This is a genomic window from Motiliproteus sp. MSK22-1 (genome assembly GCF_001968815.1).
Lineage (GTDB): Bacteria > Pseudomonadota > Gammaproteobacteria > Pseudomonadales > Balneatricaceae > Motiliproteus.
The window spans coordinates 1-57671 of sequence record NZ_MIEQ01000025.1; the positions used below are offsets into that span (position 1 = coordinate 1).

Annotated in this window: 51 protein-coding genes (1 of these 51 running past the window's edge); 15 read left to right on the plus strand and 36 right to left on the minus strand. The window is 46.5% G+C overall.

Annotated elements, in window-relative coordinates; all coding sequences use genetic code 11:
- Positions 1-399: 399 nt before the first annotated feature.
- From BGP75_RS05405 to leuC, 16 genes are all read right to left on the minus strand, one after another.
- Positions 400-852: a hypothetical protein gene (locus tag BGP75_RS05405; protein ID WP_076716254.1), complete on the minus strand. Its 453-nt coding sequence runs from the start codon at positions 850-852 to the stop codon at positions 400-402.
- 119 nt (positions 853-971) lie between these two features.
- Positions 972-2189: an O-succinylhomoserine sulfhydrylase gene (locus tag BGP75_RS05410; RefSeq protein WP_076716257.1), complete on the minus strand. Its 1218-nt coding sequence runs from the start codon at positions 2187-2189 to the stop codon at positions 972-974.
- A gap of 11 nt (positions 2190-2200) precedes the next feature.
- Complete coding sequence (gene purF / locus BGP75_RS05415) at positions 2201-3715, minus strand: amidophosphoribosyltransferase (protein WP_076716260.1); 1515 nt, start codon at positions 3713-3715, stop codon at positions 2201-2203.
- A 187-nt stretch (positions 3716-3902) separates the two neighbouring features.
- Positions 3903-4397: a CvpA family protein gene (locus BGP75_RS05420; RefSeq protein ID WP_076716263.1), complete on the minus strand. Its 495-nt coding sequence runs from the start codon at positions 4395-4397 to the stop codon at positions 3903-3905.
- Positions 4398-4555: 158 nt separating this feature from the next.
- The gene (locus tag BGP75_RS05425) at positions 4556-5227 is read right to left on the minus strand and encodes an SPOR domain-containing protein (RefSeq protein ID WP_076716265.1); all 672 of its coding nucleotides are present in this window, start codon (positions 5225-5227) and stop codon (positions 4556-4558) included.
- 2 nt (positions 5228-5229) lie between these two features.
- Entirely contained in the window at positions 5230-6558 is a 1329-nt protein-coding gene (gene folC / locus BGP75_RS05430) for a bifunctional tetrahydrofolate synthase/dihydrofolate synthase (RefSeq protein WP_233152850.1), read from the minus strand.
- On the minus strand, positions 6545-7504 hold the full coding sequence (gene accD / locus BGP75_RS05435; protein ID WP_076716271.1) for an acetyl-CoA carboxylase, carboxyltransferase subunit beta: 960 nt from the start codon (positions 7502-7504) through the stop codon (positions 6545-6547). Before accD ends, folC begins: the two co-directional genes overlap by 14 nt.
- 184 nt (positions 7505-7688) lie before the next feature.
- Positions 7689-8492 carry a tryptophan synthase subunit alpha gene (trpA, locus tag BGP75_RS05440; protein ID WP_076716274.1) on the minus strand — a complete coding sequence of 268 codons (804 nt, stop codon included), beginning with the start codon at positions 8490-8492 and terminating at the stop codon, positions 7689-7691.
- 51 nt (positions 8493-8543) lie between these two features.
- Positions 8544-9734 carry a tryptophan synthase subunit beta gene (gene trpB, locus BGP75_RS05445; protein ID WP_076716525.1) on the minus strand — a complete coding sequence of 397 codons (1191 nt, stop codon included), beginning with the start codon at positions 9732-9734 and terminating at the stop codon, positions 8544-8546.
- 13 nt (positions 9735-9747) lie between these two features.
- Entirely contained in the window at positions 9748-10374 is a 627-nt protein-coding gene (locus BGP75_RS05450; RefSeq protein ID WP_076716277.1) for a phosphoribosylanthranilate isomerase, read from the minus strand.
- 102 nt (positions 10375-10476) lie between these two features.
- Positions 10477-11313, minus strand: a complete 837-nt coding sequence (truA, locus tag BGP75_RS05455; protein WP_076716279.1) for a tRNA pseudouridine(38-40) synthase TruA — start codon at positions 11311-11313, stop codon at positions 10477-10479.
- 181 nt (positions 11314-11494) lie between these two features.
- Positions 11495-14506: a FimV/HubP family polar landmark protein gene (locus tag BGP75_RS05460; RefSeq protein ID WP_076716282.1), complete on the minus strand. Its 3012-nt coding sequence runs from the start codon at positions 14504-14506 to the stop codon at positions 11495-11497.
- Positions 14507-15052: 546 nt separating this feature from the next.
- On the minus strand, positions 15053-16162 hold the full coding sequence (asd, locus tag BGP75_RS05470) for an aspartate-semialdehyde dehydrogenase (protein WP_076716287.1): 1110 nt from the start codon (positions 16160-16162) through the stop codon (positions 15053-15055).
- Positions 16163-16443: 281 nt separating this feature from the next.
- Positions 16444-17520: a 3-isopropylmalate dehydrogenase gene (leuB, locus tag BGP75_RS05475; RefSeq protein ID WP_076716290.1), complete on the minus strand. Its 1077-nt coding sequence runs from the start codon at positions 17518-17520 to the stop codon at positions 16444-16446.
- A 70-nt stretch (positions 17521-17590) separates the two neighbouring features.
- Positions 17591-18235, minus strand: a complete 645-nt coding sequence (gene leuD / locus BGP75_RS05480; protein ID WP_076716292.1) for a 3-isopropylmalate dehydratase small subunit — start codon at positions 18233-18235, stop codon at positions 17591-17593.
- A 20-nt stretch (positions 18236-18255) separates the two neighbouring features.
- Positions 18256-19686, minus strand: coding sequence for a 3-isopropylmalate dehydratase large subunit (leuC, locus tag BGP75_RS05485; protein WP_076716295.1), 1431 nt, complete (start codon positions 19684-19686; stop codon positions 18256-18258).
- A gap of 256 nt (positions 19687-19942) precedes the next feature.
- On the opposite strand from leuC, the gene BGP75_RS05490 reads away from it, so the two are divergent.
- From BGP75_RS05490 to phaC, 3 genes are all read left to right on the plus strand, one after another.
- Positions 19943-20824, plus strand: coding sequence for a LysR family transcriptional regulator (locus BGP75_RS05490; RefSeq protein WP_076716298.1), 882 nt, complete (start codon positions 19943-19945; stop codon positions 20822-20824).
- 101 nt (positions 20825-20925) lie between these two features.
- A complete protein-coding gene (locus tag BGP75_RS05495) occupies positions 20926-21939 on the plus strand; it encodes a poly(R)-hydroxyalkanoic acid synthase subunit PhaE (RefSeq protein ID WP_076716301.1) in 1014 nt (337 codons plus the stop codon).
- Positions 21936-23000: a class III poly(R)-hydroxyalkanoic acid synthase subunit PhaC gene (gene phaC / locus BGP75_RS05500; protein ID WP_076716303.1), complete on the plus strand. Its 1065-nt coding sequence runs from the start codon at positions 21936-21938 to the stop codon at positions 22998-23000. Before BGP75_RS05495 ends, phaC begins: the two co-directional genes overlap by 4 nt.
- A gap of 160 nt (positions 23001-23160) precedes the next feature.
- Here the strand turns inward: phaC and phaR are convergent, their stop codons facing one another.
- The 5 genes from phaR to prmB form a co-directional block, all read right to left on the minus strand.
- Positions 23161-23652: a polyhydroxyalkanoate synthesis repressor PhaR gene (gene phaR / locus BGP75_RS05505; protein ID WP_076716306.1), complete on the minus strand. Its 492-nt coding sequence runs from the start codon at positions 23650-23652 to the stop codon at positions 23161-23163.
- A gap of 43 nt (positions 23653-23695) precedes the next feature.
- Positions 23696-23965, minus strand: a complete 270-nt coding sequence (locus tag BGP75_RS05510; protein WP_076716308.1) for a DUF6489 family protein — start codon at positions 23963-23965, stop codon at positions 23696-23698.
- Positions 23966-24057: 92 nt separating this feature from the next.
- Positions 24058-25203, minus strand: a complete 1146-nt coding sequence (locus BGP75_RS05515; protein ID WP_076716311.1) for an MFS transporter — start codon at positions 25201-25203, stop codon at positions 24058-24060.
- Positions 25204-25208: 5 nt separating this feature from the next.
- Positions 25209-26312: a chorismate synthase gene (gene aroC, locus BGP75_RS05520; protein WP_076716314.1), complete on the minus strand. Its 1104-nt coding sequence runs from the start codon at positions 26310-26312 to the stop codon at positions 25209-25211.
- A 208-nt stretch (positions 26313-26520) separates the two neighbouring features.
- Positions 26521-27432, minus strand: a complete 912-nt coding sequence (gene prmB, locus BGP75_RS05525) for a 50S ribosomal protein L3 N(5)-glutamine methyltransferase (RefSeq protein WP_076716316.1) — start codon at positions 27430-27432, stop codon at positions 26521-26523.
- A 151-nt stretch (positions 27433-27583) separates the two neighbouring features.
- On the opposite strand from prmB, the gene BGP75_RS05530 reads away from it, so the two are divergent.
- Complete coding sequence (locus tag BGP75_RS05530) at positions 27584-28192, plus strand: Smr/MutS family protein (protein WP_083704640.1); 609 nt, start codon at positions 27584-27586, stop codon at positions 28190-28192.
- 174 nt (positions 28193-28366) lie between these two features.
- Positions 28367-28906: a GTP cyclohydrolase I FolE gene (gene folE / locus BGP75_RS05535; protein WP_076716319.1), complete on the plus strand. Its 540-nt coding sequence runs from the start codon at positions 28367-28369 to the stop codon at positions 28904-28906.
- 54 nt (positions 28907-28960) lie between these two features.
- Here folE and BGP75_RS05540 read toward each other — a convergent pair whose 3' ends face one another.
- Together BGP75_RS05540 and BGP75_RS05545 are read right to left on the minus strand one after the other, a co-directional pair.
- Positions 28961-29923 carry a patatin-like phospholipase family protein gene (locus BGP75_RS05540; RefSeq protein ID WP_076716322.1) on the minus strand — a complete coding sequence of 321 codons (963 nt, stop codon included), beginning with the start codon at positions 29921-29923 and terminating at the stop codon, positions 28961-28963.
- Positions 29924-30063: 140 nt separating this feature from the next.
- Entirely contained in the window at positions 30064-30963 is a 900-nt protein-coding gene (locus BGP75_RS05545; protein ID WP_076716325.1) for a DUF4892 domain-containing protein, read from the minus strand.
- Between the two features lie 224 nt (positions 30964-31187).
- Between BGP75_RS05545 and BGP75_RS05550 the strand changes: the two genes are divergently transcribed.
- A complete protein-coding gene (locus tag BGP75_RS05550; protein ID WP_076716328.1) occupies positions 31188-32981 on the plus strand; it encodes a PglL family O-oligosaccharyltransferase in 1794 nt (597 codons plus the stop codon).
- Here the strand turns inward: BGP75_RS05550 and sixA are convergent.
- The 4 genes from sixA to dinG all read right to left on the minus strand — a co-directional run bounded on the left by sixA (position 32955) and on the right by dinG (position 38313).
- On the minus strand, positions 32955-33416 hold the full coding sequence (gene sixA / locus BGP75_RS05555; protein ID WP_076716331.1) for a phosphohistidine phosphatase SixA: 462 nt from the start codon (positions 33414-33416) through the stop codon (positions 32955-32957). The genes BGP75_RS05550 and sixA overlap by 27 nt on opposite strands.
- Positions 33413-34444 carry an NAD(P)H-dependent glycerol-3-phosphate dehydrogenase gene (locus tag BGP75_RS05560; RefSeq protein ID WP_076716334.1) on the minus strand — a complete coding sequence of 344 codons (1032 nt, stop codon included), beginning with the start codon at positions 34442-34444 and terminating at the stop codon, positions 33413-33415. Before BGP75_RS05560 ends, sixA begins: the two co-directional genes overlap by 4 nt.
- Before the next feature lie 81 nt (positions 34445-34525).
- Positions 34526-35755, minus strand: coding sequence for an ATP-dependent RNA helicase RhlB (gene rhlB / locus BGP75_RS05565; RefSeq protein ID WP_255395925.1), 1230 nt, complete (start codon positions 35753-35755; stop codon positions 34526-34528).
- A 413-nt stretch (positions 35756-36168) separates the two neighbouring features.
- Positions 36169-38313: an ATP-dependent DNA helicase DinG gene (gene dinG, locus BGP75_RS05570; RefSeq protein ID WP_233152852.1), complete on the minus strand. Its 2145-nt coding sequence runs from the start codon at positions 38311-38313 to the stop codon at positions 36169-36171.
- Between the two features lie 220 nt (positions 38314-38533).
- On the opposite strand from dinG, the gene lexA reads away from it, so the two are divergent.
- Both lexA and BGP75_RS05580 read left to right on the plus strand, forming a co-directional pair.
- Positions 38534-39142, plus strand: coding sequence for a transcriptional repressor LexA (gene lexA, locus BGP75_RS05575; protein WP_198939278.1), 609 nt, complete (start codon positions 38534-38536; stop codon positions 39140-39142).
- Between the two features lie 2 nt (positions 39143-39144).
- On the plus strand, positions 39145-39585 hold the full coding sequence (locus tag BGP75_RS05580) for a cell division inhibitor SulA (RefSeq protein WP_076716340.1): 441 nt from the start codon (positions 39145-39147) through the stop codon (positions 39583-39585).
- Positions 39586-39701: 116 nt separating this feature from the next.
- On the opposite strand, the gene BGP75_RS05585 is transcribed toward BGP75_RS05580, so the two are convergent.
- The 3 genes from BGP75_RS05585 to topA all read right to left on the minus strand — a co-directional run bounded on the left by BGP75_RS05585 (position 39702) and on the right by topA (position 43293).
- Entirely contained in the window at positions 39702-39944 is a 243-nt protein-coding gene (locus tag BGP75_RS05585) for a hypothetical protein (RefSeq protein ID WP_076716343.1), read from the minus strand.
- Between the two features lie 37 nt (positions 39945-39981).
- On the minus strand, positions 39982-40521 hold the full coding sequence (locus tag BGP75_RS05590; RefSeq protein ID WP_076716346.1) for a DUF6586 family protein: 540 nt from the start codon (positions 40519-40521) through the stop codon (positions 39982-39984).
- Between the two features lie 105 nt (positions 40522-40626).
- On the minus strand, positions 40627-43293 hold the full coding sequence (gene topA, locus BGP75_RS05595; RefSeq protein WP_076716349.1) for a type I DNA topoisomerase: 2667 nt from the start codon (positions 43291-43293) through the stop codon (positions 40627-40629).
- A gap of 210 nt (positions 43294-43503) precedes the next feature.
- Here topA and BGP75_RS05600 point away from each other — a divergent pair, with 210 nt between their 5' ends.
- Entirely contained in the window at positions 43504-44211 is a 708-nt protein-coding gene (locus BGP75_RS05600) for a hypothetical protein (protein WP_076716352.1), read from the plus strand.
- A gap of 41 nt (positions 44212-44252) precedes the next feature.
- Here BGP75_RS05600 and BGP75_RS05605 read toward each other — a convergent pair whose 3' ends face one another.
- Both BGP75_RS05605 and BGP75_RS05610 read right to left on the minus strand, forming a co-directional pair.
- Positions 44253-44477 (minus strand): DUF1653 domain-containing protein, encoded by a 225-nt coding sequence (locus BGP75_RS05605; protein WP_198939279.1) that lies wholly within the window; start codon positions 44475-44477, stop codon positions 44253-44255.
- A gap of 99 nt (positions 44478-44576) precedes the next feature.
- Positions 44577-45083 carry a hypothetical protein gene (locus BGP75_RS05610; protein ID WP_076716357.1) on the minus strand — a complete coding sequence of 169 codons (507 nt, stop codon included), beginning with the start codon at positions 45081-45083 and terminating at the stop codon, positions 44577-44579.
- 141 nt (positions 45084-45224) lie between these two features.
- Here BGP75_RS05610 and BGP75_RS05615 point away from each other — a divergent pair, with 141 nt between their 5' ends.
- Entirely contained in the window at positions 45225-45668 is a 444-nt protein-coding gene (locus BGP75_RS05615; RefSeq protein WP_076716360.1) for a universal stress protein, read from the plus strand.
- A 164-nt stretch (positions 45669-45832) separates the two neighbouring features.
- On the opposite strand, the gene BGP75_RS05620 is transcribed toward BGP75_RS05615, so the two are convergent.
- Positions 45833-47761 (minus strand): ATP-binding cassette domain-containing protein, encoded by a 1929-nt coding sequence (locus BGP75_RS05620; RefSeq protein WP_076716363.1) that lies wholly within the window; start codon positions 47759-47761, stop codon positions 45833-45835.
- A 292-nt stretch (positions 47762-48053) separates the two neighbouring features.
- On the opposite strand from BGP75_RS05620, the gene BGP75_RS05625 reads away from it, so the two are divergent.
- The gene (locus tag BGP75_RS05625; protein WP_143820992.1) at positions 48054-50168 is read left to right on the plus strand and encodes a transglycosylase SLT domain-containing protein; all 2115 of its coding nucleotides are present in this window, start codon (positions 48054-48056) and stop codon (positions 50166-50168) included.
- Between the two features lie 178 nt (positions 50169-50346).
- Here the strand turns inward: BGP75_RS05625 and BGP75_RS05630 are convergent, their stop codons facing one another.
- Positions 50347-51282 carry a chemotaxis protein CheV gene (locus tag BGP75_RS05630; protein WP_076716369.1) on the minus strand — a complete coding sequence of 312 codons (936 nt, stop codon included), beginning with the start codon at positions 51280-51282 and terminating at the stop codon, positions 50347-50349.
- A gap of 122 nt (positions 51283-51404) precedes the next feature.
- Here BGP75_RS05630 and BGP75_RS05635 point away from each other — a divergent pair, with 122 nt between their 5' ends.
- The gene (locus BGP75_RS05635) at positions 51405-52205 is read left to right on the plus strand and encodes a TatD family hydrolase (protein WP_076716372.1); all 801 of its coding nucleotides are present in this window, start codon (positions 51405-51407) and stop codon (positions 52203-52205) included.
- Between the two features lie 98 nt (positions 52206-52303).
- Here the strand turns inward: BGP75_RS05635 and BGP75_RS05640 are convergent, their stop codons facing one another.
- Positions 52304-52555, minus strand: coding sequence for a glutaredoxin family protein (locus tag BGP75_RS05640; protein ID WP_076716375.1), 252 nt, complete (start codon positions 52553-52555; stop codon positions 52304-52306).
- A gap of 162 nt (positions 52556-52717) precedes the next feature.
- Here BGP75_RS05640 and BGP75_RS05645 point away from each other — a divergent pair, with 162 nt between their 5' ends.
- The 3 genes from BGP75_RS05645 (at position 52718) to BGP75_RS05660 (ending at position 57426) form a co-directional block, all read left to right on the plus strand.
- Positions 52718-54445, plus strand: coding sequence for an alpha/beta hydrolase (locus BGP75_RS05645; RefSeq protein WP_076716378.1), 1728 nt, complete (start codon positions 52718-52720; stop codon positions 54443-54445).
- A gap of 325 nt (positions 54446-54770) precedes the next feature.
- Positions 54771-56156 (plus strand): MATE family efflux transporter, encoded by a 1386-nt coding sequence (locus BGP75_RS05655; RefSeq protein ID WP_083704642.1) that lies wholly within the window; start codon positions 54771-54773, stop codon positions 56154-56156.
- Between the two features lie 172 nt (positions 56157-56328).
- On the plus strand, positions 56329-57426 hold the full coding sequence (locus tag BGP75_RS05660) for a DUF3080 family protein (protein WP_076716383.1): 1098 nt from the start codon (positions 56329-56331) through the stop codon (positions 57424-57426).
- Positions 57427-57526: 100 nt separating this feature from the next.
- Here the strand turns inward: BGP75_RS05660 and BGP75_RS05665 are convergent, their stop codons facing one another.
- Positions 57527-57671 carry the end of a TIGR00730 family Rossman fold protein gene (locus BGP75_RS05665; RefSeq protein WP_076716386.1) on the minus strand. 437 nt of this gene lie beyond the right edge of the window, so the window shows 145 of its 582 coding nt (coding positions 438-582); its start codon lies beyond the right edge, outside the window; its stop codon occupies positions 57527-57529.

The following is a 57671-nucleotide window of genomic DNA, read 5'->3' on the forward strand; positions in this document are numbered from 1 at the left end:
TACCCTGGAACGATCAGCCCTCCTGATCAAAAGCTGTTGTTGGGTTACGTTGCGCTAACCCAACTTACCCTTGGCTTTAGCTGAGTCCTAGTTTACAGAAAACCGACTACCCTAGAATAACAAACCCACCCAATCAAGGTGGGTTCCTCAATCGCTTACGAAGATGTGGATATTCAGGGCTGGAAAAACACAAACTTAGGATAAAAAACAGACAGATATGAAAAAAACGACAGGCGCTATATGCGACCAAGACTAGCTGAATAAAAATGCCATTCAAAAGCAACTACACTGATTGCGGCTAAAAGTACAAAAGCCATACAACCAGAGTAAAGAATTCAGATTGCCGACAGTAAATGCACCAGACGCCGTCCGGTGCTCAATATATACACATTTATATTCTTAGGAGAAGAAGCGCTGCAACTGCTCTTTACTTAAAAGGTTACTGCCTTCTCCACGCATTACTTTTAAAATCTCTGATTTCGCCATACCTCTGGGCATCCCACCTTCTGAGAGTATAGATAATAGGTGTTCAAAAAGATCTCTGCGTTTAAGACCAAGAGCACTATGAGCACGACGGTCTTCACATTGCGCAGTCATGCCAGTACCGCATTCACACAAGCGAGACATTTCGATGAGTGGTTTAACAGCGCCGCCCGCTTCCTTTAACCCCTGAGAAGAATCTACCGGAGAGGTATTTTCGACAAAATCTTCCAAGGTGTCATACACCCTGCCACAACCGCTGCATTCCTTTGGAAACGCTCCTTCCGCCAACACTTTCAGTCCAGCAAAAACCTCTTCGAATTTGTCTTCTGATTTTTGCTCTTCAGACTTTTTATCTTCAGATTCCAGCATCCATCGCTCCTCATGCTCATATTTGCACTGTTACAACAAACATAGCCGAAAGTGTCCGGGATTTCACTTTCGTCAGACAAGAAACCTTTTCTTTCAGAACGCAACCAAATTCAAAGTATCTAAAGCGTATTCAGCCCACGCGCCAGATCATTTTTCAGGTCATCCAGGCTTTCCAAGCCAACTGACAATCGAATCAGGTTATCGTTAATCCCGGCTTTTTCCCTTTCTTCCAGACTTAAACGTCCATGAGTCGTAGTTGCCGGGTGGGTAATCGTCGTTTTCACATCTCCCAGATTGCCTGTGATAGAAACAACCCTTGTAGCATTTATAAAATTCCACGCCTGTTGCTGGCCGCCTTTGACTTCAAATGCCAAAACCGCACCGAAAGCCTTCTGCTGTTTCGCTGCCAGCAAATGCTGAGGATGAGACTCCAGCCCCGCATAGAACACCTTATCAATTCCTTCCTTCTGCTCCAGCCAGTTTGCTAGTGCCATAGCTCGTTCGCTCTGAGCCATTAAACGAAGCTCCAGGGTTTCCAATCCTTTGATAAAGACCCAGGCGTTAAAGGGGCTCATCGAAGCTCCGCCCGTACGAAGGAAGCCAAAAACCTCCTCCATCTCCTTTTCTGGCCCTACTACAGCGCCTCCCATACAACGCCCCTGTCCATCCAAGAATTTTGTCGCCGAATGAACCACGAAATCGGCACCAAGGGTCAGTGGCTGTTGCAGCGCCGGAGTACAGAAACAATTATCAACCGCTAGCCAGCAACCATTCTTATGGGCAACATCGGAAACCGCTTTAATATCAGCAATTTCTGCCAACGGGTTTGAAGGCGTTTCAAGAAAAAACAGCTTGGTATTTTTGGTAACAGCCTGTTGCCAGGCTTCAAGATCACCAGGATCTACAAACGTGGTGGTAATACCCATTTTAGAAAAGTACTTGTCAAACAGCGACACTGTGGACCCAAACACGCTGCAAGAACAAACTATGTGGTCACCGTTGGAAAGCAGGCCAACCCCCAGAGAAAGAATGGCAGCCATTCCTGTTGAAGTTGCAACCGCTCTATCTGCTCCTTCTAAAGCGGCAATACGCTCCTCGAAAATGCGCACAGTCGGGTTGGTAAAACGAGAATAGATATTACCATCCTCCTCACCTCCAAATCGGGCCGCTGCCTCGGCTGCATTATTAAAAACAAAACTCGAGGTTGGAAAGATAGCCTCACTATGCTCCCCCTCTGCGGTACGGTGATGACCGCCACGAATAGCAAGAGTACTGAACTCAGCATCAGACAGATCAGAATCCAAACCGTCACGAAAAGAAGTTTTAGATGACTTCATCAAATCAATCTCTACAGTTTGTGATACATATTATTAGTTTCATCGCTCTCATTGGACTCCAAATCCTGCTTGGCAGCGTCATTCCGCTTAGCCTCAATGGACTCAAGATAATCAGAATCAACATCACCCGTTACATAATGACCATCAAAGACCGAGCAATCAAAGAGATCAATGGTGGCCTCACCACCCTGTGTTGAAGCCACTAAATCAGGAAGATCCTGGTACACCATCCAGTCAGCGCCAATCAGCTCACCGACTTCTTCGTCAGTGCGATTGTGAGCGATAAGCTCATTAACGGATGGCATATCTATGCCATATACATTTGGATAGCGAACAGCTGGCGCTGCAGAAGCAAAGTAGACTTTCTTGGCTCCCATTTCCCTCGCCATCTCAACTATTTGACGAGAGGTTGTACCACGAACTATAGAATCGTCGACTAACAGAACATTTTTTCCCTTAAATTCCAGCTCAATAGGATTTAGCTTACGACGAACTGTTTTTTCTCTTTCCTGCTGCCCAGGCATAATAAATGTGCGACCGATATAACGATTCTTAATAAACCCTTCCCTGAATTTCACGCCCAGAACGTTGGCCATTTCCATAGCTGCAGTACGGCTGGTCTCAGGAATAGGAATCACGACATCGATATCATGCTCAGGTCGCTCCCGGAGAATTTTTTTCGCTAGCAGCTCCCCCTGCAGCAAACGTGCCTTATACACTGATATCCCATCAATAATGGAATCCGGCCGCGCCAGGTAGACAAATTCAAACAAGCAAGGATGCAAGGCTGTTTTTTCTGCACACTGACGTGTATGAACTTCACCATCCTGAGTGATATAAATAGCTTCGCCGGGATCAAGATCTCTTACCAGCGAATAACCACTGATATCCAAAGCAACGCTCTCAGACGCTACCATATATTCAGTTCCCTGCTCGGTTTCCCGCTTACCGTAGACCACCGGCCGAATGCCGTTAGGATCACGGAAAGCTACAATGCCGTAGCCGGTAATCATACCCACTACAGCGTATCCACCACTGCAACGTTTATGGACCTGAGTAACAGCAGTAAAGATATCCTCTGCACTGGGTTGTAGCTTACCCAGTTGCTGCAGTTCATGAGCAAATACGTTCAACAACACTTCAGAATCAGAATTGGTATTAATGTGTCTTAAATCTGTTCTGAATATATCGTCAGCAAGCTCTTTGGCATTAGTAAGATTACCATTATGTGCCAAAGCAATACCGTAAGGAGAATTTACATAAAAAGGCTGGGCCTCAGCGGCGCTCGCACTTCCTGCTGTTGGATAACGAACATGGCCAATACCCATATTGCCGATAAGGCGACGCATATGGCGAGTCCGGAAAACTTCATTGACAAGACCATTGTCTTTACGGAGGTGAAATCGCCCCCCCTGGCAGGTCACCATTCCCGCAGCATCCTGACCGCGATGCTGCAAAACAGTCAGGCTGTCAAACAATGTTTGATTAACGTTGCTTTTGGCAACGATGCCTACAATACCGCACATTTGACGTACCTCATCAATATTTCAAATCGGAATTTTCAGAAAAAAGACGGCGAAGTCCGCTTTTTGAAAACACCCTGGCTTAGTCGGTTACAGCCGATCCAACTTGCCGCCCGCCATTGAAAACGTCTATTGCCCTTTTTGAGTCAAAGCCCGACTCAAGGATCAGTATAAATTATAGCCGCCCACCTTAACGACCGATGTTCAAAATCAGATCCGACGTCTCAGACGCTAAATTCTGAGTCCACTGTTCCATTACAGCGAAATGGGGAATAAGAAGAGATTGCTGCCACCACCGGTCTTTCACAGCCGGAGACATACCCAACAGAGCAACCAGCACAACAACAAGCACTCCCCCCCGAGCGATACCAAAAACCATCCCAAGAACTCGATCAGTCCCACTGAGGCCTGTAGCTCTGATTAACAGCCCTATAAAATTATTAATCAGAGCCCCAGCAAATAAGGTAGCAATAAATAAAAGCGCAAACGCGGCAACGACCCGGGCCGAGGGTGTTTCAATATAGCCTGCCAGCAACGCACTCATATTGTCGGTAAAAAGTCTCGCCACTATAAAGGCAGCAACCCAGGTCACAAGAGACAGGGCCTCTTTGACAAATCCGCGCTTAAGGCTGATAAGCGATGAAACAACGATTACGGCAATGATAACCCAATCTGCCCAATTCATACTTTACTCACTTAGAGATTCACAAAGCAGCCGAATTCTATCAGAGCCTGCCGCCAGTCCCAACCAAGATAGCTACTGATTTGTTAATTAATCACTAGCAGCTAAGCCCGGGTTGAACAGGAGTCTGCTGACACCACAACCCATTCATCCTGAGATACTTAACTGGTTGTAAATCGCAGGATAAGACCATCAAGCTTAAACTCACGCTTTAGCTTCTTGCGAAGTTCTTCAACAACGGATCGCTGCAGATCCGGCCCGACAAAAACCTTACTTAAATCCTGCTTACGGCGTATATATGATTTATACCCCCTGTCAGAAAGTCGCTTACGTAGTGCCTTAGCGTTACCGGCGTCCTTGAAACTTGCCAGTTGAATTGTCCAGGCAACAGGCACTCCTTGCTTATCCAGCACTGGCTTTTCTTTGGTAATTGAAATGGGTGCCTTAGCTACGTTTACCTCAACCTTCGGCTTGGTAGCCTCTTCAGTATTTATATCAGCTTTTCGATTAGACACCGTTTCTTGTGTAGGTGAGGCTTGAGAGGCCTCGGATGCAACCGGGTTGTGCTGCATATCAGATTGACTTAGTGGTGCATCTGGCTGAGGCCTTGGATCAGCAAAATCAGCACTATCGTCCAATGGTTTGTTTTCCGGTTTATATGGCTGCATGACCGGGAAGTCAGGTTCAGCAGGAATACTACCCTGTACCTGAATATCCCCATTAAGCTGGCCTTCCCGATAGCCCTCACCATCAAAAACCAAAGGTACAAATATTACCGCCAACGAAAGCAACAATAGAAAGCCCACTAAACGCTGTTTGCGTTGCTGACTCATACTTAAGCCTCCAAACAGCCCTTTAGAACATCAGCAACAGTATAAAATGATCCGACCACTAGAATGACTGCCCTGGAACCCGAATTTTCCAGTGCATGATTAAAAGCATCGGAAACGGTGTTGAAACAACGCCCTCCCGGCTTCACCAATCCCAGAGATTCCAGAGCTTGATTTAACTGGACAGCTGTCTGGCCCCTTGGCACATGGAGTGTCGCTGGATACCATTGATCAACAACTGAACTTAACTGCTTCAGGGTTGATCGTACATCCTTGTCCTCCAACATACCGACAACACAATGGACCTGCACTTTTTCAGAACAATCAGTATTTCGATCAGCATCCCCAGAAGAAGAATACTCTGCGATAAAGGCTTGAGAAGAAATCTGTTTTGCCAAATTCTCAGCAGCGTGAGGGTTATGAGCCACATCCAAAACAACCTGACGGTTGTTCTTCACGACTTGCTGAAAGCGACCGGTTAACTGTGCTTTCTCAATTCCTTTACGAAATGCATCATCAGATATTGCCAGATCAAGCATTTTTAACGCCTGAATTGCAGTACTCCCATTTGAAAAAGGCAACGAGGGCATAACCAAATTATTTATGCAAATCTCTTCACCCGTTCTGTCTCTGCCTCTCCAGGACCAAACTGTATTGTCAGTTTGCACAGGCCCAAATTGACATCCCCAGACCATTAAATCAGCACCGATGTCTGCAGCATGTTTGACAACAGATTGAGGTACATCAGCTTCCCCAAAAACAGCAGGACGGCCGGAACGGAAAATACCGGCTTTCTCGCGACCAATAGTCTCACGGTCATTCCCAAGCCAGCTTTCATGATCTAAGGCAACCGTTGTCACAACCGCAACATCTGGGTCGACAATATTTACGGCATCCAACCGTCCACCTAAACCAACCTCCAGCAATACCACATCGATCGCTTGCCTGTTAAAAATATCAAGAGCAACCAGCGTGCCGAATTCAAAGTAAGTCAATGGAACATCGGCTTTCGATCGCGCGTTCTCAATACGAGCAAAGGAGTCACATAACAACTGATCCTCAACCGGCTGATCGTTAATCGTGATTCGTTCGTTATAGCGCAGAAAATGTGGTGAGGTATAGCACCCCACCCGAACACCCGCTTGCTTCAGAATCTCCGACATATAGGCAATCGTTGACCCTTTACCATTAGTACCCGCCACCGTTACAACGGGGTGAATCATATCCCTGACTCCAAGCTCAAGCGCCACTTTAAGAGTGCGCTCCAGCCCCAAGTCAATTTCTTCTGGATGCCCTGCCTCAATAAAAGACAGCCACTGATCAAGATTCAACAATGGGGTCGCCTGCTTCTTTACTCTCGGATACTTCCTCTTCATCCACCGGAGGTTGCTGTATAGGCTGTTCTTCAACAACATCTATGACAACTGTTTGATTGGTTAGTTTGCCAAGAATCAACGATAAACGATTGCGCATATCTGAACGATTAATAATCATGTCCACTGCGCCATGGTCTAACAAAAATTCACTGCGCTGAAAACCTTCCGGCAATTGCTCACGAACAGTCTGTTCGATAACTCTTGGCCCGGCAAAACCTATCAAAGCGTTGGGTTCTGCAACATTCAGATCGCCCAACATAGCGAGACTCGCAGATACGCCACCGAAAACAGGGTCCGTCAGCACGGAAATATAAGGAATACCTTCTGCTTTTAATTTTTCCAATACTGCACTGGTCTTCGCCATCTGCATCAAAGAAAACAGAGCTTCTTGCATTCTTGCACCACCACTGGCAGCAAAACAGATCAACGGCAGACGCTGCTCCAGACAAACATTGGCCGCCCGAACAAATCGCTCGCCAACAACCGCCCCCATGGATCCGCCCATAAACTCAAAGTCAAAGGCTACAGCCACAACCTCAAGATCATTCACTGATCCTTTCATGGCAATGAGGGCATCTTTTTCTTCAGTTTGTTTTTGAGCTGCAGTTAATCGATCTTTATACTTTTTGGAATCCCTAAATTTCAGGCGATCCACCGGCTCCACATCCGCACCGATTTCAATTCGATTGCCCTCGTCCAGGAAAAGCTCAAGCCGATTACGCGCTCGCAGGCGCATATGATGATTACACTTGGGACAAACATTTAAATTTTTCTGCAATTCGGGCCGGTACAACACCGAACTACACTTGGGACATTTCTTCCAAAGGCCTTCAGGCACATTAGCTTTCTTCTTTGAATCAGAACGAATCAAAGAAGGTACAATTTTATCTAGCCAGCTGCTCATATACTCTCCAGGCTCAACCCGAATACTCTTTATCAATAGTCGCGATTAAAACTCGCGAATTCTAGCCGTGATTTTTAGCTACGCTTTGGTGCAAATGTAATGTATAGCGTTCAAATCCGCGCAGAAAACATTGAACGCTCCCGTCTGGGAGTCAAAGTTCTGCGCCTGAACATTAACAACAAAACTAAGCGTCCATCGCTTGCCTCATTCCGCGAATAATGTCTGCAACCTGCTGCGGTATACTGTCCGGGGTACTGGCTAGTTCAGCAATTTTATTAACTAACACACTTCCAACGATAACTCCGTCAGCAACCTTGGCAACCGATGCTGCGGATTTGTCATCGCGAATACCAAAACCTACACCCACGGGGAGATCTGTAATTTCGCGTATTGCTTCAAGTCTTGTAGCGACTTCATCAACATCGAGAGATGCCGACCCGGTAACGCCTTTCAGAGAAACGTAATAAACGTAACCACTGCTGACATCACAGATCTGCTTAATACGTTCTTCAGATGTGGTGGGAGCCAACAAAAAGACAGCGTCCAGATTATTGCGTTTTAGACCCGCACAGAAGTCTTCCGCCTCTTCCGGCGGTAAATCAACGGTCAGAACTCCGTCAACACCCGCTTTACTGGCCCGTTCCAGGAACGTTTCATACCCGATAGCCTCGACTGGATTGAGATACCCCATTAACACGACCGGGGTTACTGAGTCAGTCGTTCTAAACTCTGACACCATATCCAGAACGTCCACCAATCTTACGCCATGAACAAGAGCCCGCTCACAGGCAAGCTGAATCACAGGACCATCGGCCATCGGGTCAGAAAACGGAACACCCAACTCAATAATATCGGCTCCGGCTTCCACCAGTGCATGCATCAGTTTAACGGTAACACCCGGTTGTGGATCACCTGCTGTAATGTAAGGAATCAATGCCTTTCGGCCCTTAACCTTCAGCTCCTGCAGGCAGCTTTTTATACGACTCATAGAATCCTCAATATGTCTTTTTGAGCAGCGAAAAAAAGAACGTTAAACGGACTAAATACCAATGCCGTCAATTTCCGCTACCGTATGAATATCTTTGTCACCACGCCCGGAAAGATTTACGATCAACACCTGGTCTTTATCCATAGTGCGGGCAAGCTTCATTCCATAGGCAATCGCATGACTGGACTCAAGAGCTGGCATAATTCCCTCAACCCGGGTCAGGTCGCGAAAAGCATTCAGAGCCTCATCATCATTAATTGCCACATAATTAGCCCGTCCACAGTCTTTTAACCATGCATGCTCTGGCCCGACTCCTGGATAATCCAATCCGGCAGAGACAGAATGGGTACCTGCTATCTGTCCCGATTCATCTTCCATCAGATAGGTACGGTTTCCATGCAACACACCGGGGCGTCCTTTACATAACGGTGCAGCATGAAGCCCTGTTTCCAAACCGTGGCCACCCGCTTCCACACCATACATCTGGACATTTTTATCAGGGATGAAGGGGTAGAACAATCCGATGGCATTAGAGCCACCACCAACACAGGCAACCAGCGCATCTGGCAGTTTACCGGCCTGAGCCAAGCACTGCTGTCTGGCCTCACGGCCGATCACGGCCTGAAAATCACGAACCAGCTTTGGATATGGGTGTGGCCCTGCTGCCGTCCCGATAATATAAAAAGTGTTATCTACATTAGTAACCCAATCCCTCATCGCTTCGTTTAAGGCATCTTTCAAGGTTTTAGTTCCAGATTCTACTGAAACCACTTTGGCACCCAACAGCTTCATTCGGTAAACATTGAGCGCCTGGCGGCGAATATCCTCTGCCCCCATATAAACAACACACTCCAGACCCAGGCGGGCGGCAACGGTGGCCGATGCAACGCCATGTTGACCGGCTCCTGTTTCGGCAATGATACGGGGTTTACCCATACTCTTTGCCAGAAGAGCCTGTCCTATTGTGTTATTTATCTTGTGCGCTCCGGTGTGGTTCAGATCTTCGCGCTTAAGGTAAATACGTGCTCCACCCACTTCCTTCGTCAAACGCTCAGCAAAATATAATGGCGATGGTCTCCCAACATAATGCGCCAGATCGGCATCAAATTCTTTCTGGAATTCAGGAGACTTAGAAAGCTTTTCGTAGAGTTCCGACAAGTCCTGTAGCGCACTCATTAGCGTCTCAGAAGCAAAACGCCCCCCGTAAGGACCAAAATGTCCCAGCTCATCAGGGAGATCCATCAGTGCTTTAAAATCAACGTTGGTCGGCACAACTCACCTCTTTTATAAACTGATTGACCAGCTGACTATCTTTGATGCCTTTGGCAGCTTCAACGCCACCACTGACATCAACGGCAAACGGACGCACCTGCGCCACAGCTGATTCGATATTGTCTGGATTTAAACCGCCGGCCAGAATAACCGGCAGATCGAGATTCTCGGGAATCAATCCCCAATCAAAGGTTTCACCGGTTCCCCCCGGCACACCCGGTCGATAGGCGTCTAACAAGAGAGCTTTGGAACACGGGAACTGCCGTGCAAAAGCAGGCACATCAAGCCCTTCTCTTACTCTTATGGCTTTAATATAAGGGCGGCTGAAGGAACGGCAGTATTGCGGCGATTCATCACCATGAAACTGGAGTAAATCGACAGGAACCTGGCTTAAAACATCCCTGACTTGCTCAACAGGAGCATCAACAAATAGCGCAGTAACAGTCACAAAAGCGGGTATGGCCTGACAGATTTCAACAGCCTGCTGAATAGCAACAGATCGAGGACTCGGATCGTAAAAAACCAGCCCTATAGCGTCAGCCCCAGCATCGACCGCTGCCGCAGCATCCTCAACACGGGTAATCCCGCAAATCTTGACCCTGGTTCTCACCCTAAGGTTCCACTCATATAAAGATTATGACCATCCTTCGCCCGCTTTCATTGAGCGAGGAAAGGCAAAGACCGAAATAGTACCAGATGGCGCCCCTTTAGGTTAGTCAAACTGAGGCAAAAATACCGGTCCAAGCTCGGATTTTGGTAGATTAAACTCATCAGGGTAAATCGCATTAACAAAATACAAGCCAAATGGTGGCGCGGTGACCCCTCCCTCTCTTCTGTCACGAGATTCAAGCACCTCTTTAGCCCAGATAGGCTCCGCATCACCGGAGCCTATTTTCATCAATACTCCAGCGATATTTCTAATCATATGATGTAAGAAGGCATTAGCCCTTACATCAATAACTATTAGCTGCCCCAACCGCCTGACCCAAAGATGCCGAATATCTCGCACCGGACTATGAGCCTGACAACCCACAGCACGATACGAACTAAAATCATGGGTTCCAACCAAATAATTGGCCGCCTCCTGCATTCGAACTTCATCCAGAGGTCGAAAAGTCCAGGTAAGCTGACGGCTTAGCAGAGCAGGCTTCACGGGGCCATTAAAAATGACGTAGCGATATCTGCGCTCTAGAGCAGAAAAGCGCGCATGAAACTCTTCGGAAACGGATTTTATCCATTTAATACAAATATCATCCGGCAAATAAGTGTTGCTACCCAACAACCAGCCGCGCTCAGGCCTGACGGCGGCACTATCGAAGTGAATAATCTGGTAGCTGGCATGAACACCACTGTCAGTGCGTCCCGCACATATTACGGAAACCGGGTGGTTAGCGACCCGCCCTAAAGCCGCCTCTACCGCCTCCTGAACACAGTTGACACTACCCGGCTGACTTTGCCAGCCATGATATTTACTACCGTCATACTCAACACAAACCGCGTAACGGCAAAGAGGTGGCTGAGCCACCTCTTCTTTTTGGGGGTTATCCATCGCTTAACTTACATCTAAGAAAACGGCCAGAACCGAATGACCAAAATTCAGGACTGACCGTTTAAGTTAACATGTCTTGACCAGCTGAATAACTCAAGTCAGCTCCAGACAATTATAAAAGGTTTTTACCTACAAAAAATCTACCCATCCAAACAGCAATTGCTGCATCCACACTGATTCATCACTGCGATGTCAGCTCATCAAGCAATTTTTTAGCCTCAGCCTGCTGAGGTCCGTCACCATCCTTAATAACCTCCTGAAGAATATCCTTGGCACCATCTGGGTCGTCCATATCGATATAGGCCCTTGCGAGATCCAGTTTTGTACCCAACTCATCTGAAGCGTCAAGATAGTTAAGCTCTTCTGAAGAATCTGATACGTCGGTCTCTTCCAGATCCAGCTCATTATCGTCACCTTCAAGCATAAGATTGAGCTCAGCCTCCAACTCCTCATCATTAACGCCATCAAGGTCTTCATCGGAGTCCAAAGACATCAATGAACTTTCATCAGAAGGCGTTTCCTCAGCCTCTTCAAGCACATTGCGATCAACATCTTCTGAGCTCACATCTTCAGAGGATTCCAGAGATAACCCCACATCATCTGAAGCCTCTTCAGCCAACTCTACCTCGTCCTCGGCCTCAGAAACCACTTCATCCAGATCAACTTCAGTAGCCGGAGCACTATCAGCAGACTCCTCATCCAAACTTAAGCCTTCAGCAAGGCCGGGGATTTCCAGCTCCAGGTCATCCAAATCATCGTCTAACGCATCGATTTCACCCAGATCCAACCCTTCGCTGGAAACTTCAGTTTTTTCATCAGCAAGCTCATCTTCTTCATCAAGATCGAAACTCTCCAAGTCTAACTCTGAGTCTTCTGCTACTTCACTGACAGGCTCGCTGTCTACAGGGGACATCCCTTGCGCTTCTGCCTGACTTAGTAAATCATCCAGGGCATCATCACCGAGCAGATCTTCCTCTTCTTCCTCCGGCAAGGCATCTATGGTATCCAGCCCTGAAGCTTCAGCAAGATCTGCATCATCCATCAGCTCCTCTAAGCCAGAATCCTCAGTCAGGCTGTCTTCACTATCCTCGCTAAGGATGGCGTCAAGACCATCAATTTCCAGATCATCTGCATCATCAAGACTAAGCGCGTCGGGCTCTTCATCTTCTTCTGTATCAATTGAAAGCTCATTACCGCTTTCCGCTTCAGATTCTTCCAGAATCATGTCCAGCTCGGACAGCTCATCTTCTGGATCAGCCTCAGCCCCGGCGACCTCCTCTTCTATGTCAGCGGTTTCTTCTGCAAGGATAAAGTCCAGCTCGTTATCTACACTATCGACAGCAGCTTCGTCTTCAACATATTCATCAGCAGCTTCTTCAAGGGTTGTTTCATCCGCCGTATCTATTTCATCAAATGCTTCTTTAAGCTCGTCATCACTGGCCAGATTTTCTTCATCCTCTCCCGCCAGATCGTACTCTTCGTCATTGAGCAACGAAGCAGTAAACTCAGCCATCTCGGAGTCTTCTTCTACAGGCTCATCGATCTTCAAGTCCATATCAAGATCATCACCAAGCTCCTGATCAAGATCATCTGAGATCAGCGCTTCAAACTCATCTGACATATCATCATCTGTTGCCAGATTAAATGGATCATCCTGATCATCAACCACATCAACCTCTGCCAGTTTTTCATTGGCAGGTTCTTCAACAACAGGCTCTTCAGGTGCTATTGATTCTACAGTCGAATCAACATCCTCGGCAGCTTTTTCACGCTCCTCCAAAACAGCCATGGCCTCTTCAACGGCTTTTTCGTCCTCTTGCTCATCAGATTTGCGCTTGCGAGTCACAAACCAGATTCCAGCAAGCAAAGCCAAGAGACCTGCAACCCCACCACCCAACATCGCGGGAGACTGGAGAAGCTTGTCAAGAAACCCTCCGGTCGGTGGCTGAGGCGGCGGAGTTACCGGTGTAGTACCCGCCTGCGCTTCTGTAAGCTTATTTTGCAGATCAGCCATTTCCTGATCTTTTAACAGTAGAAGCCGCTGTACGGATTCCAACTGCTCAGCCAGTCGCTCCATTCGCTGGAACAGCTCTGTGTTATCCCGCTCGACTTTATCCAGCCCCTCCAAAGTAACAACAAGCTGCTCTTCCAGCTCTTGATTCTTCGCGCGCAGCTCTTCCGCCACTCCTCCGCCAGTAGCGTTCCCTTCGCTATCCACACTGATATTTTCAGCATCACCGCTTCCGGTATCGTTTTCCGGGGTTTTACTGACTATTCGAAGCTGAGACTGTTCATCCACACTTGCAGAAGTCTGCTGCGGAGAGTCTGACTTACTTGCATCCAACTGTTCGGCTTTCTTGTCGGTATTGGCGTTATTTTTCGGAACCGTCTCTTTCCATGCTGAATTCTGCCGCTTAACTTCTTTAACCGAGGTAGAAAAGTCCAAAGCTGCTATTTGTTGCTTGTTCGGAATATCCAACACTACGCCGGAACGCAGTCGGTTAATATTATTGTTGATAAAAGCGTCAGGGTTCATCTTTTGGATTGCCAGCATCATTTGCTGGGGGGAGACGCTACGATCCGGACGTGTTTTAAGTGCAATGTTCCAAAGATTATCTCGAGCGCCAACTTTATAAGACGCCCCTCTACCCGTACCTGCTTGCTGATTTGCTGTGGAAGACACAGCCCCCGGATTAGAAGCTCTCCCTGAGGGACGAATAGTTGGCGCAACAGTCTGACTGGAAACAGAGGTTCCTACGGGGGCGGAAGGAGTAGCCCGCGGAGCCAGGTCTTTAGCTGTAAATACAGGCGGATCCAATAATACCGTATATTCGCGTACCAACCGACCACTAGGCCAATTAACTTCTACCAAAAAATTCAGAAACGGTTCTTTAATAGGATCACGGGTAGTGAGTCGAATAACGCCCTTACCGTTTTTTATATCTAGCTGAAAATTAATATCAGAAAGGATTGTTGTTGGCTTGACCCCTGCAAGATAGAAATCATCGGCATCAGCCAGACCTGCGATAACCTGGGTCTGTATAAGATCCCTCACCTGAAGCAGATTTATTTCTGCATCCAAAGGTTGATTCAAGGCGGAATGGACAGTAACTTCCCCCAGCCCCAACGCCTGGGCTTGTGCGGTGGTAAGGGCACCAATGGCTGCCAGAGTGACCGCAGATTTTCGCAACATACTCTCTTCCTTTTGTTCACATCTTCGGAGCGTCCTCCGACGAAGTTACAAGTATAAATATGGGGCTGACTTCATCGGTTTATTTGCATCTGCAGAACAAACCCAATTGAAGCAAGTCTTATCCGATAGCGGCTTAAAGTATTATTTAATAATGCGTTATAATCAATATGTCGATGGCATTCAACAGCATATAACTGCAAATTAGCTGCTTAGAATCAAATTATTTCATAACTTGCTACCGGGTATGTCTCTTAATTACCAGAGACTTTGCTTACTTTTAAGCCAGTCAGACTCGATAATAAACACGCAATAAGCAGACAGAGGAAGGAACCACCGACCCAGCAACAAAGCGAATCAGCAGCCAAATCCCAGACAAAATTAGATTTGAAAGCACATAAAAAAGACAGACAGGGATTACCTGATATTGGAATGTTTTATAATACCGAACACATTGTAATACTAAAAAAACGACCAGCATACATGCCAGCCGTTTTACAGATCATTCAGGAAAACATCCAAACACTCAATCTAAATTGAATCAAGCACCTATGCTTCCTGCAAAATATTAAGCATCCGACGCAACGGTTCAGCAGCCCCCCACAACAACTGATCACCCACAGAAAAGGCATTCAGATATTCAGGCCCCATATTTAGCTTCCGCAAGCGACCAACGGGGACGGTCAACGTACCAGTAACAGCAGCAGGGGTCAGATCACGCATTGTCAATTCGCGATCGTTGGGCACAACCTTCACCCAATCGTTGTGTTCAGCCAACATCCCCTCAATTTCATCAACAGGAATATTCTTGTTCAACTTAATTGTAAACGCCTGGCTATGGCAACGCATTGAACCAATACGGACACAGGTTCCGTCCACAGGAACCGGGTTTTCACTAAGCCCCAGAATCTTGTTGGTTTCAGCCTGACCTTTCCACTCTTCGCGGCTTTGACCGTTATCCAACTGGGTATCAATCCATGGAATCAGACTACCAGCCAACGGTACGCCAAATTGAGCCGTATCAAAACCGTCACCTCGCATAGCTGCGGCCACGTCACGATCAATATCAAGTATCGCAGACGCCGGGTTATCCAACTGGTTAGAAACAGACGCGTTTATCTGGCCCATCTGACGAACCAGCTCGCGCATATGCTTTGCACCACCACCGGAAGCCGCCTGATAGGTCATAGAAGTTAACCACTCGACCGCACCGGCCTGAAACAATCCGCCAAGCCCCATCAGCATCAAACTAACAGTACAGTTGCCACCAACGAAAGTCTTGCCACCTTTGGCTATTGATTCTCGAATAATATTGCCGTTAACAGGGTCCAACACGATGACACTTTCATCCACCATTCTCAGAGATGAGGCAGCATCCACCCAATAGCCCTGCCAGCCAGACGCACGTAAAGGAGCATAAACTTCTTTCGTGTAATCACCGCCCTGGCAGGAAATAATAACATCCATAGGTTTGAGCTCGGTAATATCCCGAGCATCCTTGAGTGTTGGAATTTCTTTACCAATCTCAGGGCCTTGCTGGCCTACCTGAGATGTGGTGAAAAACACGGGCTCAATATTGTCGAAATCCCGCTCCTCAAGCATACGCTGCATTAGTACGGAACCAACCATACCTCTCCAGCCTACAAAACCTACACGCATCTTTACGTCCTACTTAATGTTATTGAATAATTCACTTTCAATTGATAAATCACGGCCAATTGATACTTTACGACTTACCCGAAAAATTTACGCTTTAACGTTGTTACAACCTCAGTTGTAACACTTTAATTTGCTCCTCCCGAACATGTCAGCAAGCTTGTCACTGAGCACCAAAAACCACAAATCATGCCCAGTGACGCCCATCATATCAGAACTGTTTCTAAAGCGCCCCCTGAGCACAACTTATCTAAACCGGCTGGGGACCAGCTCTGTATCACCCACTACGACAGGGCTGCCACTACTGCATCACCCATCTCTTGCGTAGTCACCTTACGGTTGCCTTCTGAGTAGATATCTGCAGTGCGCAACCCTTGGTCCAACACCTGACTAACCGCCATTTCTATTCGATCAGCAGCCTCTCTCTCACCCAATGAATAACGCAGCATCATTGAAGCAGATAAGATGGTTGCTAAAGGGTTTGCAATACCCTGGCCCGCTATATCCGGCGCCGAGCCATGGCAGGGTTCATACATCCCCTTACCATTGGCATCCAAAGATGCTGATGGAAGCATACCAATAGATCCAGTCAGCATCGCCGCCGCATCAGAGAGGATGTCGCCAAACATATTGCCGGTTACCATTACATCAAACTGTTTTGGCGCTCGCACCAGCTGCATTGCTGCATTATCGACATACATATGACTCAGCTCAACTTCGGGATACTCTGTTGCCAGCTCATCCATAACTTCTCGCCAGAGAACTGTTGCTTCCAGAACGTTAGCCTTATCAATGGAACAGACCTTCTTATCCCGCTTCATGGCTGCTTCAAAAGCAACTTTACCAATGCGCTTGATTTCAGACTCACTGTAAACGTAAGTGTTGTACCCCTGACGCTCACCATTTTCAAGTGTACGAATCCCTCTGGGCTGACCAAAATAGATACCGCCGGTTAGCTCTCGCACAATCAAAATATCCAGACCGGAAACTATCTCTGGCTTAAGGGATGAAGCTTCTGCCAGCTGAGGATACAAAATGGCCGGACGTAAATTACCAAACAATTCAAGCTGCGAACGGATCGCAAGCAACCCCTTTTCCGGCCTGATAGCTGTATCCAATGTATCCCATTTAGGCCCACCCACAGCACCAAGAAGAATTGCATCAGCCGCTTGTGCCTGCGTCTGTGTGACATCAGGAAAGGGCACACCTGCCGCATCAATCGCAGCGCCGCCCAGAAGCCCTTCCTCTGTAATCAGATCAAGATCAAACTGAGCTTTAACAGCGTTCAGAACTTTTACAGCCTCATTTACGATCTCAGGCCCGATACCATCCCCAGGCAAAACAAGAATTTTCTTAGTCATCTACACACCATAATCAAATCATTTTAAAAGCAAAACATTTACATGCATAACCCAGGAATTGCGATCTGATCTACTTATCACAAAACAGCCAAGGCGCTTCTTTCCTTCGCTTCACTTCATAGGCCCTGATCACATCCGCTTGCTGTAACGTCAACCCTATATCATCCAAGCCATTCAACAAACAGTGCTTACGAAAATCATCTATTGCAAACCCCAGCGCTTTACCGTCTGGTTTAATGACCTGTTGATTCTCCAGATCTATTCGAAGCTCATACCCCTCAGCTGCTGCTACCTCTTCAAACAAAGAATCCACTTCATCTTCATTTAGAACAATGGGTAACAGACCATTTTTAAAGCAATTATTAAAGAATATTTCTGCAAAACTGGGGGCAATAACAACCCGTATGCCAAAATCATCCAACGCCCATGGAGCATGCTCGCGGCTGGATCCACAACCAAAATTCTCACGCGCCAGCAATATCGAACAACCCTGATAGCGGGGTTGATTCAATACAAATTCAGTATTCAGTGGCCGCTGACTGCAGTCCTGATCAGGAACACCTTCATCAAGATAGCGCAACTCATCAAACAAATTTGGACCGAATCCAGAGCGTTTAATGGATTTAAGAAACTGCTTCGGGATGATCATATCTGTATCAATATTAGCCCGGTCTAAAGGGGCCACCACACCTTTGTGCTGAATAAACTTTTGCATCTGCCTTCTCCTGATCCCGACTAGGACTGCCCCATAAATTCACGCACGTCAACAAAATGCCCTTCTATAGCTGCTGCGGCAGCCATCGCAGGACTTACTAAATGCGTACGTCCGCCAAATCCCTGTCGACCTTCAAAATTTCGATTTGAGGTTGAAGCACAATGCTCACCCTGACCTAACTTATCAGCATTCATCGCCAGACACATTGAACACCCTGGCTCTCTCCACTCTAAACCGGCCTCACGAAAGATCAGATCCAGCCCTTCTTGCTCGGCCTGAGCCTTTACCAGACCAGAGCCTGGCACGACCAACGCCTGCTTTAAAGTCGATGCTACTTTACGGCCTTTAACGACTGCAGCTGCCTCGCGAAGATCTTCTATGCGAGAGTTGGTACAGGAACCAATAAAAACTCGATCCAACTGGATATCAGTAATAGCCTGATTTGCAGTCAACCCCATATAGCTTAACGCCCGCTCAATCCCCTGACTCTTACCCTGGTCAGGTTCTGCTGCCGGATCGGGCACATGAGCATCCACCGGCAGAACCATCTCCGGAGACGTCCCCCAGGTAACCTGCGGCTTGATAGAACCACCATCGAGCACAACCAAATGATCAAAAACAGCATCATCATCGCTGACAAACTCTTTCCAGGAAGCAACAGCTTGCTGCCACTGCTCAGCTTTCGGAGCAAAAGGACGGCCCTTAACGTACTCCACAGTAGTGTCATCAACAGCTACCATTCCCGCTCGAGCGCCCGCTTCAATAGCCATGTTACAGACAGTCATTCGACCCTCCATGGAAAGATTCTGAATTACCTCACCACCAAACTCAATTGCATAGCCCGTTCCACCAGCTGTACCAATTTCTCCGATTATCGCCAAAACGACATCTTTAGCTGTCACACCAGCCTCCAATGCCCCATCAACGCGCACCAGCATGTTCTTCATTTTCTTGGCAATCAGACACTGAGTTGCAAGCACATGCTCAACTTCGGAAGTACCGATACCATGAGCAAGCGCTCCAAACGCACCATGAGTGGAAGTATGAGAATCACCACACACAACCGTCATACCAGGTAAAGTTGCTCCCTGCTCCGGCCCCACAACATGGACAATCCCCTGACGCGGATCATTCATCTTGAACTCAACCACACCAAACTCATCACAGTTGTCATCCAGCGTTTGGACCTGAATTCTGGACACCGGATCTTCGATACCTTCAACACCGATTGTTCGCTCTTTTGATGTAGTCGGCACATTATGGTCAGGAGTCGCCAGATTGCCACTGATACGCCATGGCGACCTGCCAGCCAGCCTCAGCCCTTCGAACGCCTGCGGTGAGGTAACTTCATGCAACAACTGTAAATCGATATAGATCAGTGCACTGCCATCCGTTTGCTGACTTACCAAGTGGGCATCCCACAGCTTGTCGTACAGCGTTTTTCCGGCCATTTTATTCTCCTAACCTTTTATTGTTCCAACCCGCTTCTATTTCCCAGTACGATGTTTTGCAACAGAGCGCCAAGGATTAGCCTCAATTCGTACAAGACATCCTATGAGCATCAATCAAATAAAACAAATTCAAAATATTTATATTTTGGATTCCTTATGGTTATACTTTGCCATCCACCACCTCCCCGCCTCCCTTTTAGTTAAGAGTTATTTTGGAGAGGACTTCCCAACGCCGCTTATTTTGAAGAGTTCGTCAATGGATATCCAAGCACTTCGATCATTCGTCATTGTTGCAGAGACATCATCCTTTTCACTTGCTGCCGATCAACTCTTCATTACCCAGCCTGCGATCAGCAAGCGGATATCCAATCTGGAAGACCAGGTTGACTGTCGATTATTTGATCGGATTGGTCGAAAGGTCTCACTCACCGAAGCAGGAAAGGCCCTGCTGCCAAAAGCGCGAAATATTTTGCTGGAGATTGATGATACGCAACGCCTGCTGCATAACATGTCCGGGCAGGTAGGAGGCAAACTCTCCCTGGCCGCAAGCCATCATGTCAGCCTTCACAGGCTCCCTCCCATACTCAAGCGCTATTCAATGCAGCATCCTCAGGCGACTCTGGACTTGAAATTCACAGAATCAGAAGTTGCCTATGATCAAATTCTACATGGCTCACGGGAACTGGCGATTATCACACTATCACCGCTACCCCACCCTCAAATAGAATCCAGGGAAGTATGGATAGATCAGATGCGTTATGTCGTTACCAAAGAACATCCCCTGGCTCAGCAATCACACGTTCAATTCAAGGATCTATATCGATACAACGCCATCCTGCCGGAGAAAAGCACCTTTACGCGCCAAATCGCCGAGCAACATTTTGATGCCGAAGAACTTGAGCTGAACGTCATTATGTCCACCAACTATCTTGACACTATTCGAATGATGGTCAGCGTTGGACTGGGCTGGAGCCTGCTGCCGGACACAATGATCGACGATACGCTGAAAGTCCTGCCCGTATCCGATCAGGAAATCCAACGCCCTCTTGGCTTCATCTATCATCGAGATCGCACCCTCTCAAATGCGGCCAAAGCTTTCATAGAGCTACTTTCCACTAAAAACCGAAACGGACGGTAACTCACTGCAATATCACAAGCAGCTTTGAACACAAGTAAGTTTGCATTAGACTGAAGACCCAGCCCGACACACCCGCAAAACAGCATTCCCGGAGAAAAAACGTGGACAACAAACAGCAAGAGATTCTTCAGGACTGGCTGGAAGTCCAAAAGCAACATTGGCAAAACCTGCTCAACGGTGAGGATGTACCCGCCAGTGACTGGTCAGATCTGACCAACACTTGCCATCAGATTGCGGAACAATTGTTACCACAAAGCGCAACCCTGGTACGATCAATGACTGACCAGGCAAAAGAGTTTTCTCGCTATGGTGAGCATCTGTTAAAAGCCTTGAGCGCCCCCGACAGCCCCCCTGATTTAGAGGAAATTGTTTTCGAATTTGGCAGTCACGTGCAAGATCAGACCAACTCCATTTTCTTTAAGCAACTGGAGCTTCCTGACCATCTGTCCACCTTTCTGTCAAGCCTGGGCGCAGACACTCTCTCACTACCAGGTTTTCCTTTTATTCAGGAAGGAATAAAGAATAACCAGGCTCATTTAAAGAAAGGATTGCAACAAGCAGAGCAGGGATTTAAAGAGTTCCGTAACGCGTTAAGTGAATATATAGAAATCCAGAAGGACATTAATCGCGACAGCTGCCACCAACTACTGACGGCTTTAAAAGAGGGCGATAAGGTAGAGTCACTATCCGAATTACACTCTCTCTGGGCTCATCACTACGAACGCTGCTATCACCAACACCTCCACACCCCTGCCTATCAAGCCACCTATGGCCGCCTTTCCAATGCCTCTTTGATGCTAAAAAAACTTAATCGGCAGCACTGGGAAAGGGAGTATCTGGATTTAGGCTTAGTTCCACTGAAAGAGTACACCCAACTACTGGAACGCCATCATGATCTTCGCAAGACCGTAAAGAAGAATACTCAGCAGATTGAGCAACTGAAACAGCAATTGCGCCAGGAAACAGACAACAACACAGAAAAACTGCAACAACTTGAACACCAGATTCAATCACTAATGAAAGACCTCCCTTCCGCTCAGACCGCCGTTAAATCAAACAGCAAAGAGAAGAAAAAGAAAGCACCTGCTGTAGCCAACAAATATAAGTCGAAATGAACAATCTCAATCTGAAACCGACGGAAATTGCCAGAGAGCTGCTTGAGTTCAACAGCAGGATGTTAAAGAGCCTGGACACATTAGCTAACGTTAGCAGTATTGAGGTCGGCAGCACTGCAAATAGCGAAATATATCGGGAAGATAAACTACGCCTGCTCTACTACCCCGCAGAAAGCTCCAAACAAAAACAAGCCCCGTTACTTATAGTCTACGCTCTGGTAAATCGCCCCTATATCCTTGATCTGCAACCAGGACGCTCACTGATACAATCACTCACTCAAAGAGGTATTCCCATCTACCTGATAGATTGGGGCTACCCTGATTCAACAGATCAGTTTCTCGATCTGGACGATTATATTAATGGTTACCTTCAGAACTGTGTCAGCAAAGCACTGGAACATAGCAGCCACTCCAGGATAAATTTACTGGGTGTATGCCAAGGAGGTACTTTTAGCCTCTGCTACACGGCAATCAACCCAAATGAAGTTGCCAGTCTGATTACCATGGTAACGCCTGTGGACTTCCACACACCCGACAACACTCTCACCCAGCTGATCCGAACCATTAATACGGAACTTGCCATTGAAATCCATGGAAATTTCCCGGGAGAGGTGCTAACTCAAGCATATAATTCCCTGCTCCCCGTGCGCCTCGGGCTGGAGAAGCAACTAGGGTTACCCATGCAACTTGAAAACTATGCTGACGCACTTAATTTTTTGCGTATGGAGCGCTGGATTCACGACAGTCCAGATCTGGCTGGCAAGGCATTCAAGGAGTTCCTGACAAACTTCTTTGAACACAATCGCTTTCTAGAAGGCGGATTGAACATCGGAGAAAAAGCAGTAGATCTCAAAAAAATCCACCAGCCTGTTCTTAACCTTTTTGCTGCCAAGGACCACCTCGTTCCTCCTCAAGCATCCAGAGCCCTCAAACAACTAACATCCAGCAGGGATTACCAGGAAAAACAGTTTAACGGAGGCCATATAGGTATATTTGTGGGTAAGCAATCCCAAAAGAAACTACCGGATTTGATTGCCAAGTGGCTCATAGATCACGAATAAAAACGGATAAGGATAAGCGATTAGAATATACAACAGTCTCACGTAGTCTAAATCAGCAGAACCTACAGCAAATGCTCCGTTCTCGAACAATATTTCCTTTAGACTTACAGCAGGCAATTAATCCAACCGGCCTATTACGGCCGGTCAGAACAGAGTACTTCTATTTTTCAGTGTTGCCAGGCTCGTCTGCAGGCCCCTTTGGTGGGACTGAGTCACTACTGCTTTTTACATCCTCAGGCGCCTTAAACATATTCCACATAGCCATATTTTGGCCTGCAATCTTGTTCATCATAGTCAAAGGGTTCGCCGCATCAATCATTGACTCCATCTGCTCACGAATTTGATCCTGTTGAGCGAGAAACGTACCAATACTTTGCTCCAGATACTGGCGCATCATCCCTTGCATGTTATCCCCGTAGAAACGAATCAGTTGCTGCAGCACTTGATTAGTCAGGATTCCGGCGCCGTCTCCCTCCTGCTCAGAGATAATCTGCAACAAAATATTTCGCGTAAGATCCTTCCCCGTTTTTGAGTCCTGTACCTGAAACTGTACTTTTTCCAGCACAAGCTCCTTGACATCTTCCAAGGTAATGTAACAACTTCTTGAAGTATCATAGAGTCGACGGTTGGTGTACTTTCTTAAAATACGCAAGGTCTGTTGTTCCTCTTTTGTGCATTGTAGCGACAGTGCACCTTTAGCTTTTATCTGAATTATTATCAGCCTTTTTATCAGCCCCGGTATAGGACGTTATCATCTGCATCATCATCCTCTGAAATTGATCCATTGACGCGGAACCCGGTAAATAAGGCTTCATCAACGTCATAGGATCATATCCTTCGGTACCCGCCTCAACCTGCGCTCGTACCTGCTCCAACAGCTCTTTCTGGAACTCCTGAACATCAGGCAGCCCCAAAATTTTTCTCATCTCTTCAGGGGTAATATCCAAATCTATTGTTACTTTCATCTTCAACTCCCTGAACTCATTGATGTCGGAAATCTGCACTAAGTAATTTATAGCAGATAACTGCTTCTATGATAAGGGCATTTCAAATCAGCCTAATCAATCCTTAAACCTTTCCAGGCCAGAAAAAGACCAATAAGGCTTATAACGGCTGCAGAGAAAAATGTAGCGCCGCCACCAAATGTCGTCCATATAAGGCCGCTGCCATATGCACCTAAAGCACCACCTACGCCAAAGCCAAAACTACTGTATAGTGCCTGCCCCTGCCCTTGAGTGCCAGCCGGAAAAAAACTCTGCACCAGCGCAATACCCGCAGCATGAAGACAACCAAATGTAACCGCATGCATTATTTGCGCAATAATGACAACTGAAAACAAATGGGGATAGGCGCCGATCAAACACCAGCGTATTGTGCAAACAAGCAAACCTGACATCACCATATTCCGCAGTCCGATCCGACCCAAGGCCCTGTGCATGACTATAAACATGACGACCTCAGCCGCAACGCCCAGTGCCCAAAGCAGACCTATATCGACCTTAGTGTATCCAAAACCACTCATATAGATGGAGTAAAAGGTGTAATAGGGACCATGCCCCAATTGAATCAGCAGCGAAACGAGAAAAAAGATTATGACTTCAGGCCTGCGGAGAATACCTAGAAATTCAGCACTGGTTGAATCAATCTTAATATTTGGCTGCCGGGGTGCAAATAATGTCGTGATCCATATCAACGCCATACCAGCCCAAGACAGAGGGATCAGCAGGCTGATAGAGGACTGCTCAAACAACCCTCCCAAAAGCACTACAGCTATAATAAAACCAACAGAGCCCCATAACCTGACCTGACTGTACCGGGCTCGCTGGTCTCCCAATGCATGAAGCGTGATCACTTCATATTGTGGTAACACGGCGTTCCAGAAGAAGGTAAAAGAAAACATCAGCAAAGCCATTTGCCAATATTCATGAGACCAAAAAGCGGCAGAAAATACCAGGAAAGTTAAAAAGGAACCTATACGAATGATACTCAAACGCTTGCCGGTACGATCAGCAAGCCAACCCCATAGATTTGGAGCGATTATGCGCGTCCCCATGAGGATCGCCATCAACGATCCAATTTCTCCGGCATCAAAACCAAGATGCTCGAGGTACAGCCCCCAGTAAGGAACAATCGCCCCGAGCAAGGCAAAGTAACAAAGATAGAATGAAGAAAGACGCCAGTACGGCAAAGAATCTTTCCGCATTCAAGTCAGGACTTTTTTACAGATGCAGGAATTATGGGAACACCGGAGACTACATCAGCATTCTGCCCACGATGACGGAGAAAATGATCAATCAAAACCAGCGCCAACATGGCCTCCGCAATTGGCGTGGCTCTGATCCCAACACAAGGATCATGGCGCCCCTTAGTAACCACTTCAATCGGCTGTCCATTTCGATCAACACTGGTTCCGGGAAGATGAAGACTTGACGTGGGCTTAAGCGCCAGATGCGCAACAATGTCCTGCCCTGTTGAGATTCCCCCAAGAATACCACCTGCATGATTAGACAGAAAACCTTCGACAGTCATTTCATCCCGATGCTCACTGCCTCTTTGCTCAACCACGTCAAAACCATCTCCAATTTCAACACCTTTGACTGCGTTAATACTCATCAGCCCATGAGCAATTTCCGCATCAAGCCTGTCAAAAATGGGCTCACCCAGTCCAACTTTTACACCACTGGCCACCACAGTCAATCGAGCGCCGATAGAGTCTCCCGCCTTGCGTAACCGGTCCATATAGGTTTCCAGCTCTGATACCTTATCTGGATCAGGGCAAAAAAACGGATTGTTTTCAATCTCTTCCCAAACAACCTTGTCTGCTCGTATTGGCCCTAGCTGAGATAAATAACCACGCACCTGAATCCCAACTGTCGCAAGATATTTCTTAGCGACAGCGCCAGCAGCAACACGCATCGCGGTTTCGCGAGCGGAGGATCGCCCACCACCACGATAATCACGAACACCATATTTTTGCAAATAGGTATAGTCTGCATGACCTGGGCGAAAACTGTCAGCGATGTTCGAATAATCCTTAGAACGCTGATCCGTATTTTCAATCAACAGCCCAATAGGGGTCCCCGTAGTAACTCCTTCAAACACTCCAGAGAGAATTTTGACCTGATCCGGTTCTCTTCGTTGTGTAGTATGACGGGAGGTTCCCGGCTTACGACGATCCAGGTCTTTCTGCAGATCCTGCTCTGACAGCGCCAATCCGGGAGGGCAACCATCGACAATACAACCTAATGCCGGACCATGGCTCTCACCAAAGGTTGTAACAGCAAATAATTTACCAAATGTGTTTCCTGACATTGCATACTCCGGGCTATCTCACAACAGATCTACTCAGCTGCTGATATCATCAGCATTAGAACTGCTTTCTTAATTCTTTGATCAACTGAACCAACACTTCAATTATCTGCACGCACAATCTATTCAGCACAACAGATAACAAATCGATTCAGCACATCATAGGGTAATTGAACAAATCCACATAGATACAAGAGCGGCCTAAAAATTGCTAAAAGCAGCTTTGATGCTGCTGTAACGTCTCGGCGCTTAGCAAAAATACACCGTTTCCCCCATTGGGAAGATCCAGCCAAATAAACGGAACCTCAGGGTATTGTTGCTGTAAGGCAACTTCTGAATTACCAACCTCGACAACAAGAACTCCATCTTCGGTTAAATACTCTGAAGCCTGACGTAGAATTTGTCGGGTAATATCCAGACCATCAACTCCAGAACCAAGCCCTAATGCGGGCTCATGCTGATATTCTTTAGGCATTGAGGCTAGATCATCTCTATTCACATAGGGCGGATTGCTAACAATAAGCTGATAACGTTGATTAACCTCTGTAAACAGATCAGACTGGATGGCCTGAACCCGTTCTTGCAACTGGTATTGGTTGATATTCTTTTGACAGACTTCCAGAGCATCAGCTGAAAGATCCACCAGATCTACTTCAGCCATTTCAAAATACTGAGCACAGGCGATACCAATACAACCACTCCCGGTACAAAGATCCAATACACGTTCGACAGCTACATCACCTAACCAGGGCTGGAACCCTTCTTCAATCAGCCCTGCTATAGGGGACCTGGGAATCAGTACACGCTGATCAACAAAAAAGGGCATGCCACAAAAATAAGCTTCTCCAATCAGATAAGGCGCAGGAATTCTCTGCTTTATTCTGGCATCGAACAGTCGTAAAACCTCTCGTTTTTCAGATTCAAGCAACCGTGCAGACAGCACCTCTGGATCTGCATTCCATGGCATCCCGGCTACGTGCAAGACCATCTGAACAGCTTCATCCCAGCTATTGTCTGTACCATGACCAAAAAAGAGGTCAGCTTTATTCATTCGACTGGCGCCCAGCCGGATGAAATCACGTATTGTTTTCAGCTGTTTTAAAGCTGTGTCATTCTGATCCATTGGATATTTCAATATTCCAAAGCATTTTGTTCAAAAACTAGATTTCTTGCCATGCAAGATATAAGGAGACAAAATTGAATCCCGCACTGGCAACCTATGCCCCAAGGTTTAAAATGGGGCCTTATAGTAATGAATCTTGTAGCAAATCACCATGACAGAGAAGAATCAGTCGGACAAAAACCAGACTCAGGCCCCTGATGATACGACAGAAGCCTGCTTCAGGGAGTTAATGGGTAACGACATTACACCGATTAAGCAAAACCGTGCAAATATCTCCCGGCGAGTTAATACCAGTGGCAATAGCCAGTACCGACGAACAGCGGCACAATCTAGCGACGACCGTTTCGATCAGGGATTATCAGACGAACTGCGTACGCTTGTTGATTCGGAGGAAGAACTTATTTTTGCTCAAGCAGGGATTCAGCTAAGGGTGATGAAAAAACTCAGAAAGGGACATATCCCTTGGGAAGAAGGTCTGGATCTCCATGGTTATACAGTGGATCGAGCAAGAGAAGAGCTAGGACTTTTTATCAGACAGGCCAGTTACAGGGATCAGCGCTGCGTAATAGTTGTGCACGGTAAAGCACACTCTGAAGACGGCACTCCTGCGTTACTTAAATCTTACGTCAACGATTGGCTCCAGCAGATGGAACAGGTATTGGCCTTTGTTTCCGCCCAACCAAAAGATGGTGGCACTGGTGCGCTTTATGTACTTTTAAAAAACAGGAATAAGAGAAACCAAAGGTTCTCAGAGTTATAAATATGACGAATCAGGAACACATCATATTCAAAAAACACTCTACTATACCGCAAGGGTAAAACTACTTTACCTGACGGAATGAATAGCGTAGCGTAGCCCCTTTTGGGTCGGGGCAGCCTGTCGCTGCACCAACGATCATCCGCTACATTACAGTAGACGCAATAGAGTAAGACCATGAAAGAAGCATTTGCCAGTATTATCGAGGCCGTGGGAGAAGACCTGGAACGAGATGGCCTTCAGGACACTCCTGAACGCGCTGCCAAGGCATTTAACTACCTTACCCGCGGGTACCAACAGACACTTGACGAAGTGGTCAACAACGCTCTGTTTGATTCCGATAACAGTGAAATGGTGCTCGTAAAAGACATTGAGCTGTATTCACTGTGCGAGCACCATATGCTCCCCTTTATCGGTAAATGCCACGTGGCTTACATCCCATCTGGCAAAGTGCTCGGCTTGTCGAAAATCGCCCGTATCGTTGACATGTATGCCCGGCGCCTGCAGATACAGGAAAATATGACTAAACAGATTGCTGACAGTATTATGGAAGTAACCGGCGCTGCAGGGGTCGGAGTCATTATTGAAGCTCAGCATATGTGCATGATGATGCGCGGCGTAGAAAAACAGAACGGTGTAATGAAAACATCAATGATGCTGGGCCTGTTTCGCAACAATCCCAGCACCCGGGCGGAATTCCTTTCTCTCGTTAGCTAAAACAGATTCAAACTGCTGCTCGGGCCGCCAAAGCCAAGAAGGCCCGAGTTTGATTTAGCTTTCTCCTTCCCCGGCCAGCCTTAAACCGTGTTCGTAGTGATCCATGACATGCTTGGCAGCCTCCCTTCCTATATCAATCATCTCTTTAGCACGATAAAACTCATAGAAACGGCAGGATGATTTGGGGATTTCGATAAGCACATCTGGCGGATAGCCAGCAATTTTATATTGAGTCAAGCTACTCTGCATAACCTCCACTGACTGGTAGATCATTTCCAGACGGCCGATTTTATTACTCCGCTTACGTAAACGCTCGCTCTTAACTTTCAAGGGCCTGGGCTTGCTCTTGGCTTTATTAAGATTATCAGAAGGCCCTGTACCACCCAGCGCTATGCCTGCATCCCAGTCATCCATAAAGCCATGCTTGTCAGTATACAACGGCTCAAACTCTTCACCACCTCTAGTCACAGGCGGGGCACTGAGATTGACCGCAACAATAATGTCAGCATGAGCAGAAACCGTCGGAACGATAGGTACGGGGTTAAGCAACCCACCATCGACAAGTATGCGATCCCCCTTGATAACAGGGGCAAACAAGCTCGGAATGGCAATAGATGCACGCATTGCTTCAAACAGATCCCCCTCCTGGAACCAGACTTCTTTTTGATTAGTTAGATCTGTAGCAACTGCAGTATAAGAAATCGGCAATTCCTGGATCAGATGAGGCCCGACCAAATCCTGAATTATGGCAAATACTTTATCACCACGGATCATGCCAAATGTATCAAAAGAAAGATCAACCAGCCGTAAAATATCAATGTAACTTCGACTGGTAGCCCACTCTTCATACTGCCTCAACTTTCCTGCAGCATATATACCTCCGACCAAGGCCCCCATTGAACAACCAGCAATTGCAATGATTTTATAATTTCGACTCAACAACTCTTCAATGACACCGATATGTGCATGCCCCCGCGCACCACCACTACCCAAAACCAAAGAAACGGTTTTCACCATTAAGTCGTCCGCCCTGTCGACATGTCTTCATATTCAATATCGAATCGACCCAATTTATCCACTGCTGAAAATTACAGATAAACCAAGCCAACAAAACCTCTCAAACTCATTTCCCAATACACACCGTGCAAAGGGCAAATCTACTCCACCATTATCTCAATTCTATTATCCGGAACTTCGCTATTATAAGCGGGAGCCAGCGGACCGACACCGAAGGTTCTCAACCGGGCTTCCTGAACCCCTAGACCGACAAGCATCTCTTTCAGATTTTCTGCATAAACCCTGGCATCATTTTGCAACCTTTCAAAAGGACCTCTCTTTTCCTGATGACCAATCAGCCATATATCCGACAAAGGCCGCTCAGAAAGCAAGGACAAAAGCGCATCCGCCAGCACTTTTAACTCACTGGCCTTCCAGTCTTTGTCCAGTACAGCAACCCGATCTCCTTGCTGTAATCGCCTGATCACAGCATCCACAGCCATAACGCCCTCATCGCCGGCAACCGCTGCAGCAGGCCTTATCACATCAAGATGAAGGTAAACCCGCCTGTTCCCTCGTCGAACGCTGTAGAGCACGACAGTCACACCTTCATCCAAGTTCAGCTTCGCCGCCAGATAATATTGTTCTCGATCAACACCATACAGTTTGGCTATACCAAATTGACTGTTGGCCCACTCACTACTGCTACCACAGTTGCGCTCCTCACAAGAGAACAAAACGTCGTGAGGGATAGATTCCAATTGTCGCTGAAAATATTCAAACACAGCCTTGCTGCTGTGACCTGATGGAATCCGGTAGGTTATGCGAGTCAGCTGACCATCGATATATTCCGCTTTCTCCGGGGAAATAACACCATTAACCTTTTTCATCCGACCAAGAGCTAAGCGATACTCAGGCACCAGCAACTGGGTATATTGATCTATATAAGAAAGAGGATAGCGCTCCAGAACATCAGAATCAGCAGAACCGCTCACATCCACAGAAGCTGACACCATTGATGCGCCAAACATAAACAAACCACCCAGAATGACATTCAACATTAACCGAAGTCCTGTCTTTCTAGCTAATTCAGGCATATTTTGTTTTCGATAGCGTTGCAAAAGATCACTCCTACTTTTTACTTTTGTCCCCACCTGTATCTCCATTGGGCCCTTCCGTATCAAAAAGCAACTGTCATCTGAAAGCTTAGATAATTTTCAACTCAAGATACTCTACGTTCGCATTTTTCGCTATTATCGACAACCTAACTTTCAGGGTATTGTTTATGAATAGCTTAGCGGATAAGCAGACAGAACGACGCTTTAACATTGCTTTTATTACACTTTTTTCACTTCTATTCCTGCTCGCCCCTAGCTATTACCAGCCAAACCAAGGGGGAGAAGGGCTATTTCTGCCCTTTAACAATGTCGTATGGATTGTTGTAAGTTTTATCCTGGGACTAGCCTTACTGAAGGTACTGCATACGGGACACCTTTATGTACCAAGCATGACCTACGTTATGTTTTTTTTCCTGGGAACCACAACTATTTTAGGAATGGTTAATAGCGTAGCCACACCCGTCCCCTGGTTGTTCCGAAGCCTGGCTCTCTGGGGAGGCGTATTCTTCTTTATTGCCATGGCTCAATTTAAACTGAATCGACGCTGGCAAGACAACCTACTCTACATAATTATGATCTCTGCTGCCATCCAGTCAATATATGGGCTGATTCAAGTTCTGATTACTGATCCAGCTCCTTCATGGCTGCCAATGTCACCTGGATTTCCCCGCGGAATTTTCCAGCAAACCAATCTCAATGCCAGCTTTTCTGCTACTGGTTTGATTATCGCCTTATACCTAATAACTTCCGCTTCATATGGAAACAGAAAATTAATTATCCAAGCTCTACCATTAGCAGCTGCAGCCCTATGTATTGCGACACTGGTTAGCGCAGGCTCCAGAGTAGGCTTAACTGGCGCTGCAATCGGGATTACGCTCCTGATTGTTACTCGATTCCACAAAGTCTGGAGGTCAAAAAATGCCATAACCTTATTTATCATTTTTACTGCCGCAAGCGCCATTCTAACGACGCAACTGGATACTCATACAGGTGGACTGGAAACAGGCGTTAAAAAATTCAGTTCGGCTATAAAGGATAGTAGTCATCGCTCTGCAATATATGAATCCAGCTGGGAGCTGATAAAAGAAAAGCCTCTTCTTGGCTACGGTATCGGTCAGTTCCAGAAAGTCTGGCATGAAAAAAAGATCGAATACATTAAGAACCATCCTGAAGCTCCTGTGATGCCTCATCGCCTCAGCCATCCACACAACGAATTGCTTTACTGGGCCGTTGAAGGGGGAGCTATTGCTGTTCTAGGCATATTACTAATGATGCTCTCCGTTTTCTGGTATTGCTCACGACTGGGCATTCAAGAAGGCGGCAAGCATCTAGCTCTATTAATCCCTATAGGCATACACACCCAGGTGGAACTTCCATTTTATATTTCACAGCTTCACTGGATAACATTTATTACTATACTAGCGATGATAGCCACCCACCAAAGAAAGATAATACCAACAAATCTGAGCAGCTATGCAAGAGTAACCAGCCTTTCCATTGCCTTTGCAATACCGGTATTGGCAACAACCTTTTTCACTGACAGCTTATCAGCCATTAACAGCACCATAAACTTCCTGGTAAACAAAAACAAAGATATCCGCGCGCTCGAGCAGCCTGCAAAGAATATCTACCATCTCGAAAACGTCAACCTGCTTAGAATGCGTATTTTACTGCACGCCGGTCTCGACGAAAACAATGAAGAATTGCTCAGAGAATACGTATCAATGGCATTCGCACGGCTGACAAACACACCAGACATTAATGTCTTCAATGGACTGGCCGTTGCACTACATCACCTCAAAGACTATGACACCAGCCACCAGGTAATAGGTCGAGCACTAGCGATCTATCCCACAACACCTCTCACTCTTGCAGGACGAGACAAAATTATGGAACTCGATAGAAAGGCCGGAATTTTTGATCAGTACTGGCGATCAGTCCCCACCCCTGATCCACAGTAACTCACCACAACCTGTGGCAGCCACTTCATATTCGATGGCTGCCATCATTCCTGTATCCAGAAACTTTCTACCAGATACATAGCCAGCTAAACTGTTTATCGCGTTGGTTAACAACGGGTTATGGCCAACAAGCAGCACTCTGTCTTGAAGAGGCTCTATTCTGTCGATAAAGAGCTGCAAATCAGTACCAGGGGCTAACCAGTGAACTGTTTCAACGGGGGATTCAATTTCAAGCGAATCCAATACGATTGAAGCTGTGCTTTGAGCACGCCAATAGGGGCTACAATAAATGCGCGGGATACCGCCGAGGCTATTTTTTTGCTGATCAACAATGACTTCAACCTGTTTCCGCCCCCGCTCAGTCAAAGGTCGGTGACGATCTGTTAATCCATTGCCAGCCTCTCCGTGCCGAAGAAAAAAGACGGTTCGACTCATCGAGGAATAGATTTATCCAGAACTTCGAACTCTACATCCTCTCCCTGCTGACTTAGCATCAACTTTCGAACGACATCCTGAACTGGAAGCTTGTTAAAGACCACTTCAAAAAGCCCGCCAACCAAAGGCATATACACACCCAACTCATCAGCTTTAGCTTTCACATATTTGATCGTATTCACACCTTCAGCGACTTCACCCAATTCACTGACAGCACCCTCAAGATCTCTTCCTTGCCCCAAAGCAAAACCTACACGATAATTCCGGCTAAGAGGGGACATGCAAGTCACAATCAAATCACCAACTCCAGCCAGCCCGAGAAAAGTCATAGGATCTGCGCCCATTCGGACAGCAAAGCGACTCATTTCAGCGAGACTCCGTGTCATTAGCATACTGCGGGTATTTTCTCCCATCCCCATAGCCGCACACATACCTGCGGCTATTGCATAAATATTCTTTAGGGCGCCACCCAATTCAACACCGTAAACATCAGAGCCGGCATAGACACGAAAATAATCGCAATGAAATGCGGACTGTACTTTTGCACAGAGCTCTTCACTCTCACTAGCAATAACAGTAGCCGTCAATTGACGAGTGGCCACCTCTTTCGCCAAGTTCGGACCACTTATCACGCCAACCCGGCACTGCGGGGCTTCATCGCCAATCACTTCGCTCATCAGCTTAAAAGTGCCTGCCTCCACTCCCTTGGTCGTGCTGACTAAGGCATGCTGCGCGGTTAAATAGGGCTTGATTTGGCTAACCACCTGACGAAAATGGCTGCTGGGTATTGCGACAAGAACTAGAGAACTTTCAGCAAGAGCATCTGCAAAATCAGTCACAGGAATTAGCCCGGGATGCAATTTACATCCTGGCAGATAACGTTCATTTTCCCGATTGACTGCCATCCTTTCAGCCTGATCAGAGCTCCGCATCCATTGATAAACTTTATTGCCATTTTCAGCAGCAATATTAGCAAGAACGGTGCCAAAGCTGCCTCCACCTAAAACGGTAATTACCTGTTGATTCATCGCTGGATTACTAACCTTTTATCATTCAACGTAAGCGTCAATCCGTTCAGGTAATGAATCGGATAAATAGATTAAACCCTGTCAAGAGGGCCGCTTGAGCAAATCCTCACTGGGATGCACACATTCCAGTTGCTGCCCGATCAACTCTTCAATCTCCGGAATCATAAAAGAATCCGTCTCACAGGCAAAACTATAAGAGATACCTTCCGCACCAGCCCTGCCTGTACGACCAATCCGATGCACGTAATCTTCAGGATCTTCTGGTAAGTTGTAGTTGATCACATGACTAACGCCATCGACATGAATACCACGCCCAGCCACATCAGTTGCCACCAGAACCTTAATCCGACCACTTCGGAAAGCCTCCAGTGTCTTCACCCGCTGACTCTGACTAACCTCACCGGACAGCAGCTCAGCACCAATTCCCGTACGCTTTAATCGTTCGGTCAAACGCCTGGTAACATCACGACGATTAGCAAAAACCATTACCCGTTCAAGATGTTGCTGTCGAACGACGTTGTATAGTAAGTTAAATTTATCTTCTTCGCCGACCAGGTAGATTTGCTGTTTGACATTTTCTGAGGTGACGTGCTCCGGTTCAATTTCAACCATCACCGAATCCAATGTCCACATTCTGGCCAAGTTCAAAATATCTTCAGAAAATGTTGCACTGAACAGCAGGGTCTGCCTATCCTTCTTGTGGGGTGTACTTCGTATAATCTCCCTTACATCGGGAATAAATCCCATACTCAACATTCGATCTGCTTCATCAAGCACCAATGTTTCTACGGCGCTAAGATCGACATCACCTTTTCGATTGAAGTCCAGTAAACGCCCAGGAGTTGCGACCAATAAATCCACAACACCTTCCTTAAGCTGACGACGTTGCTTTTCATAATCCATTCCCCCGACAACAGTAAGTACTTTTAGGTCCGTATATTTAATCAGCCCTGCAGCATCCTTCGCTATCTGCATCACAAGCTCCCTGGTTGGTGCGACAACCAGAGCTCTGGGCTTGCCGTTGGAACGCTGAGTTTTTAACGGATAGTCAACCATATCAGTAAGAGCACTGATCAAAAAGGCAGCTGTTTTACCGGTTCCTGTCTGAGCTTTTCCGGTAAGGTCTTTCCCTTCTAAGGTATGGACCAGTGTTTTGGCCTGTATCGGAGTACAGTACTGAAATCCAACGTCTGCAATTGCATGCATTACGCTGTCAGGTAGATCAAGATCGTGAAATCGTATTTTTTCAGGATCCTCAGGTACGATAAACTGGCTTAATGACCAATTATCCTGGCGGGATTTTTTTTCCAATTTAACTTCTGACTGAGAAGAATTCCGATGACCAGGCTTGCCTGAGACCTTATTCCTATCGACACTCTGCCCGTCACTTCTGTTATTTTTTCTTCCTGCTGAAGTACTTTTTGTAACCGGCCTAGCTGTCGGGGACAGATTCTCACCGGTGTCTGTATCTTGCTTCTTTGAAGCCTTGGATGAGTCGCCGAACGTTTTGGAAATCCACTTAAGCAATGGGGTACCCCGAGTTCTATGTAGGCTGATAACAAGAGCGTCAAACTAACCCTCAGATTGACGCGTGCTGAATTGTAAAGCAAATCCCCCTTGCCGTCAGTTTTTACTTACTGCAGCGGTTAAGCATTCCAAAAACTCTATCAATAATGATTCTGATAAATTTAAAACTAAAACTATCCCTCCCCTCGAATAAATCACTACCTGGAAAATGCCGGTAGTGACTCTAGCAAAGCCCTGCCGTAACGCCGGGTAACAAGTCGATTATCTAATAATGTAATCTGCCCCCGATCAGTTTCTGATCTCAACAACCGTCCACAAGCCTGAATCAACTTTACCGAAGCATCGGGAACCGATATTTCCATAAAAGGATCGCCTCCACGTTCACGTATCCATTCATGAAGCGCCGCCTCTACCGGATCTCCCGGCACAGAAAAAGGAATTTTAGCAATCACAACATGAGTAAGATATTCTCCCGGCAAATCGACTCCTTCTGCAAATGATGCCAATCCAAACAGCACACTCCCGTTGCCGTCATCTATCCGTAGCTTATGTTGCCTCAGAACCTCCTGCTTTGAATACATTCCCTGAGCGATAATTTCAAGGTGCTTAGCGGGAGCTAATAACTCCTGTACCCTGAGCATTTGCCTCCACGATGTAAACAACACCAAGGCTGCATCTTCTTTCGATAGTACTTGTTGTAAAGTAGTAGCAACCGCTTCATCGTGAGCCTCCGTATCTGCCGGAGAAGCCTTCAAATCAGGTATATTCAAACGGGCAGCGTTAGCGTAGTCAAAAGGGCTGGGCACACGACTATATCGACAGTTTTCAGGCAACCCCGTTCGCATAATCAATCGCTGAAACTCTCCAAGCGCTGTAAGGGTGGCCGAAGTCACGACCGCCCCTGCACAAGGCTCCCACAGATGGGATTTTAACGTTTCTGATGCCACAATGGGACTGCAAGCCAACTCAATATCATGCCCTTCGGCCCCATCAACAGCCGTGAGCCAGCGCGCTTGGGGAGCTCCACTCGCAGGATTGGCAACAGCATAATCGCGCCACAGCGCAAGAGCACTCTCTGATCTTGCCAGCATGCGGCCTACCGTAGGATACCAGCGTTCCGCTCCTTCTTTGGAAATACCCAGCAAGGGCTCACTGATAGCTTCCTTTAACGTTTCTGCCGTCGCATCCAGCTGAGAGAAGATCTGATTATATAACCCAGCTAATTGAGAAGCGGATTCCCGCACCTGCTCTGGCACCACCCCGCCAGCAAAACGGCTGTGTTTCTTTTCCCGGTCATCAGCGACCAGCTCTTGCTGCAGCCCTTCAATAGCAGGAAGCAACACCCCTAAAGACTGATTGGTAGTTTCGGACAAACTAGCCACCATGGATAGCTTGCGCGCCAACCCGTCAGGATTCCCCAGATCTTTCACCAGTCTGCCCAGCGTCTTAGGGAGCTGCATTAACCATGACTGCGTTGAGCGAAGCCTGAGACGATAACTGAAATGCTGAAGCGCTTTATCGGAGAGATGATGGCCCTCATCGAAGATATAGATCGTTTCTTGAGGATCAGGAAGAATAGCCCCTCCCCCCAGAGCCAAGTCCGACAGTACCAAATCATGATTTGCAACAATACAGTCAGCTTTATCCAACCCCTGTCTCGATCGAAAAAAACAACAGCCGGAAAAGTGGCTGCAGCGACGGTTGGTACATTGACGATGATCAGTCGTAACCGGCCGCCAATCTTGATCATCCAGCTCCTTCGGCCAGCTGTCTCGCTCCCCGTCCCAATCACCTTTAGCGTAGCTTTCACCAAGGTCCTGATAAAGCGTATGCGTCCTATCATCCAGGCGAAGATCTAATTCATCTTCATAAAGCGCTTGACTGGGGTTTTGAGATTCATGATTCTGCAGCAACATATCCAACTTGCTAAGACAAAGATATCGCCCTCGTCCTTTAACCAGCTCATAGCTAAAATCCATACCGCTGTGTTGTGCCAAATCAGGTAAATCTTTCAGAACGATTTGTTCCTGTAAAGCGATAGTAGCGGTAGAAACAACCAGTTTTTTCCCCAAGTGCTTGGCCACAGGCAATGCTGCTAACAGGTATGCGACTGTTTTACCCGTTCCCGTACCGGCTTCCACCACACTGATTGCCGGTGTTGATTCATCCTGGGCCATTAAGCCTTTTACGATTTCTGCGATCATCAGCCGCTGACCATATCGAGCCCGATACTCTTTACTCTCGATATAATGGCTATAAGCCTGCTGAACTTCTTGTTTTAATGCTTCTGGAATGGCAACTGTCACGCCACTGTAACTCCAAGTCAGGTGAAACCAAGCCACTATCTTGCCTCAAATCCTGAAGGCAATAAATTGGCCCAGCTAAGAATCAATATAAAAAGCTAAAAGCTGTTAGCTCAGCTTTCAGGACTTAACTGCTGTCAATAAACTGCATCAAAGCACGTGGTGAAAATTGTTTTGCAAATAGTGGTCGACAACTGTATAAAAACACATATACTGTATATAAATACAGAGATTTCATCCACCACACACCGGAAGCGCCATGATTAATCTGACCAAGCGGCAAACCGAAGTCCTTGAGTGCGTCAAGCACTATATAGAAAGCACCGGTTATCCGCCAACCAGAGCAGACATTGCCAGAGAACTCGGCTTTAAATCAGCTAATGCAGCCGAAGAGCATCTAAAAGCCCTTGCACGAAAAGGTGCCATAGAAATGATACCCGGGACATCTCGTGGCATTAGGGTACCGGGAATGGAAGATGATACCCAGGGCATCCCTATAGTCGGCCGCGTTGCTGCCGGTAGCCCTGTACTTGCTCAGGAGCATATTGATGAGCATTGTCAAATTTCTGCTGATTTCTTCAGCCCAAAGGCTGACTACTTTCTTCGTGTGCAGGGGTTAAGCATGATAGATGCCGGAATATTTGATGGTGATTTACTTGCGGTACATCAAGCTCAGGAGGCAAACAATGGTCAAATCGTTGTCGCACGCATAGGCGATGAGGTCACGGTCAAGCGGTTTTTGAAAAACAAACATAAAGTCCAGCTTATTGCAGAAAACAAAGATTTTTCTCCAATTGAAATAGATCTTCGACACCAAGAACTCACGATTGAGGGCTTGGCTGTCGGTGTATTGAGAAGAGGTAACTAGCCATGCAGACCACTATCTTCGAGACCCTGGATAACCAGAACAGCACAATCCCCTGGGTTCCTGCCTTACAACCAAAAACGCCGGTGATGGCAGGCAAAATAACAGAAATTATTCTTCAGGATGAAGATGAGTATAACTTCCAACTATTGATGCCACTGCTAGCCCAGCTAAGTAAAGATGATCGCTGGTTCGCCTGGATAGCCCCACCAAAGAAAATGCCAAGAGCATGGCTATTGGAAGCAGGAATAGACATAAACAAAATAATGGTCCTGCAACCGGATCAGGAACACAATGAATTAGAACTTGCCACCAAGGCATTGCAGACAGGCACTTGTCATGCCGTCATCAGCTGGCCTGGCCAGCTAGACGAAACGGATTTTGAGCAACTGCAATTCGCTGCAAAGCGAGGCCAAAGCCATGCTATTCTTATTCGTCCACGCTAACAGCATAGCAACGGACTCCGTATAAAGACGCTAGACAGCACGCATACCATAAGGAGCCGCGCTTGGCCGGGTGGCTCTAAGTTTATATGGCCGCATACGCAAACTCTTTGAATGAGTCAGTGTATAACAGGATTTTCTTCTAAATCTTCATCAGCAATTCGTTTTCGCGCGTCCACTATCAACTGGACACCCGCAGCAATCATTGCCTGAGCAACTCCCAGGTGCTCATCCTGCAAAGACTCAGTGGTTTCACTGGAAAACTGAACAGTAATCATTGGCTCAGCCTCGGCATCATCGACTTTACGCAAGGCTATACCACCATTTTCTAACTTCACAATTTCTAGAACTTCAGAAGACATCTAGTATCCTATTTCATTGCTGAATGGCAACAATCAATCACCATTCTTTCATGGATTCTCTGTGGCGTTCAACCAACTCACTAAGAGCATTCAACCACTGCTCCAACTGAGAGATCACCTGGGGTTCATCGGCGTAATCAGGATTAACCTGCACCACATGAATTTCCGACTGGCTAGCAAGTTCAGATGGCTGCCGAACTCTTCTTGACTCAGCCCGCCAGCAAGCCTGATAAGCACGCAAAAGAGCAGCTAACCAAGTTTCTCCATCAAGTAATTGCGCTATTTCGTTAACCTCTGGCGCTTCAATTCCCTGATTGGACAACCGAGTCAGCAACGAGTTTAAGGCATCTGCAGATTGCGGGTCTACCTCCTGTGGGTCAAGCCGATATATATCAGCAATTTCTCCCAGAAATGCACCATATGCTCCGGCGAGGTAAAAAAGCACTGACTCATTAAAAGATTCTATCAGCGCATGCTTATTCCAATCTGAGCTGCTCTCCGCAATTTTTAGCTGTTCAAGATGAAGCCGACAAAAACCAAGCTTCTGGTTGGTGCGGGTAACATACAAGCTCGACATATTTACTCCTGATTCAATGAAACAGCATGCTCAGACAAACAGAACTCATTAAACTACCCCGCTTACTAACGTCTTCCACACACTTTCTTACCTTACATACAGTGGCTACTTAGCTGCCGCTTTAGCCTTTTTCGTCTTTGACTTGACTTTATCTTCTATAACCCATTTGCCGTTTTGGTAGAAAGCCTTCCAACCAGTGGCTTTCTTATCCACTTCAGTCATTACATATTGCTCTTTGGTTTTACGACTATAACGAACGATTGCAGGATTACCCTCTGAATCTTCAGCCGGGGCACTAAGCAAGAAATGGTATTTGCTATCAATTTCATCTTTATGAGGTATCAACTCAGAAACCAACGGAGCGCGGGTTTCACGATTCTTTGGAAACTGGCTAGCCGCTAAAAACATACCTGAAGCCCCATCTCTGAGAATATAGTGATCTTCTACATTCAAGCATTTCAATTCAGGCATCGGGACCGGATCCATTTTGGGAGGAGCAGCCTCCCCACTTCTGAGTAATTTTCGAGTATTTTTACACTCTTCGTTAGTACAGCCAAAGTATTTGCCAAAACGACCGGTTTTAAGCTGCATTTCTGCAGCACACTTATCACACTCAATAACAGGACCATCATATCCCTTGATTTTAAACTGGCCACTTTCCACTTCAAAACCCGGGCATTCTGGATTATTGCCACAGACATGAAGCTTTCGCTGTTCATCTATTAAGTAACTATCCATAGCTGTGTCACATATTTTGCAACGATGTTTCTTACGCAACAATCGGGATTCCGCTTCATCATCAGCATCAGCACTGATAACTTCATCGCCGTGAACTAGATTAACTGTTGCCTTACAACGCTCTTTGGGAGGCAAGGCATAACCGGAACATCCAAGAAACACACCCGTACTTGCGGTTCGAATCATCATTGGCCGACCACACTTTGTGCAAGCGATATCTGTTTCCGTCGGAGTGTTCTGTCGCATCCCCTCCTCTTCATCCTCAGCAAGCTCCAGCTTGTTTGAGAAATCCTTATAAAATTGATCCAACAGCTGCTTCCAATCCTTTTTGGCATTAGCAACATCATCCAAGGCTTCTTCCATTTTCGCGGTAAAGCCGTAGTCCATTAAATCAGAGAAGCTTTCAGAAAGCCTAAGGGTGACAATATCGCCCATTTTTTCCGCATAAAAACGTTTGTTTTCCAGCCTGACATAGCCTCTGTCCTGAATCGTAGAAATAATCGAAGCATAGGTCGAAGGCCGGCCAATCCCTTGTTTTTCAAGTTCTTTTACCAACGCCGCTTCACTATATCGAGGTGCAGGCTTGGTGAAGTGCTGTGACGGGTCAAGAAGGCCAAGCTCCAGCAAATCCCCGCACTGAATATCCGGAAGAATCAGATCTTCATCTTTCTTACTGTTGGATGGCATCACAATCAAATAACCATCAAAGCGCAGTATTCGACCTCGGGTACGTAACTCATAGTCACCGGAGCGAACCTGAATTCGAGTACTGGTAAACTGCGCCGGGGGCATTTGACAAGCAACAAACTGTCGCCAAATGAGCTCATATAACCGTTGAGCATCTCGCTCCATGCTACTGAGGTGAGTAGATTTCACTCTTACATCAGAAGGCCTGATCGCTTCATGAGCCTCCTGAGCACCGGATTTACTGCTATAGACATTCGGAGAATCAGGCAGATACTCCGCCCCGAATCCTTCAAGTATAAATTCACGACAACTTTCCACTGCATCCCGACTTAAATTGGTAGAGTCGGTTCTCATATAAGTGATGTGACCTGCTTCATAAAGCCGCTGTGCCATCATCATGGTTTTCTTTACACCAAACCCTAGTCGGGTACTCGCAGCCTGCTGCAAGGTTGAAGTTATAAACGGGGCATTTGGACGACTGGTGGTAGGCTTATCTTCACGATTGATAACCTCATATCGGCCCGCTTGTAAGTTTTTTAACGCGACATCGACCTGTTCTTTGTTAACCGGTCGAAAACCCTCACCATTTTGCTTGGTTACCTGAAACTTAACTTTCTCTTGCTTCTTAGTCAGCAGTTCTGCTGCGACTTCCCAATATTCCTCAGGCACAAAAGCACGTATTTCCCGCTCACGTTCAACAATCAATCGAACAGCCACTGACTGTACACGCCCCGCCGATAACCCCCTGGCCAGCTTAGCCCAAAGCAATGGCGAGACCATATAGCCCACGACACGGTCCAGAAATCTCCGCGCTTGCTGAGCGTTAACGTGATGCATATCCAGTTCCCCTGGATCTGAAAAGGCCTCAGTAATCGCGTTTTTTGTAATCTCGTTAAAAACGACTCGTTTAAATCGACTATCTTCACCCCCAATCGACTCACGAAGGTGCCATGCAATTGCTTCTCCTTCACGATCCAAATCCGTCGCGAGAAAGATTTGATCTGCATTCTTCGCCAGACGTTTTAACTCATCAACTACTTTTTCCTTACCAGGAAGCACTTCATAGTGGGCATCCCAACCATTCTCTGGATCAACCCCCATACGAGCAACCAGCTGCTCTTTTGCCTTGCGTTTTTTCTGAATAATCTTTTGCTCTGGCGACAGCTTGCGAGTTGCAGCGGCAGCCTTGGCTCTGGCTTTGGCATCAACAGGCTTACGGCCCCCCCCACTAGTAGGTAAGTCTCGGATGTGCCCTACGCTTGATTTAACGACATAATCGCTACCGAGGTACTTATTTATAGTTTTGGCTTTGGCCGGTGACTCAACTATGACTAGTGACTTTCCCATACAGATAAAAACTCAAACAGGGCTAATTTTAAAGATACGACGGTCTGCGAGCGACATATATAAGGCCTGAACGGCCATGGGTCAAGCAACGATATAGGAAAAACAGATATTAACCTCATTCCGGTAGCCCAATTAATTGACTACTACTGACCCTTCTAATTGACTACTATATAGTGATTCGAATCGCCTTAATTCAGATTGCCACACACTATGTTCCAAGAAAACCAGGCTCTTTTAATCGTCAGCTTAGCATGCGTTCTCGTTGGGGCACTTTCTGTTAATTATTATTTCTACCGACGTCAGGAAGCAGAGACAGCCAGACGAATTAAAATAAAACAACTAAAAGCTCAATTGGAACAAGTGTTGGATACACTCACGGTCCTTAAACAAACCCCTTGTAATCCACAGCTTGTTTCTTCCATGGAAAGCTTCTCGTTAGATCTTATCGGCCAAATCCAATCTCTGGACAAAAATGGAGACTTTACGAACAAACTTCAAGGCAAGACCCATGTCCCACCCACCCAGGAAATTATTTTTCATAGTGACAGCAGCATAAAACTTGCGCAGCGAAGCATCCGAAATGGTACCTCCTTACTGGTCAAGCTTAAAAGCAAAGGTAGATTGACACCGCTATTGTTTGCTGAGTACAGCAGGGAACTCAGTTGGATTCACAGCTTGATCGAAGCTGAGGCTCACATCGAAATGGGGAAAAAATTGCTGGAAAGCAGCAAAATCAGTATCGCCGTAAATCACTTCAAACACGCAAAAAGCACAATATCAAAAACTTCAGGAAAAGACCCTAGAAAGCAAATAAAATTAAATGAGATCAAGGAGTTGATAGAAAAATCAGTTCCTGCAGAATCTTCAGCTCAAGCCTCAAAGATTACTCCCTTGGACACCACGGCTCCAAACCAATAAAAAAATTGCCCTTTCGCCGCGATAATCTGTAAGGTTTATTTTCAACCTTGTTCATCAACATCTCCTACATATTTGAATCTTGGCACAGAAATTCCGTTAAACAGTACACTTTCCTGAAACATATCAACCGGCCTGACCCAAAGGCTGTAGTCACCATACAGCATCCTATAAACAACCAAAGATTCCTCTGTTTCAGAGTGTGTTGCGACCCCAACCACTTCGTATTCATTACCCTTATAGTGCTGGTATCGACCCGTTTTTATCATCACAATCCCCCTTTGTATTATCTATAATTAAAATCCCCCTGAAAATGACAAAAATGGGAACCTCTACAGGATATAAGCAAGAGAACAGCCCCCATATGCCTATATATTCTCGTCGATCATGCGATTGAGTAACTGATAAATGTGATCCACTGTTTCAGGAGTGCCATTTTCCCTCCAGTAAATAGAGGCCGCTAGCGGTGTAGACTCCAGCGAAAAACCATCATCTGGAAGCTCTGCAATAATTTTCTCTATTATTTCAAGCTGCGATGCATTGAGATGCCCTTCTCCTTTGGACCAACTCCAACCACTGGGTAATCCCACCGAGGCGTGGCTCTCCAGCTTGAAAATATGCCAAGGGATGGTGTTTTTTTTTCCTCGAGTCTTAGCAGGTGTTCTCGGTAATCGATAAGCCGTACAGGTGCGCTCCTCGGGAAGTGATTCCCCGAGGGCTCTGGGAAATAATAAGCGGGTAATCTGCACCTGTAGTCCTAGTCGAACCGCTTTTTGACGTAACATAGCCTGGACCCGTTGCTTCGGAGAAGGCATCATCCAAAGCATTGAGCCAACAATAGAAAGTAACAATAATACAATGATGACCCAATTCATCTTATCGCCTATATTGAGTTAAGAACGTTATTGAGATAAAGCGTCGGTTTAATGCGTTAGAGAGCAAGCTTACAGAAGTTGATTTCTATCGACTCGGCCTATGGTAAGCTAATTCCTAAAGGAAATGCAGAGGGAACAACAATGAGTTACCAACATATTTTACTTGCTGTTGATCTAACCGATGAATCAGCTCAGGTAGCAGAGAAAGCGGTTTCACTGGCTAAACAAGGAGCAACTAAACTCAGCTTAATCCATGTTATAGAGCCACTCAGCTTTGCTTATGGAGGCGATGTGCCAATGGACCTCTCAGCTATTCAGGAACAATTGGATGAGCATGCGCAACAGCGGCTGAGTAATTTTGGCAACACTCTGGACTACAGCGTGGAAAAACTCTACGTTGTTTCAGGTCACACTGAGAGTGAAATTCATCGGGTTGCCAAGCAAGACTCTGTCGATTTGATTGTGGTAGGAAGTCATGGCCGTCATGGATTAGCCCTATTACTTGGCTCCACCGCTAACGGTGTATTGCATGGAGCCAGTTGCGATGTCCTGGCCGTCCGGGTAAGTGACAAAAAGTCAGATTAGCATGGTTATATTGCATAACCCTGTAAACTATTTTACAAAGCTTATCATGGTGGTTGCTGGCACGCTTTCAACGTGCTTAGCAACCACCACAATTCAAGCAAATAACATAAAGATTCGTGAGTTTTCAACTAACAACAGCTGCGCCTGAACGACCGACTCACTGATCAACCTTCTTGCATTTCCTCCAACTCCAACCATCGTTCCATCAAGGTCTCCAATTCAGCCTCACAAGCTTCCAGCTGGCTCAGGCGCTCAGCAACCAGCGCATGATCCTGCTGATAAAAGTCACCGGCCGAAGTCTCCTCCTGTAATGCCGATAACCGCTCCTCCAGCTCCTCAGTTTTAGCCGGTAACTGATCCAGTTCGCGCTGCAGTTTATAACTCAGTTTTTTAGCCTTAACAGGTGCAACTGCTGGCTTTTTACCTGATTCGATACCCGGCTTTCCTGCCCCCTGCTCAAGCCCTTTTGTTTTGACAGATAGCAATGGTGCGATTGCATCACCAAGAGTTCCACCCTGACGAATCCAATCCTCATAGCCACCGACATACTCAGCAATTCTGCCGTTTCCTTCAAAGACCAAAGTGCTCGTTACTACATTATCCAGAAAAGCCCTATCATGGCTGACTAACAAAAGAGTACCCTCAAAATTACCGAGTAATTCTTCTAACAGCTCTAAAGTCTCCAGATCCAGATCGTTTGTCGGTTCATCGAGTACCAGCAGGTTAGCGGGTTTACTAAACAAACGCGCTAATAACAGTCTATTCCGCTCTCCTCCTGAAAGAGACTTAACCTTGGCTCTGGCCCTGGCCGGCTCAAACAAAAAATCACTAAGATAGCTGATTAGATGCCTCTGCTTACCATTAATCGTGATTTGCTCGCGTCCTTCCGCGACGTTATCAATTACTGTCTTCTCCAGATCAAGTTGATCCCGCAACTGATCGAAATAAGCCACTTCAAGGTTAGTCCCTCTTTCTATTTTCCCGGACTGAGGTTCCAAGCCACCCAGAATAAGACTCAGCAAAGTACTTTTTCCCGCGCCGTTTGGCCCGATCAGACCGATCCGGTCACCTCGCATTATTCGCAAATCCAGCGCACTCACCAGCTTGTTATTTCCATAGCCATAGCTAACCTGCTCCAGTTCTGCGACCAGCTTACCGGACCGTTTGGCTGATTCGAGACCAAAACTCGCTTTCCCTTGTTGCTCTCTACGCTGCGCTCGCTCCATTCGCAAAGCCTTCAATGCACGTACACGTCCTTCATTTCTGGTACGCCGTGCCTTAATCCCTTGACGAATCCAGACCTCCTCCTGGGCAAGTCGCTTATCAAAAAGAGCATTCTGTCGCTCCTCATCAGCAAACATCCGTTCCCTATATTCAAGAAAGCTTTCATAGTTGCCATCCCAGGCCACCAATCGCCCTCGATCAAGCTCAACTATTCTGGTAGCCAGTCGCTGAAGAAAAGAACGATCATGGGTAATAAAAATCAGCGTTCCCGAATAGTCGAGCAGTTGCTGCTCCAGCCAGCGAATGGTTGTTATATCAAGATGGTTCGTCGGCTCGTCAAGAAGCAATATATCCGGTTCAGAAACTAACGCACGACCCAAAGCAACTCGACGCCTCCAGCCGCCCGACAGAGACTCCATCTTTTCGTTGGCTGGTAATCTTAGACGAGTCAACACTCTCTCAACGCGCTGATCAAGGTGCCAACCATCCACTGCTTCAATTTTCTGCTGCAGCTGTTCAAGTTTGTTAATGTTCTCAGCATGGTCATCGGAGCTTGAAAGGCGGTGATACTCTTCAAGCATTAACTGGGTATCACCGAGTCCGCTGGCAACAACGTCATACACCGTTTTATTGTCAGCATCAGGAAGGTCTTGCTCAAGCACCCCTATTTTCAACCCCTGTTGCCGCCAAAGCTCCCCACTATCCGGTTTATTTATGCCCGTTATCAGTTTCAGGAGGGTAGATTTTCCAGCCCCATTTCTCCCGATCAAAGCAATCCTCTCTGAGGCGTGAACAACCCAATCGGCTTTATCCAACAAAGGATGATCACCAAAAGCAAGAGATACCTGATCTAAACGCAACAACGCCATTTTGGGCCACTTCTTAAATAGTTAATGTATGTACTTGATTGTAAATATATATATTCTTAAATTGTGAAACCAGCCAAGCCAATGAACAGGATTGTGAATTTTTCTGGAAATATCACCATCCAACCCAAAACTATTAGCCAGAGTCTTATCACTGACCCCAGACACTGCAGCTCATGAATGAGTTTTCGCAATATTTTGGTCAAAAGAGTCTTAAAACTTCACACTGTTTACCTTCAAAGTACGCTATTCTATCCTGAAATTGTTCTGGGTTAACCATATCGGAGGTATATTGGTGCAGCACCAACCCCAAGGAGTAATACGATTAGTATCAGCCGTTTCACCAAAACAGATCTTCGGATCACTTACCCGATGGAGGCATAAGCCGCTCCAGCAAGGGTTGCTGATCATACTGGGGCTCATACAACCCTGTATTGGCAGCAGTGCCCTAGCTAAAACATCAGAGGTCAAAGCATCGGTATCCAGTCTGTCAGAGATAGCCCCTGCAGCTCCAAAACCTGATTTCAATACAACGGCAATCTCTCCTCAGAAGCTACGTCAATTGCGATCCGATTATAAAAAGGCCCGTAAAGCGATCACAACAAGAAACACTAAGCAACTGCAAATCCTCATGCCCGCTCTGGTGGACTATCCACTATATCCCTATTTACATTACTCTCAGATAACATCCGACTTATCCAAGCTGAATCAAAAAAACTACAACGATTTTATGGAAAGCTACAAAGATACGCCACTACCGAGCAGGCTCGAATCCAAGTGGCTGTCTTATCTGGCCAAAAGAAAACGCTGGAATAATTTTTTAGACAACTATCCCGCCAACACCTCATCGACCAGTCGGCAGTGCCAGCGACTCTGGGCATTGCATCAAACAGGTAAGAAAAAACTTGCATACTCTCAGGTACTCCCCCTCTGGAAAGTTGGCCGCTCCCAACCAAAGAGTTGCGACAAGATTTTTCGTAACTGGATAAAAGCAGGGCATTTGAAAGAACAGGATGCATGGCAACGTTTTTGGTTAGTGCTGGAGAATGGAAACCGCTCTCTAGCCCGTTATGTTGGTGACCTGATCAAGGACTCAGCCCACCGCCGCATGGTTACCACCGCAATCAACTTGCATAAAGATCCGGTAAAGCTTGCAAAGCTGAAACTACCATCAAAAACACCTGGTTATACCCAGCTGGTTGTTACATCGTTGAAGCGTCTTGTCTGGAAGGACCCGGAGCAAGCACTTCAGTTATGGCAAAAACTGGAACCGACACTCACCCTTAACACCGAACAAAAATTAAAGCTGAGGCAAAGACTGGGATTATCAATGCTGAAAAAATACCACCCCCGCAGCGGATACTGGTTGAAGCAGCTGGACCCCAAAATTGAAGACCCCAAGCTAATAGAATGGGGACTGAGGTTCCATCTCAGTAATCAGGACTGGGAGGCAGTAGAAAAGCTGATTGCCCAGCTTTCTCCTGAAGATAAAGACAAGGGGCGATGGCGCTATTGGCTCGGACGCGCCATGGAAAGCAATGGCAGCAAACCAAAAGCCATTGGCATTTTTACTGAGCTATCCAGAGAACGGAGTTTCTATGGGTTTCTGGCTGCAGATAGGATAGGACAGACCTACAGCCTCAACAACAGCTCTCAACCTGTTGATCAGAAAGTCATTTCACAGCTATCAAAGTTACCAGCACTGAATCGTGCCAGAGAGCTATTTCATCATGACCAATTACTTGACGCCCGAAGAGAATGGTGGAAATTATCTCGCCAGTTCAGCGCTGATCAGCATATTCAGTCTGCACACATTGCGCGACGCTGGGGATGGTACACACAGGCGATAAGGGCCACAATATACGCCAGACACTGGGATGACCTTCGACTGCGATTCCCAGCACCGTACAGCCAGAGCATCTCAACAAACGCACAACGATTTTCTATCGACATCCCATGGATTTTTGCTGTTACACGTCAAGAGAGTGCATTTGCAGCTGACGTACGTTCTCCTGCTGGAGCAGTTGGGCTGATGCAGCTGATGCCCGCAACAGCAAAACAAACAGCGAAATCAATTAACCTTCGTTACAAAGGCTCTCATCAGCTCAAAAACCCAAGCACCAATATTCAGCTCGGCAGTGCGTACCTGTCCAAGATGCTGGAACGACATCAGGGAAACCGTGTTCACGCAACAGCAGCGTATAATGCGGGACCGCATCGGGTAAAGGGATGGCTGGAAAAAAGAGGGGCACTACCCGTTGACTTATGGATAGAAAGCATTCCCTTTGATGAAACCCGGCAATACGTCCAGAATGTATTGAGCTATTCAGTAATATACAGTGACCTGCTGGGGCAGCCAAAGCAATTCCTTACGCCAGTTGAGGCCAGTAAATTACCGCCGATAAACTAACGCCAGGCACGGCCCATAGCCGCTTTGCTGTTAATCGTTATCAGGCTAGCGAACCATTCGCCAGCCTGATCAAATCACAGCAACGCAAAAACAGGCAGATATACCTGAGATCTGACAACAGCTGATGCTAACTAGCGGTTGATATTGACGTAAAGGTTATTTGGCGCGAAGAGAATGGTTAACCAACAGCATACAAGTCACTGATACGCTCCAGTACTTTTTCAGCAAGTCGATCTGATTCGAATTTTGGCAAGAAATCATTGCAGCCCACCTTTTGCACCATCGCTTTATTAAATGTACCTGACAGCGACGTGTGCAGAACGATATAAAGGTTCTTCAGATCTGGATCATTACGAATTTCAGTCGTGAGGCGATAACCATCCATTTCGGGCATTTCTGCATCTGTTATAACCATCACGAACTTTTGCGTGACATCTCCGAGAGACGCAAACGCCTTTAACTGCTCAAGGGCGTCAGTACCATTAACTGCCTCAGTAATCCTTACTCCAAGGTGTGATAACGTGATTCGCACTTGATCCCGCGCTGTCTGAGAATCATCCACTACCAATATCTCTTTTCCTTCGGCCAGCTTGTGCAGATCTTGTTTCATCACATCCTCAGACACTTCAGTAGAGAATGGCGTAATTTCTGCCAGTACTTTTTCCACGTCGACTATCTCGACAAGGCTGTTATCCTGCAGTCGTGTAATTGCAGTCAGGTAATGTGCTCGTCCAGCTGTCGCAGGTGGTGGCATCACATCACTCCAGTCCAGGTTGACGATCCGCTCTACATCACTAACAAGAAAGCCTTGTACGCTGCCGTTATATTCAGCAACAATCATATGAGACGCATCGGTGACAACGGTTGCTGGCATCCCAATTGCGGCGCTCAGATCAATGACCGGCACGGTTAATCCACGCATATTAGCGACGCCGCAAATATATGGATTAGATTGAGGAAGAGCATTAAGCCGTGGCAGCTTAAGTACCTCTTTGACCTTAAAAACATTGATGGCAAAAAGCTGGTTTCTTCCGAGTCTAAACAATAAAAGCTCGAAACGATTCTGACCTACGAGCCTTGTTCTCTGATCAACCGAGTCTAATAATCCACTCATTTCGATCTTCACCTTAATTCTGAGCTATTAAGCTGTTCAGCTATATATAAAAAACCGCATCTCCTGATAGCATAACCTGTATTGCAGTTATTGCGTAATTTTCAAAACAGGATCAACCCAAAATGTCTGAAATTTGTTCTTATTTAACTGATATTGCTGCCAACCTTACAGATAAATCATTTGCCAAAGACATTGATGCAGTTATAGACCGGGCAATGGCCGCAGGAGTCAAAAACTTAATTGTCACAGGTACTGACCTGGAAAGCAGCGAGCAAGCAGTCGAACTTTCGTCACGCCATCCTGGTCATTTATTCTCAACAGCAGGGGTCCACCCTCATTATGCCAAAGATTGTAACAGCAACACACTGTCCCACATCAAAGCCTTGCTGCAACATCCTTCCGTTAAAGCAATAGGAGAAACAGGCCTGGATTTCAATCGAAACCTTTCTCCAGCACAACAACAAGAACAGGTTTTCGCGCAACAGCTGGAAATGGCCTGTGAGATGAACATCCCCATTTTCATGCATGAGCGGGAGGCACACAATCGGTTCTATGAAATAGTAAGACACTACCGGGATGAGTTAAGTCATGGCGTTCTTCATTGTTTCACCGGAACCAAAAAGGAGCTTTTTGCTTGTCTCGATCTCGATCTGCACATCGGAATTACCGGATGGATATGCGATGAACGCCGTGGTCAACACCTACTGCCGCTACTTAAAGAGATCCCTTTAGACCGATTAATGCTTGAAACCGATGCTCCCTATTTACTTCCCAGAAACCTTTCGCCAAAACCAAAATCACGTCGAAATGAGCCCGCCTACCTGACACACATCTGCCAACAGGTTGCCCAGCAAATCGATATCAGTCCTGAATTGCTGGCCCAGAAAACTACAGCCACAGCAAAAACCTTTTTCGGAATTTAAGCCTTCGACAAGGCGCCATGAATAAGATTGAGGGAGATTTTAAGTTTCTAATCGCCTATAAAAAGGCCATCAGCGGCTACAGAATTGACACAGGGGAATCAACAACGGCTCAGACCATCAACAAACTGTTGAAATTGCTCGTAATCAAAAGGCCAGCCAAGCTCAGCACCACCTTTTTTATCAGCCACCACAGGTATCCTAATCCCGTACTGGTCGACCAGAGATTCAGAATCACTGATTTCTACCAGCTCAACTTGAAATTCAGTTGTTTTTTGAGAACTCAGGATCAATTGCAAGGCTATTTCACAGAGATGACATCCTGTCGTGGTATAAAGTAACAATTGTTCCATTTTTAAGGCCAACTTTGTCAACCAACTTGTAATGATGAGCGTTAGATACCAAAGGATTACTACTATATACAGGGGTTGGTATATAATGTGTCGCAGTTTGGCCCCTATAAATGGCTGCGTCAACGCCTATTTTTCTTACCAGACCACACAGAGACTCTGTATATGGATAGCAAGAACACAACCAACAGCGCTCAGGATTTCTTAACTGCTATGAACACCGAAGCACACAAGGTAATGGAAATGTTCGGTGGCAAAGCAGGAGAAGAGTACCTGGATAATCTTAACAGCGCCTGGTCTCAACTGCTTAACCGTCCCCATGATCCCCAAGGCTGGGTGGATGCAATTTCTGAATATCAAAAAACTCAAATGCAGTTTTGGTCCGGATTACTGACGGGCAATACGAATGCTGCAACACAACCCGCTCCCGGTGACCGCCGCTTTAGTAGTGATGAATGGAGTGAAAGCCCTGTATTCAACTACATCAAGGAATCTTACCTGATCGCCTCTAAAATGCTGAATAAACTGGCGACCAGCGCTAATCTCGATGAAAAAAGCCAACAGAAGCTCGAGTTCTATACTCAGCAATATATAGATGCAATGTCTCCAACCAACTTTGCAGCAACAAACCCTGAAGTAATCCAACAGGCAATAGACTCAAAAGGTCAAAGTCTCATTGATGGCTTGCAAAACCTAATTGGTGACATAGACAAAGGCAGCATCAGTATGACTGATGAAGAGGCCTTTACTCTAGGTGAGAATATCGCCACAACTGAAGGCTCGGTCATATTCCAGAATGAAATAATGCAGCTGATTCAGTACAAGCCTACCACTGAAAAAGTAGCCGAAAGACCTCTGCTCATCATCCCGCCCTGCATTAACAAGTTTTACATTCTGGATTTACAGCCCCACAATTCATTTGTCAAACATGCCGTAGAACAGGGTAATACTGTCTTCCTGATATCCTGGATAAATGCCAGCGCCGAAGACGGACATTTATCTTGGGACGATTACGTGGACAAGGGGGTTTTCACAGCGCTTGAAACCGCCAAATCTATTACCGGCTCGGATCGTGTAAATGCCGTCGCCTGGTGTGTAGGTGGCACTATATTGGCCTCAGCATTGGCAGTGATGGCCGCCAGAAAAGACAATACCGTTTCTTCTGCCACCTTCCTTACTACACTAACAGACTTTTCAGAGCCTGGTGATCTAGGCGTTTTCATTGATGAGGAGCAGGTTGGCAAGCTGGTTGAACAGGTTAAATCTGAAGGCATCCTTAGCGGTAAAAACCTGTCTACAACCTTTAACATGCTGCGTTCAAATGATCTGATCTGGTCCTATGTGGTCAACAACTATCTGAAAGGACAGGCCCCTGCCCCCTTCGATATTCTTTACTGGAACAGCGATCCAACAAACCTGCCCGGTGATATGTATTGCTACTATATGACCAATATGTACCTGGAAAACAATCTGGTTAAACCCGACGCACTGACGATCTGTGGTGAGAAAATAGACCTCAGGAGAATAAAAACACCTTGCTACATGCTTTCATGCATCGAAGACCACATTGCTCCTTGGGAGTCGACCTTTGCCGCCACTGAGCTATTTAGCAACGTTGAGTTTATTCTGGGTGCCAGCGGTCATATCGCAGGGGTAATCAACCCAGCTTCAAAGAACCGTCGCAACTTCCAAATTGATGGAGAACTAGGTAAAGGCACGGCTCATTGGTTGGAAACCTCTAAAAAGGTTGATGGAAGCTGGTGGAACCACTGGACTCCCTGGTTAAAGAAACGTGCAGGTAAAATGGTTAAAGCCACCGAAAAGCTCGGCTCTAAAACTTATTCCCCCCTTGAGGCGGCCCCGGGAAGCTTTGTTAAAAAGCGTATAAACTAACAAACTTATGTAACGTTTATATGTTGTAACCTTAAACTTTCAATTGAAGGGGACTCAACTCCCCTTCAATTGTCTGAGGTACCGGCTCCTCTAATGCCAGAGGCCGAAGGGACTTGTTCAGAGGTTCCTTAATATCAGATCCAGACTGCACGAACGATATCAGATAAGCTAAAGCGGGACAGTTGACCTTCCCACCAGCCTTTTTCCTTCTGAATAAACAAGCACTACGGAAGGACTGTTTTATTTCTGAGATTATCCTCTGATTTTTGCACTCCTCAAACAGGTTGAATTCAACAATAATCACCACTAGCAGCAAGAAACCATATTGAATCAGTCATTACAGGCCATACCACCCTCTTCCAGGCAGTTTTGGAACGAAACCTTAGCCATATTCAAACTAGGGTTTCCCATCATCGCCACTCAAATGGCACAAGCAGCCATGGGTTTTACTGATACCGTAATGGCAGGACGCTATGGTGATAATGACTTAGCGGCAATAGCGATGGGCTCCAGTCTATGGATGCCGGTAATGCTGTCACTTACAGGTGTTCTGCTGGCGACTACACCTTTGATAGCCCAGGCTTTTGGTGGGAACAATTTCAACCGGATAAAGCAGGTTATTCAGCAATCAACCTGGCTTGCACTGGTTCTGGGCATACTGGCCGGAACGCTTCTTTGGCATGCTGAACCGGTATTTCACCTCGCGTCGGTCGATGCCGCTGTGACCGTCATCAGTGTAGACTACCTTCAGGCACTTGCCTGGGGTCTTCCTGCGACCGCTTTATATCAGGTCTTGCGAAGCTCTAATGAGGCTTTTCACCGAACTCAACCGATTATGGTAATTAGCTTTATCGCCCTAGCCTGTAATATTCCTCTTAACTATCTACTTATTTACGGTGCTGCGGGTCTTCCCGAGCTAGGCGGCGCGGGTTGCGGCTGGGCCACCTCTATCGTCATGTGGATACAGTTTTTGATTTTGCTGTTTTACAGCCTTAAAAGCCGATCTTTCAAGAAAATACGATTCTGGGCTGATTGGTCCAGACCAGCTTACAGACAACAGACTGAAATTCTACGACTCGGGATTCCCATTGGAATATCGTTATTTATCGAAGTCAGCATGTTTACGATAATCGCCTTGTTTCTGGCTCCGTTAGGACCACAGATCGTAGCAGGACACCAAATCACAATCTCCTTTTCCAGTTTATTATTTATGATTCCGCTCAGTCTGGCCATGGCTCTCACCATCCGCACAGGCTATGCTCTTGGTAAAGGACAACCGGAGCAGGCCCGCTTCATCTGTAAAACAGGGCTAATCCTCGCCATACTTATTGCTTCCGCAACTTCTCTCGTCATCTTTTTATTTGCAAATACAATATCAACCCTGTACACGGAAAGTTACGAGATACAAACCATCGCTACAAAATTACTTGTTTTGGCAGCAATTTTTCAATTTTCGGACGCACTACAGGTCACGTCAGCAGGGGCATTAAGAGGATATAAGGATACTAAAATCCCCATGTTTGCCGTATTTTTTGCTAGCTGGCTGGTTGGCTTACCGCTAGGCTACAGCCTGGGCCTGACTGAGTTTTTGGGCACCCCACAGGGTCCAGAGGGCTTTTGGATAGGCCTGATTGCTGGACTGACAGCAGCTGCTCTGCTCTTGGTGGCTCGACTACACTCTGTAACCCGCAAATATATCTCAGATGAGTAAGTCATACCTATACTGGTTTTCAGAATAACTATACTTGTGTTAGCTCCCCCGAGACTTGAGATAGCTGCTCAGAGAAAACATCTCAACCTCATTGAACAAACCCATTCACACGAGGGCCTCATCACCGCACCTAAGCACAAAGTGACCGACCAACACTGGAGGCCATATCACCATGCCCAAGCAACTCTTCCTGCATTCAGTCAGACTCATTCTATTGTCAGCCTGGGTGTTACTATATGGCTGCGATCAAAACAGCCCGGAAGCGATGCTCGAAGATTATCTGGTACGAGTCAGTAACAGCATTGACCAGGAATATCAGCCAGCCTCTCCATACGCAGGATTAATTCCTCTTCCGCCGCGACGCGAACGCAGAATACCGACAACCGAGCTTCGCAGTGGATTACTGGAAACGCTTGGGTTTTCAAACTGCAACCTACTGCCACTGATTGCCAAGCGGAACAGCTCACTGGGCAAGGTCATGAAACCCTCAGTACTCATGCGCTATGAACTCGATTTCTTTGAACGATTACATCCATGTTATGAGCGCTACCGTGCTTCGAGGACATCAATAGATTTAGATTTTTTTCGTCTACTCGAAGAAGTACACCAAGTGAAATCTGACAACCTGGAAGCTGTCGTCTGGAACGGTATATTTACCAGCGAGGCAATGGAAAAAAATTTCTCTCTTTCCCAAGATCCGCTTCCCGTTACCGGGAATCCAGGATTTGGCGACAGCTTACGGGCATTACAACAATTTGATAAGGTCGTCGAAAGTGTTAGTGAATACCGGAACAACAATCATATAAAGCTACCCAACAAACTAGAAGACCTCGAACAGCACTACTTTGCCATCTACAGTAGCGAATATGGAAGCCAGTTAATTAAATCCCTGGCGTTACTCTCCTATTATCTCAACCTGACAGCAAATGTTCTGGAACAACGAATGGAACGACGCCCCCTTTGTTTCAACCAAACCCCCACGGAGAGTGCCAAAATACTCAAAAACGTTTTTATAAAATATTACTCTAAGGATGTACAACCCTACATGGCTCTTGTCCAAAAACAGGGCTCAGAGTGGCTAAAATATATAAACAAACTGATAAATTCCAACCGATTTAGGTTACCTGTCAGCGTTCAGCACTACCAAACACGTATGTTAGCGATGGATGCTCCGGAAGGGCTTTGGTCCAGCTATCAACGGTCAATAAAACGCCACACACAAGCCTGGCAAAAACTCCTGACCGAATGCGGGCTTATGCCTGGTGTTTAGGGCAATGAATCTGCTGCTACAGAATGTTGAGGAGAGGTAAAGCTAATTACAGAAAAGAAGCTATCAACAAAAAAACGCCTTTGACTCGTTCTGAGCAGTTTTACACTTCAGAAGATTCGATCCAGCTATTATCGACAGGTGAAGAATAATTATTCATGGCATTCAACAAAGCCTCAGGTTCATCCCCGATGAGAATCATATCGCGGATTTTTTTCCTCATCAGACCTTGTATGACGCTGTGATCC

Bases quoted from the DNA above. Each gene is read 5' to 3' on its own strand.
- BGP75_RS05645 (WP_076716378.1), top strand. From the start codon at position 52,718: ATGGATAGCAAGAACACAACCAACAGCGCTCAGGATTTCTTAACTGCT.
- BGP75_RS05635 (WP_076716372.1), top strand. From the start codon at position 51,405: ATGTCTGAAATTTGTTCTTATTTAACTGATATTGCTGCCAACCTTACA.
- trpB (WP_076716525.1), bottom strand. From the start codon at position 9,734: ATGGATCTCCCTGATGAGCTGGGACATTTTGGTCCTTACGGGGGGCGT.
- purF (WP_076716260.1), bottom strand. From the start codon at position 3,715: ATGTGCGGTATTGTAGGCATCGTTGCCAAAAGCAACGTTAATCAAACA.
- leuC (WP_076716295.1), bottom strand. From the start codon at position 19,686: ATGGCCGGAAAAACGCTGTACGACAAGCTGTGGGATGCCCACTTGGTA.
- truA (WP_076716279.1), bottom strand. From the start codon at position 11,313: ATGGATAACCCCCAAAAAGAAGAGGTGGCTCAGCCACCTCTTTGCCGT.
- BGP75_RS05425 (WP_076716265.1), bottom strand. From the start codon at position 5,227: ATGAGTCAGCAACGCAAACAGCGTTTAGTGGGCTTTCTATTGTTGCTT.
- BGP75_RS05405 (WP_076716254.1), bottom strand. From the start codon at position 852: ATGCTGGAATCTGAAGATAAAAAGTCTGAAGAGCAAAAATCAGAAGAC.
- prmB (WP_076716316.1), bottom strand. From the start codon at position 27,432: ATGGATCAGAATGACACAGCTTTAAAACAGCTGAAAACAATACGTGAT.
- BGP75_RS05460 (WP_076716282.1), bottom strand. From the start codon at position 14,506: ATGTTGCGAAAATCTGCGGTCACTCTGGCAGCCATTGGTGCCCTTACC.
- BGP75_RS05510 (WP_076716308.1), bottom strand. From the start codon at position 23,965: ATGAAAGTAACAATAGATTTGGATATTACCCCTGAAGAGATGAGAAAA.
- BGP75_RS05580 (WP_076716340.1), top strand. From the start codon at position 39,145: ATGCAGACCACTATCTTCGAGACCCTGGATAACCAGAACAGCACAATC.
- leuB (WP_076716290.1), bottom strand. From the start codon at position 17,520: ATGACTAAGAAAATTCTTGTTTTGCCTGGGGATGGTATCGGGCCTGAG.
- BGP75_RS05545 (WP_076716325.1), bottom strand. From the start codon at position 30,963: ATGTTGAATGTCATTCTGGGTGGTTTGTTTATGTTTGGCGCATCAATG.
- BGP75_RS05640 (WP_076716375.1), bottom strand. From the start codon at position 52,555: ATGGAACAATTGTTACTTTATACCACGACAGGATGTCATCTCTGTGAA.
- BGP75_RS05620 (WP_076716363.1), bottom strand. From the start codon at position 47,761: ATGGCGTTGTTGCGTTTAGATCAGGTATCTCTTGCTTTTGGTGATCAT.
- folE (WP_076716319.1), top strand. From the start codon at position 28,367: ATGAAAGAAGCATTTGCCAGTATTATCGAGGCCGTGGGAGAAGACCTG.
- BGP75_RS05615 (WP_076716360.1), top strand. From the start codon at position 45,225: ATGAGTTACCAACATATTTTACTTGCTGTTGATCTAACCGATGAATCA.
- BGP75_RS05490 (WP_076716298.1), top strand. From the start codon at position 19,943: ATGGATATCCAAGCACTTCGATCATTCGTCATTGTTGCAGAGACATCA.
- BGP75_RS05420 (WP_076716263.1), bottom strand. From the start codon at position 4,397: ATGAATTGGGCAGATTGGGTTATCATTGCCGTAATCGTTGTTTCATCG.
- trpA (WP_076716274.1), bottom strand. From the start codon at position 8,492: ATGAGTCGTATAAAAAGCTGCCTGCAGGAGCTGAAGGTTAAGGGCCGA.
- asd (WP_076716287.1), bottom strand. From the start codon at position 16,162: ATGCGTGTAGGTTTTGTAGGCTGGAGAGGTATGGTTGGTTCCGTACTA.
- accD (WP_076716271.1), bottom strand. From the start codon at position 7,504: ATGAGCAGCTGGCTAGATAAAATTGTACCTTCTTTGATTCGTTCTGAT.
- BGP75_RS05540 (WP_076716322.1), bottom strand. From the start codon at position 29,923: ATGGTGAAAACCGTTTCTTTGGTTTTGGGTAGTGGTGGTGCGCGGGGG.
- BGP75_RS05585 (WP_076716343.1), bottom strand. From the start codon at position 39,944: ATGTCTTCTGAAGTTCTAGAAATTGTGAAGTTAGAAAATGGTGGTATA.
- phaC (WP_076716303.1), top strand. From the start codon at position 21,936: ATGAACAATCTCAATCTGAAACCGACGGAAATTGCCAGAGAGCTGCTT.
- topA (WP_076716349.1), bottom strand. From the start codon at position 43,293: ATGGGAAAGTCACTAGTCATAGTTGAGTCACCGGCCAAAGCCAAAACT.
- BGP75_RS05590 (WP_076716346.1), bottom strand. From the start codon at position 40,521: ATGTCGAGCTTGTATGTTACCCGCACCAACCAGAAGCTTGGTTTTTGT.
- BGP75_RS05530 (WP_083704640.1), top strand. From the start codon at position 27,584: ATGACAGAGAAGAATCAGTCGGACAAAAACCAGACTCAGGCCCCTGAT.
- BGP75_RS05550 (WP_076716328.1), top strand. From the start codon at position 31,188: ATGAATAGCTTAGCGGATAAGCAGACAGAACGACGCTTTAACATTGCT.
- aroC (WP_076716314.1), bottom strand. From the start codon at position 26,312: ATGTCAGGAAACACATTTGGTAAATTATTTGCTGTTACAACCTTTGGT.
- sixA (WP_076716331.1), bottom strand. From the start codon at position 33,416: ATGAGTCGAACCGTCTTTTTTCTTCGGCACGGAGAGGCTGGCAATGGA.
- leuD (WP_076716292.1), bottom strand. From the start codon at position 18,235: ATGCAAAAGTTTATTCAGCACAAAGGTGTGGTGGCCCCTTTAGACCGG.
- BGP75_RS05630 (WP_076716369.1), bottom strand. From the start codon at position 51,282: ATGAGTGGATTATTAGACTCGGTTGATCAGAGAACAAGGCTCGTAGGT.
- BGP75_RS05560 (WP_076716334.1), bottom strand. From the start codon at position 34,444: ATGAATCAACAGGTAATTACCGTTTTAGGTGGAGGCAGCTTTGGCACC.
- BGP75_RS05600 (WP_076716352.1), top strand. From the start codon at position 43,504: ATGTTCCAAGAAAACCAGGCTCTTTTAATCGTCAGCTTAGCATGCGTT.
- BGP75_RS05515 (WP_076716311.1), bottom strand. From the start codon at position 25,203: ATGCGGAAAGATTCTTTGCCGTACTGGCGTCTTTCTTCATTCTATCTT.
- BGP75_RS05605 (WP_198939279.1), bottom strand. From the start codon at position 44,477: ATGATAAAAACGGGTCGATACCAGCACTATAAGGGTAATGAATACGAA.
- BGP75_RS05610 (WP_076716357.1), bottom strand. From the start codon at position 45,083: ATGAATTGGGTCATCATTGTATTATTGTTACTTTCTATTGTTGGCTCA.
- BGP75_RS05410 (WP_076716257.1), bottom strand. From the start codon at position 2,189: ATGAAGTCATCTAAAACTTCTTTTCGTGACGGTTTGGATTCTGATCTG.
- BGP75_RS05660 (WP_076716383.1), top strand. From the start codon at position 56,329: ATGCCCAAGCAACTCTTCCTGCATTCAGTCAGACTCATTCTATTGTCA.
- lexA (WP_198939278.1), top strand. From the start codon at position 38,534: ATGATTAATCTGACCAAGCGGCAAACCGAAGTCCTTGAGTGCGTCAAG.